The organism is Halomonas sp. 3H (assembly GCF_024206005.1).
Lineage (GTDB): Bacteria > Pseudomonadota > Gammaproteobacteria > Pseudomonadales > Halomonadaceae > Halomonas > Halomonas campaniensis.
Genome location: NZ_CP100360.1, coordinates 1,513,489 through 1,571,159 on the forward strand (window position 1 = coordinate 1,513,489; position 57,671 = coordinate 1,571,159).

General features: G+C 63.5%; 44 protein-coding genes (2 of these 44 only partly in view). 33 read left to right on the forward strand and 11 right to left on the reverse strand.

The window, feature by feature from the left end:
- From NFC98_RS07150 to NFC98_RS07170, 5 genes are all read left to right on the forward strand, one after another.
- Positions 1-1,078, forward strand: partial view of an enoyl-CoA hydratase/isomerase family protein gene (locus tag NFC98_RS07150; RefSeq protein WP_254277399.1) — the 3' portion only. The gene continues 77 nt to the left of window position 1, outside the view; only the last 1,078 of its 1,155 coding nucleotides appear in the window; the start codon falls outside the window, past its left edge; the stop codon is at positions 1,076-1,078.
- 199 nt (positions 1,079-1,277) lie between these two features.
- Positions 1,278-2,174 carry a 3-hydroxyisobutyrate dehydrogenase gene (gene mmsB, locus NFC98_RS07155; RefSeq protein WP_254277400.1) on the forward strand — a complete coding sequence of 299 codons (897 nt, stop codon included), beginning with the start codon at positions 1,278-1,280 and terminating at the stop codon, positions 2,172-2,174.
- 118 nt (positions 2,175-2,292) lie between these two features.
- Positions 2,293-3,663, forward strand: coding sequence for an MATE family efflux transporter (locus NFC98_RS07160; protein ID WP_254277401.1), 1,371 nt, complete (start codon positions 2,293-2,295; stop codon positions 3,661-3,663).
- A gap of 98 nt (positions 3,664-3,761) precedes the next feature.
- A complete protein-coding gene (locus tag NFC98_RS07165; protein WP_254277402.1) occupies positions 3,762-4,943 on the forward strand; it encodes an acyl-CoA dehydrogenase in 1,182 nt (393 codons plus the stop codon).
- A gap of 170 nt (positions 4,944-5,113) precedes the next feature.
- Complete coding sequence (locus NFC98_RS07170) at positions 5,114-6,319, forward strand: CaiB/BaiF CoA-transferase family protein (protein WP_254277403.1); 1,206 nt, start codon at positions 5,114-5,116, stop codon at positions 6,317-6,319.
- A 5-nt stretch (positions 6,320-6,324) separates the two neighbouring features.
- On the opposite strand, the gene NFC98_RS07175 is transcribed toward NFC98_RS07170, so the two are convergent.
- Positions 6,325-7,158 (reverse strand): pyruvate, water dikinase regulatory protein, encoded by an 834-nt coding sequence (locus tag NFC98_RS07175; RefSeq protein WP_254277404.1) that lies wholly within the window; start codon positions 7,156-7,158, stop codon positions 6,325-6,327.
- Between the two features lie 271 nt (positions 7,159-7,429).
- Here NFC98_RS07175 and ppsA point away from each other — a divergent pair, with 271 nt between their 5' ends.
- Both ppsA and NFC98_RS07185 read left to right on the forward strand, forming a co-directional pair.
- The gene (gene ppsA / locus NFC98_RS07180; protein WP_254277405.1) at positions 7,430-9,802 is read left to right on the forward strand and encodes a phosphoenolpyruvate synthase; all 2,373 of its coding nucleotides are present in this window, start codon (positions 7,430-7,432) and stop codon (positions 9,800-9,802) included.
- Between the two features lie 206 nt (positions 9,803-10,008).
- Positions 10,009-11,778: a gamma-glutamyltransferase family protein gene (locus NFC98_RS07185; protein WP_254277804.1), complete on the forward strand. Its 1,770-nt coding sequence runs from the start codon at positions 10,009-10,011 to the stop codon at positions 11,776-11,778.
- Positions 11,779-12,124: 346 nt separating this feature from the next.
- Here NFC98_RS07185 and NFC98_RS07190 read toward each other — a convergent pair whose 3' ends face one another.
- The 3 genes from NFC98_RS07190 to NFC98_RS07200 all read right to left on the reverse strand — a co-directional run bounded on the left by NFC98_RS07190 (position 12,125) and on the right by NFC98_RS07200 (position 16,420).
- The gene (locus tag NFC98_RS07190) at positions 12,125-14,008 is read right to left on the reverse strand and encodes a glycerophosphodiester phosphodiesterase family protein (RefSeq protein ID WP_254277406.1); all 1,884 of its coding nucleotides are present in this window, start codon (positions 14,006-14,008) and stop codon (positions 12,125-12,127) included.
- 96 nt (positions 14,009-14,104) lie between these two features.
- Positions 14,105-14,593 (reverse strand): ribonuclease E activity regulator RraA, encoded by a 489-nt coding sequence (rraA, locus tag NFC98_RS07195; RefSeq protein ID WP_254277407.1) that lies wholly within the window; start codon positions 14,591-14,593, stop codon positions 14,105-14,107.
- A gap of 138 nt (positions 14,594-14,731) precedes the next feature.
- A complete protein-coding gene (locus tag NFC98_RS07200; protein WP_254277408.1) occupies positions 14,732-16,420 on the reverse strand; it encodes a bifunctional diguanylate cyclase/phosphodiesterase in 1,689 nt (562 codons plus the stop codon).
- 238 nt (positions 16,421-16,658) lie between these two features.
- On the opposite strand from NFC98_RS07200, the gene NFC98_RS07205 reads away from it, so the two are divergent.
- Entirely contained in the window at positions 16,659-17,474 is an 816-nt protein-coding gene (locus NFC98_RS07205) for an alpha/beta fold hydrolase (RefSeq protein ID WP_254277409.1), read from the forward strand.
- A 47-nt stretch (positions 17,475-17,521) separates the two neighbouring features.
- The gene (locus tag NFC98_RS07210) at positions 17,522-18,514 is read left to right on the forward strand and encodes a sensor domain-containing diguanylate cyclase (protein WP_254277410.1); all 993 of its coding nucleotides are present in this window, start codon (positions 17,522-17,524) and stop codon (positions 18,512-18,514) included.
- Positions 18,515-19,371: 857 nt separating this feature from the next.
- On the opposite strand, the gene NFC98_RS07215 is transcribed toward NFC98_RS07210, so the two are convergent.
- Positions 19,372-19,800, reverse strand: a complete 429-nt coding sequence (locus NFC98_RS07215; protein WP_254277411.1) for a transposase — start codon at positions 19,798-19,800, stop codon at positions 19,372-19,374.
- A 476-nt stretch (positions 19,801-20,276) separates the two neighbouring features.
- A complete protein-coding gene (gene acnB / locus NFC98_RS07220; protein WP_254277412.1) occupies positions 20,277-22,880 on the reverse strand; it encodes a bifunctional aconitate hydratase 2/2-methylisocitrate dehydratase in 2,604 nt (867 codons plus the stop codon).
- Positions 22,881-23,204: 324 nt separating this feature from the next.
- Between acnB and NFC98_RS07225 the strand changes: the two genes are divergently transcribed.
- The 20 genes from NFC98_RS07225 (at position 23,205) to NFC98_RS07320 (ending at position 50,308) form a co-directional block, all read left to right on the forward strand.
- Positions 23,205-23,687, forward strand: a complete 483-nt coding sequence (locus NFC98_RS07225) for a DUF1289 domain-containing protein (protein WP_254277413.1) — start codon at positions 23,205-23,207, stop codon at positions 23,685-23,687.
- A gap of 18 nt (positions 23,688-23,705) precedes the next feature.
- A complete protein-coding gene (locus NFC98_RS07230; protein ID WP_254277414.1) occupies positions 23,706-24,344 on the forward strand; it encodes a tRNA-(ms[2]io[6]A)-hydroxylase in 639 nt (212 codons plus the stop codon).
- Positions 24,345-24,377: 33 nt separating this feature from the next.
- On the forward strand, positions 24,378-28,292 hold the full coding sequence (locus NFC98_RS07235) for an AAA family ATPase (RefSeq protein ID WP_254277415.1): 3,915 nt from the start codon (positions 24,378-24,380) through the stop codon (positions 28,290-28,292).
- A 742-nt stretch (positions 28,293-29,034) separates the two neighbouring features.
- Positions 29,035-30,033 (forward strand): UDP-N-acetylglucosamine 4,6-dehydratase (inverting), encoded by a 999-nt coding sequence (gene pseB / locus NFC98_RS07240; protein ID WP_254277416.1) that lies wholly within the window; start codon positions 29,035-29,037, stop codon positions 30,031-30,033.
- The gene (gene pseC / locus NFC98_RS07245) at positions 30,033-31,196 is read left to right on the forward strand and encodes a UDP-4-amino-4,6-dideoxy-N-acetyl-beta-L-altrosamine transaminase (protein ID WP_254277417.1); all 1,164 of its coding nucleotides are present in this window, start codon (positions 30,033-30,035) and stop codon (positions 31,194-31,196) included. Before pseB ends, pseC begins: the two co-directional genes overlap by 1 nt.
- The gene (gene pseF / locus NFC98_RS07250; protein ID WP_254277418.1) at positions 31,193-31,924 is read left to right on the forward strand and encodes a pseudaminic acid cytidylyltransferase; all 732 of its coding nucleotides are present in this window, start codon (positions 31,193-31,195) and stop codon (positions 31,922-31,924) included. The genes pseC and pseF overlap by 4 nt, the downstream gene beginning before the upstream one ends.
- Positions 31,921-33,099 carry a UDP-2,4-diacetamido-2,4,6-trideoxy-beta-L-altropyranose hydrolase gene (gene pseG / locus NFC98_RS07255; RefSeq protein WP_254277419.1) on the forward strand — a complete coding sequence of 393 codons (1,179 nt, stop codon included), beginning with the start codon at positions 31,921-31,923 and terminating at the stop codon, positions 33,097-33,099. Before pseF ends, pseG begins: the two co-directional genes overlap by 4 nt.
- A complete protein-coding gene (gene pseH, locus NFC98_RS07260) occupies positions 33,092-33,622 on the forward strand; it encodes a UDP-4-amino-4,6-dideoxy-N-acetyl-beta-L-altrosamine N-acetyltransferase (protein ID WP_254277420.1) in 531 nt (176 codons plus the stop codon). The genes pseG and pseH overlap by 8 nt, the downstream gene beginning before the upstream one ends.
- The gene (gene pseI / locus NFC98_RS07265; RefSeq protein WP_254277421.1) at positions 33,619-34,674 is read left to right on the forward strand and encodes a pseudaminic acid synthase; all 1,056 of its coding nucleotides are present in this window, start codon (positions 33,619-33,621) and stop codon (positions 34,672-34,674) included. The genes pseH and pseI overlap by 4 nt, the downstream gene beginning before the upstream one ends.
- Before the next feature lie 318 nt (positions 34,675-34,992).
- A complete protein-coding gene (locus NFC98_RS07270) occupies positions 34,993-37,707 on the forward strand; it encodes a hypothetical protein (RefSeq protein WP_254277422.1) in 2,715 nt (904 codons plus the stop codon).
- 88 nt (positions 37,708-37,795) lie between these two features.
- Positions 37,796-39,310, forward strand: coding sequence for a hypothetical protein (locus NFC98_RS07275; RefSeq protein ID WP_254277423.1), 1,515 nt, complete (start codon positions 37,796-37,798; stop codon positions 39,308-39,310).
- 523 nt (positions 39,311-39,833) lie between these two features.
- Positions 39,834-40,577 carry a hypothetical protein gene (locus tag NFC98_RS07280; protein ID WP_254277424.1) on the forward strand — a complete coding sequence of 248 codons (744 nt, stop codon included), beginning with the start codon at positions 39,834-39,836 and terminating at the stop codon, positions 40,575-40,577.
- Positions 40,578-40,657: 80 nt separating this feature from the next.
- Entirely contained in the window at positions 40,658-42,835 is a 2,178-nt protein-coding gene (locus NFC98_RS07285) for an alginate lyase family protein (protein ID WP_254277425.1), read from the forward strand.
- A 35-nt stretch (positions 42,836-42,870) separates the two neighbouring features.
- Positions 42,871-44,667 (forward strand): hypothetical protein, encoded by a 1,797-nt coding sequence (locus NFC98_RS07290; RefSeq protein WP_254277426.1) that lies wholly within the window; start codon positions 42,871-42,873, stop codon positions 44,665-44,667.
- Positions 44,664-45,554, forward strand: coding sequence for a glycosyltransferase family 2 protein (locus NFC98_RS07295; protein ID WP_254277427.1), 891 nt, complete (start codon positions 44,664-44,666; stop codon positions 45,552-45,554). Before NFC98_RS07290 ends, NFC98_RS07295 begins: the two co-directional genes overlap by 4 nt.
- Entirely contained in the window at positions 45,551-45,979 is a 429-nt protein-coding gene (locus NFC98_RS07300; RefSeq protein WP_254277428.1) for an oligosaccharide biosynthesis protein Alg14, read from the forward strand. Before NFC98_RS07295 ends, NFC98_RS07300 begins: the two co-directional genes overlap by 4 nt.
- A complete protein-coding gene (locus NFC98_RS07305; protein WP_254277429.1) occupies positions 45,976-46,482 on the forward strand; it encodes a glycosyltransferase in 507 nt (168 codons plus the stop codon). Before NFC98_RS07300 ends, NFC98_RS07305 begins: the two co-directional genes overlap by 4 nt.
- Positions 46,483-46,496: 14 nt before the next feature.
- Positions 46,497-47,879 carry an undecaprenyl-phosphate glucose phosphotransferase gene (locus NFC98_RS07310; RefSeq protein WP_254277430.1) on the forward strand — a complete coding sequence of 461 codons (1,383 nt, stop codon included), beginning with the start codon at positions 46,497-46,499 and terminating at the stop codon, positions 47,877-47,879.
- A 112-nt stretch (positions 47,880-47,991) separates the two neighbouring features.
- Positions 47,992-49,239 (forward strand): O-antigen ligase, encoded by a 1,248-nt coding sequence (locus NFC98_RS07315; protein ID WP_254277431.1) that lies wholly within the window; start codon positions 47,992-47,994, stop codon positions 49,237-49,239.
- Positions 49,226-50,308, forward strand: a complete 1,083-nt coding sequence (locus tag NFC98_RS07320; RefSeq protein ID WP_254277432.1) for a glycosyltransferase — start codon at positions 49,226-49,228, stop codon at positions 50,306-50,308. The genes NFC98_RS07315 and NFC98_RS07320 overlap by 14 nt, the downstream gene beginning before the upstream one ends.
- 29 nt (positions 50,309-50,337) lie before the next feature.
- On the opposite strand, the gene NFC98_RS07325 is transcribed toward NFC98_RS07320, so the two are convergent.
- Both NFC98_RS07325 and rimO read right to left on the reverse strand, forming a co-directional pair.
- Positions 50,338-51,162: a glycosyltransferase family 32 protein gene (locus NFC98_RS07325; protein WP_254277433.1), complete on the reverse strand. Its 825-nt coding sequence runs from the start codon at positions 51,160-51,162 to the stop codon at positions 50,338-50,340.
- Between the two features lie 328 nt (positions 51,163-51,490).
- On the reverse strand, positions 51,491-52,816 hold the full coding sequence (rimO, locus tag NFC98_RS07330; protein ID WP_254277434.1) for a 30S ribosomal protein S12 methylthiotransferase RimO: 1,326 nt from the start codon (positions 52,814-52,816) through the stop codon (positions 51,491-51,493).
- A 249-nt stretch (positions 52,817-53,065) separates the two neighbouring features.
- Between rimO and NFC98_RS07335 the strand changes: the two genes are divergently transcribed.
- The 3 genes from NFC98_RS07335 (at position 53,066) to NFC98_RS07345 (ending at position 54,535) form a co-directional block, all read left to right on the forward strand.
- Complete coding sequence (locus NFC98_RS07335; RefSeq protein ID WP_254277435.1) at positions 53,066-53,476, forward strand: SRPBCC family protein; 411 nt, start codon at positions 53,066-53,068, stop codon at positions 53,474-53,476.
- Between the two features lie 110 nt (positions 53,477-53,586).
- Positions 53,587-53,757, forward strand: coding sequence for a hypothetical protein (locus NFC98_RS07340; protein ID WP_254277436.1), 171 nt, complete (start codon positions 53,587-53,589; stop codon positions 53,755-53,757).
- A 100-nt stretch (positions 53,758-53,857) separates the two neighbouring features.
- A complete protein-coding gene (locus NFC98_RS07345; RefSeq protein ID WP_254277437.1) occupies positions 53,858-54,535 on the forward strand; it encodes a TVP38/TMEM64 family protein in 678 nt (225 codons plus the stop codon).
- A 146-nt stretch (positions 54,536-54,681) separates the two neighbouring features.
- Here NFC98_RS07345 and NFC98_RS07350 read toward each other — a convergent pair whose 3' ends face one another.
- From NFC98_RS07350 to NFC98_RS07360, 3 genes are all read right to left on the reverse strand, one after another.
- Positions 54,682-54,918: a DUF2789 domain-containing protein gene (locus NFC98_RS07350; RefSeq protein ID WP_183334041.1), complete on the reverse strand. Its 237-nt coding sequence runs from the start codon at positions 54,916-54,918 to the stop codon at positions 54,682-54,684.
- 104 nt (positions 54,919-55,022) lie between these two features.
- Positions 55,023-56,084 carry an asparaginase gene (locus tag NFC98_RS07355; protein WP_254277438.1) on the reverse strand — a complete coding sequence of 354 codons (1,062 nt, stop codon included), beginning with the start codon at positions 56,082-56,084 and terminating at the stop codon, positions 55,023-55,025.
- 55 nt (positions 56,085-56,139) lie between these two features.
- Complete coding sequence (locus tag NFC98_RS07360; RefSeq protein WP_254277439.1) at positions 56,140-56,877, reverse strand: SDR family NAD(P)-dependent oxidoreductase; 738 nt, start codon at positions 56,875-56,877, stop codon at positions 56,140-56,142.
- Between the two features lie 137 nt (positions 56,878-57,014).
- Between NFC98_RS07360 and NFC98_RS07365 the strand changes: the two genes are divergently transcribed.
- A protein-coding gene (locus tag NFC98_RS07365) for a TAXI family TRAP transporter solute-binding subunit (RefSeq protein WP_254277440.1) crosses the window boundary here: on the forward strand, positions 57,015-57,671 show its 5' portion. Its footprint extends 321 nt past the window's final position; only the first 657 of its 978 coding nucleotides appear in the window; it begins with the start codon at positions 57,015-57,017; its stop codon lies off the right edge, out of view.

The following is a 57,671-nucleotide window of genomic DNA, read 5'->3' on the forward strand; positions in this document are numbered from 1 at the left end:
GCCGCGCGCCCTCAACGCCCTCTCCCTGGAGATGATTCGCCAGCTCGAGGCCAAGCTCGAGGCCTGGGCGGTGGACCGCAGCATCGTCGCCGTCTGGCTCGACGGCAGCGGCGACAAGGCGTTCTGCGCCGGCGGCGACGTGGTGGCCCTCTACCGCTCGCTGACCGAGGAGGGCGAGAACCGCGGTGCCGGCCGCGACAGCCTGCTCGCCGAGACCTACTTCACCGCCGAGTACCACCTCGACTACCGCATCCACACCTATCCCAAGCCGCTGATGGTCTGGGGCGACGGCATCGTGATGGGCGGCGGCCTGGGGCTGATGGCCGGTGGCTTCCAGCGCCTGGTCACCGAGACCACCCGCATCGCCATGCCGGAGATCACCATCGGCCTCTACCCGGACATCGGCGCGAGCTGGTTCCTCAATCGCATGCCCACCGGCGTGGGCGCCTACCTGGGACTCACCGGGGCCCAGCTCAACGCCCGCGACGCCCTGGACCTGGGCCTGGCCGACCGCTTCATCCCGCGCGAGCGCCGCGAGGCGCTGCTCGGCGCCCTGGAGGAGGCGGAGTACGGCGACCGCAGCCCGCGGGCCCTGCGCGCCGCCGTGCAGCGGGTGCTTGACGCCCATGAGGACCGCGCCGCCGTGCCCGAGGGGCAGGTGATGCCGCGCCTGGACAGCATCCAGGCGCTGGTCGGCCATGTCGACCCGGCCACCGCCGTGCGGCGCATCCTCGCCGACGACAGCGACGATGCGTGGCTCGCCGCCAACCGCGCGCGGCTGGCGACCGGCTGCCCGATGACCGCCCACCTGGTGTGGCGCATGCTCGACCGTCACGCCCACACCAGCCTGGCCGACGCCTTCCGCGACGAGCTGGCCCTGTCGGTGCAGTGCTGCCGCCTGGGGGACTTTCCCGAAGGCGTGCGGGCGCTGCTGATCGACAAGGACAAGTCGCCCCGCTGGAGCCATGCGGACGTCGACAGCGTGCCCGAGGAGGCGATCCAGGCGCTGTTCGTCTCGCCCTGGAGCGACGAGACCCACCCGCTGCGCGACCTCGGCTGGGGCCATCGCGTAGGGTAAGGCATCCTGTCGGAGGGGCGGCGGGAGCGTCCGGTGCAGCCATCCTGCAACGATCGCTTTTCGTAGGAGCGCTGCTTGCAGCGCGATGGAGGCCAGGGAGACGCCGGCAACACCGCCATCGCCCTGCCAGCAGGGCTCCTACGGGCTGAGCCCTCCGGCGCTTGGAAGTTTCAGACAATCGATAACAAGGAGCTCAACCATGAACATCGCCTTTATCGGCCTGGGCAACATGGGCGCGCCCATGGCCAGCAACCTGGTCAAGGCCGGCCACAGCGTCACCGTCTTCGACCTGGTGGAGAGCGCCATCCAGGCCCTCGAGAGCGAGGGCGCCAGCCGTGCCGAGAGCGCCGAGGCCGCCGCCCGCGGCGCCGAGGTGGTCATCTCCATGCTGCCCGCCGGAGCCCACGTCAAGGGGCTCTACCTGGGCCGCGACGGCGCCCCGGGCCTGCTCGACGCCCTCGACGGCAAGCCGCTGCTCATCGACGCCTCCACCATCTCGCCGGACGACGCCCGCACCGTGGGCGCGGCGGCGGCCGAGCGAGGCCTGAGCTACCTGGACGCGCCGGTCTCCGGCGGCGTGGGCGGCGCCAGGGCCGGCACCCTGACCTTCATCGTCGGCGGCGATGCGGCCGGCTTCGAGCAGGCCAAGCCGGTGCTGGAGGCCATGGGCAAGAACATCTTCCACGCCGGCGAGACCGGGGCGGGGCAGGTGGCCAAGATCTGCAACAACATGCTGCTCGGCATCCTGATGAGCGGCACCGCCGAGGCGCTGGCGCTGGGCGTGAAGAACGGCATGGACCCGGCGGTGCTCTCCGAGATCATGAAGCAGAGCAGCGGCGGCAACTGGGCGCTCAACGTCTACAATCCCTGGCCCGGTGTGATGGAGGGCTCCGCGGCCTCCCGCGACTACCAGGGCGGCTTTCTTACCGACCTGATGGCCAAGGACCTGGGGCTGGCCTGGGAGCTGGCGCTGGGCTCGAAATCCTCGGTGCCCATGGGCTCCCAGGCGCGCAACCTCTTCGCCCTGCACAGCGCCCAGGGCAATGGCGGCCTGGACTTCTCCAGCATCCAGACCCTCTATCGCGCCGGGGAATAGGTCAGGCTCTGTCCAAAAACTGGCTGCGCTCGCCGCCTTTTCAGACGAGGCCTGGCGTCCTACACGCTGGCGACGAAAACGGGCACAATCCAGTGCCCGTTCTTCGTCGAGAGCCTCCATGCCGTCGCCGTCCTCCACCGCCTCTGCCCCGCGCCGCCCCATGCGGCGCGAGCTGCTGGAAGGGCCGATCGCCCTGACGCTGCTGCGCAAGACCCTGCCGGTCATCGGCGGGATGATCGCCATGATGAGCTTCAACCTGGTGGACACCTGGTTCATCTCGCGGCTCGGCACCGAGCCGCTGGCGGCGGTCTCCTTCACCTTTCCGGTGGTCTTCACCGTGATCAGCCTGGCCATCGGCATGGGCATCGGCACTTCGGCGGTGGTGGCCCGGCGGCTGGGGCAGGGCGACCTGGAGACGGTGCGGCGCCGGGCCACCGACGCCGGGCTGCTGGCGCTGGCGGTGGGGCTGGTCATGACGCTGCTTGGCCTGGCCACCCTGGAGCCGCTCTTCCGGCTGCTCGGCGCCGACGACACCCTGATGCCGCATATCCGCGACTACATGGGCATCTGGTACCTGGGGGCGGCGGCGGTCATCGTTCCGCGGGTGCTCAACAGCATCCTGCGCGCCCACGGCAACACCGTCACCCAGGGGCTGATGATGGCGCTGGCCGCCGGGGTCAATGTGCTGCTCGACTGGTGGCTGATCTTCGGCGTGGGGCCCTTCCCGGCCATGGGGGTCTCCGGGGCGGCACTGGCCACCGTGCTGAGCTGGGGCCTGATGGCGGTGGCCCTGGCCTTCCAGCGGGAGCTGCGCGAGCTCTTCGACCTGGCCGGCCTGACCTGGCGGGGGCTGCTCGCCTCCTGGCGGGAGCTCGGACGCATCGCCGGGCCCGCGGCCATCACCAGCGTCTTCACCCCCATCGCCATGGGGCTGCTGACCCGTATCGTCGCCGGCCATGGCCACGACGCCGTGGCCGGCTTCGGCGTCGGCACGCGCATCGAGGCCATCGCCCAGATCGCCGTGCTGGGGCTCTCCATGACCCTCTCACCGCTGGTCAGCCAGAACGCCGGCGCCGGCCAGCACGAGCGGGTGCGCCGCGCCATCTTCGGCTGCTTCGCCTTCGTGCTGGCCTGGCAGCTGCTGGTGTGGGGCCTGCTGCAGGCGCTGGCCCCCTGGCTGGTGGCAGGCTATGCCGAGCGCGAGACGGTGGGGGAGGTGCTGCGCACCTTCCTGTGGCTGGTGCCGCTGGGGCTCGGCGCCCAGGGGGTGGTGATCCTGGCGGTGTCGTCGTGCAATGCCCTGCATCGCCCGGCCCGGGCCATGCGCCTCTCGGTGGTGCGGCTGTTCGTGTTGAGCGTGCCGCTGGCCTGGCTGGGCGGGCGGCTCGTCGGCACCACCGGCATCTTCGCCGGCATGCTCGCCGCCAACCTGTTGATGGCGCTGGTGGCCGGGTGGCAGATCCGCCGGGTGCTGGCGCGCTATCGCTGAGGTTTTCGTCGTCGGGACTTGGCAGGCAGGGCTCCTTGGTCTACATTTGATAAAAATGTAGATATTATTTTCGGACACCTCACCCTGGAGCCCACGCCATGAGCCAGATCACCCCCGTCACCTGGGAAGACCCCTTCCGCCTGATCGACCAGCTCAGCGAAGACGAGCGCATGGTCCACCAGACCGCCCACGACTACTGCCAGGAGAAGCTCCTGCCGCGGGTACTGGAGGCCAACCGCCACGAGATCTTCCATCGCGAGATCATGAACGAGATGGGCGAGCTCGGCCTGCTGGGTTCCACCATCGACGGCTACGGCTGCGCCGGCCTCAACTACGTCAGCTACGGCCTGGTCGCCCGCGAGGTGGAGCGGGTCGACTCCGGCTACCGCAGCGCCATGAGCGTGCAGTCGAGCCTGGTGATGTACCCCATCCACGCCTTCGGCAGCGAAGCCCAGCGCGAGAAGTACCTGCCGAAGCTGGCCACCGGCGAGTGGGTCGGTTGCTTCGGTCTCACCGAGCCCGACCACGGCTCCGACCCGGGCGGCATGGCGACCCGCGCCACCCGCACCGAGAATGGCTGGCGCCTCAACGGCACCAAGACCTGGATCACCAACTCGCCCATCGCCGACGTCTTCGTGATCTGGGCCAAGGACGACGAGGGGGTGATCAACGGCTTCATCCTCGAGAAGGGCATGAAGGGGCTCTCCGCGCCCAAGATCGAGGGCAAGTTCAGCCTGCGCGCCTCCATCACCGGCCAGATCGCCATGCAGGACGTGGAGGTCTCCGACGACCAGCGGCTGCCCAACGTCACCGGCCTGAAGGGCCCGTTCTCCTGCCTCAACCGCGCCCGCTACGGCATCGCCTGGGGCGCCATGGGCGCCGCCGAGGCGTGCTGGCATGCCGCCCGCGACTACACCCTGGAGCGCAAGCAGTTCGGCCGCCCGCTGGCCGCCAACCAGCTGATCCAGAAGAAGCTGGCCGACATGCAGACCGAAATCGCCCTGGGCCTGCAGGCCGCGCTGCGCGTGGGCCGCATGATCGACGATGGCCAGCTGGTGCCCGAGGCGATCTCGCTGATCAAGCGCAACAACTGCGGCAAGGCCCTGGACATCGCCCGGGTGGCCCGGGACATGCATGGCGGCAACGGCATCAGCGACGAGTACCACGTGATCCGCCATGTCATGAACCTGGAGGCCGTCAACACCTACGAGGGCACCCATGATGTCCACGCGCTGATCCTCGGTCGCGCCCAGACCGGCCTGCAGGCCTTTACCGGCTGATCCACGGCAGCTGCAAAGTTGCCCATCACAAGGGGCGCCGGGGGCAAGCCGAAGAGGAGGTCCGATTCCAGGGAAGGAATTGGTAGCGTACAGGGAGGTATTCACAGCGCCTCCTCGCAGGCTTGTCGCCGGAACAGCCCCGTAGGCTACACGCTCTGCAAGGAGTCAAGATGAGCGGACCGCTGGACGGCATCACGGTGCTCGACATGTCGCGGGTGCTGGCCGGCCCCTGGGCTGGCCAGCTGCTCGCCGACCTGGGCGCCCGGGTGATCAAGATCGAACATCCCGAGCGCGGCGACGACACCCGCGGCTGGGGACCGCCATGGCTCGCCGAGGCGGATCGGGTGGAGAAGGTCGCCGCCTACTACCTCTGCGCCAACCGCGGCAAGCAGTCGCTGGCCGTGGATATCGCCGCCGAGGAGGGGCAGGCGCTGATCCGCCGGCTGGCCGAGGGCGCCGATATCCTGCTGGAGAACTTCAAGGTCGGCGGGCTCGAGAAGTACGGCCTCGACTACGCCAGCCTGAGGGCTCTCAACCCACGGCTGATCGGCTGCTCCATCACCGGCTTCGGTCAGGACGGCCCCTACGCCCACCGCGCCGGCTACGACTTCATGATCCAGGCCATGGGCGGGTTGATGAGCCTTGGCGGCGAGCCCGACGGCATGCCGATGAAGACCGGCGTGGCGATCACCGACGTGATGACCGGGCTCTACGCCACCGTGGGGGTGCTGGCGGCGCTGCAGGAGCGGTCGCGCACCGGCGAGGGCCGCCACGTGGACGTGGCGCTGCTCGACGTCCAGGTGGCCACCCTGGCCAACCAGGCCCTCAACGCCCTGGTGTCGGGCCGTGACCCCGAGCGTCACGGCAACGCCCACCCCAACATCGTGCCCTACCAGGCCTTTGCCTGCGCCGATGGCCACCTGGTCCTCACCGTGGGCAACGACGCCCAGTTCTCCCGCTTCGCCGCGCTGCTCGGCCATCCGGAGTGGGCCGAGGACCCGGCCTACGCCACCAACGCGGCGCGGGTCGGCAATCGCGAGGTGCTGGTGCCGATGATCCAGGCGATCCTGATGTCCCGCTCGCGGGACGAATGGCTCGCCGAACTGGAGGCACGCGGCATCCCCGCGGGGCCAATCAACACCCTCACCGAGGTGTTCGACGACCCCCAGGTGCAGCATCGCCGGCTGCACCGCCAGCTGACGCGGGGCGAGCTCGAGGTGCCCCAGGTGGCCAATCCGCTGCGCTTCGACGGTGACTCCGCCACCAGCGAGGTGGCCCCGCCACGCCTCGGCCAGAACAGCGACGCGATCCTCGCCGAGATGGGCCTGACGCCGGACGATATCGCCCGGCTCAGACGGGCAGGGGTGGTGAGGTAGGGGCCTTACCGCGGCGAAAAACGCCGCTTGAGCCCCACCTCGGCGATCATCCGGGTGGAGATCTCCTCCACCGAGAAGCGGGTGGTGTCGATGAAGGGGATATGCATCTGGCGGTAGAGGCCCTCGGCCTGGCCCACCTCCTGGACGCACTGGTCCATGGAGCTGTAGCGGCTGTTGGGGCGTCGCTCGTGGCGGATCGCCGCCAGCCGGCGCGGGTCGATGGTCAGGCCGAACAGCTTGTGGCGATGGGCGGCCAGGGCGCGGGGCAGCTTGAGGGAGCCGTCCTCGTCCAGGTCGTCTTCGGTGAGCGGGTAGTTGGCCGCCCGGATGCCGAACTGCAGGGCCAGGTAGAGCGAGGTCGGGGTCTTGCCGCAGCGCGAGACGCCGATCAGGATCACGTCGGCCTTGTCGTACTGGTGGGTGCGGGCGCCGTCGTCGTTGTCCAGGGCGAAGTGCACCGAGTGGATGCGGTCCATGTAGACCTCATCCTTGCCGATGGAGTGGGTGCGGCCCACGGTGTAGCTGGAGTGGGTCGCCAGCTCCTGCTCCAGGGGCTCGAGGAAGGTCGAGAAGATGTCGATCTTGAAGCCCTCGGCCTCGCGGATCACCTGGCGGATCGCGCCGTCGACGATGGTATCGATGATGATCGGCTGCTCGCCGTCGCTCACCGCGGCGCCGTTGATCACCTGCACCAGGGCGTGGGCCTTCTCCACCGTGTCGATGTAGGGCTTGGTCAGCATGCGGATCTCGACGTTCTCGAACTGGGCCAGCAGGCTGCGGCCCAGGCTCTCGGCGGTGATGCCGGTGCCGTCGGAGATGAAGAAGGCGGTACGGGTCATGGCGGTATCGCTGTCGGCTGGGAAAGGGATCCCCCATTGTCGATGCCTGCCCGCCCGGCGACAAGCCGCAGGATCCTCGACGCTGAGCGCTCGGAGACTACAGAAATGCGGCAATTCCGCGGATTGTTGTAAAAATCCTCCAGTGACTTCGATGTTAGACCAATGGCGAATATGGCCGGCCGCTGTTAGAGTCGCGACCATCCCTTCATGCCCGTGCGCAGGACACCGTCAACCGGCATGAAGCTCCATCGTCGATATACTCGGAGGTCACGTGGACGATTACATTCTGTGGTTCGATCAGCTGGGCATGGACGACGTCGACCGGGTCGGGGGCAAGAACGCCTCCCTCGGCGAGATGATCTCCAACCTCTCCGGTGCCGGGGTGACCGTTCCCGGTGGCTTCGCGACCACCGCCCACGCCTACCGCGAGTTTCTCTCCCACGAGGGGCTCAACGATCGGATCAATCAGGCGCTGGCTCGGCTCGACGTCGATGACGTGGGCGAGCTCGCCCGCGTCGGTGCCGAGATCCGCCAGTGGGTCATCGACACCCCGCTGCCGCCCACCTTCGAGCAGCACCTGCGCACCGCCTACGAGCAGCTTCTTGCCCAGCACCCCAACCTCAAGGTCGCCGTGCGCTCCTCGGCTACCGCCGAGGACCTGCCGGACGCCTCCTTCGCCGGCCAGCAGGAGACCTTCCTCAACATCGAGGGCTTCGACAACATCAAGCGCGCCGTGCATGAGGTGTTCGCCTCGCTGTTCAACGACCGTGCCATCTCCTACCGCGTGCACCGCGGCTACGCCCACGAGAACGTGGCCCTCTCGGCCGGCGTGCAGAAGATGGTGCGCTCCGAGACCGGCGCCTCCGGCGTGATGTTCACCCTGGACACCGAGTCCGGCTACCGCGATGCGGTCTTCGTCACCGCCTCCTGGGGGCTGGGCGAGACCGTGGTGCAGGGCGCGGTGAACCCCGACGAGTTCTACGTCCACAAGCCGACGCTCGCCGCCGGCCGCCCCGCCGTGCTGCGCCGCAACCTGGGCTCCAAGCTGATCAAGATGGTCTACGGCCAGGAGGCCAGCGCCGGCAAGTCCGTGGAGACCGTGGACGTCCCGCTCAAGGAGCGCGGCCGCTTCTGCATCAACGACGAGCAAGTGATGGCCCTGGCTCGCCAGGCGGTGACCATCGAGCAGCACTATCAGCGTCCCATGGACATCGAGTGGGCCCTGGATGGGGACGACGGCGAGCTCTATATCGTCCAGGCGCGTCCCGAGACCGTGGTCTCCCAGCAGGAGGGCGGCAAGCTCGAGCGCTTCCAGCTCAAGGAGAAGGGCCGCACCCTGGTGGCCGGCCGTGCCATCGGCCAGCGCATCGGCCGCGGGGCGGTCAAGGTGGTCTTCTCCCCGGACGACATGGACAAGGTCAAGCCCGGCGACGTGCTGGTCACCGACATGACCGACCCCGACTGGGAGCCGATCATGAAGCGCGCCTCGGCCATCGTCACCAACCGCGGCGGCCGGACCTGCCACGCGGCGATCATCGCCCGTGAGCTCGGCATCCCGGCGGTGGTGGGCTGCGGCGACGCCACTGAGGTGCTGGCCGACGGCCGCGACGTCACCGTCTCCTGCGCCGAGGGCGACACCGGCCACGTCTACGAGGGGCTGCTGGAGTTCGACCGCCGGGTGACCAGCGTCGACGCCATGCCCGAGATCCCCTTCAAGATCATGATGAACGTCGGCAACCCCGACCGCGCCTTCGGCTTCGCCAGCCTGCCCAACGCCGGCGTCGGCCTGGCGCGCCTGGAGTTCATCATCAACCGCATGATCGGCGTGCACCCCAAGGCACTGCTCGAGTACGACACCCTGCCCGCCGACCTGCAGCAGACCATCGACCTGCGCACCGCCGGCTACCCGAGCCCGGTTGACTTCTACGTCGACAAGCTGGTCGAGGGCATCTCCACCCTGGCCGCCGCCTTCCACCCCCAGCGGGTCATCGTGCGCCTGTCGGACTTCAAGTCCAACGAGTACGAGAACCTGATCGGCGGCAAGCTCTACGAGCCGGGCGAGGAGAACCCGATGCTGGGCTTCCGCGGCGCCTCGCGCTACATCTCCGACTCCTTCCGCCCCTGCTTCGAGCTGGAGTGCCGGGCGCTCAAGCGGGTCCGCGAGGAGATGGGCCTGGACAACGTCGAGATCATGGTCCCCTTCGTGCGCACCACCGACGAGGCCCGCGAGGTGGTCGAGCTGCTTGCCGCCAACGGCTTGAAGCGCGGCGACAACGGGCTCAAGGTGATCATGATGTGCGAGCTGCCGGCCAACGCCCTGCTGGCCGACGAGTTCCTCGAGTACTTCGACGGCTTCTCCATCGGCTCCAACGACCTGACCCAGCTCACCCTGGGCCTGGATCGCGACTCCGGCATCGTCGCTCACCTGTTCGACGAGCGGAACCCGGCCGTCAAGAAGCTGCTCGCCATGGCCATCCAGGCCTGTCGCGCCCAGGGCAAGTACATCGGCATCTGCGGCCAGGGCCCGTCGGATCACCCGGACCTCGCCAAATGGCTGATGGAGCAGGGCATCGACTCGGTGTCGCTCAACCCGGATGCGGTGCTCGAGACCTGGTTCATGCTCGCCGGCGAAACCCTGGAATAAACCGCCAGCGGCGCCTTGCGGCACCCAGCGCGCCCGGTCGACCCCCGTCGGCCGGGCGCCTTTCGTCTATGCTGACAGACTACCCCACGCGATTCACAGCGACGATTCACAGCGTCGATTCACAGTGACAAGGAGCCTGTCCCATGACCGTTTCGCCCGCCGTTCCCTTCCGCCGCCGCCTGCTGGTTCCGCTCACCGCCGCGCTGATGCTCGGCCTGCCCTTCGCGGCCCAGGCCGAGGTCGCCTTCCAGTACGACATCCCGGCCATCGCCCCGGAGGTCAGCTCCGGCAGCGAGGAGAAGCCCGGCTGGGCCACCGAGCGCTTCGCCGTGGCCGCCGCCAACCCCCTGGCCACCGACGCCGGCTACCAGGTGCTTCAGGCGGGAGGCAGCGCGATCGATGCCGCGATCGCCGTGCAGATGGTGCTGACCCTGGTGGAGCCCCAGTCCAGCGGCATCGGCGGCGGCGCCTTCCTGATGCACTACGACGGCGAGGAGGTCACCGCCTTCGATGGCCGCGAGACGGCCCCGTCCGCGGTGGACGGCGAGCTCTTCCTGGACGAGGAGGGCGAACCGCTGGCCTTCATGGACGCCGCGGCCAGCGGCCTCTCGGTGGGCGTCCCCGGCACGGTACGTATGCTGGAGATGGCCCACGGCAAGCATGGCCGGCTGCCCTGGGCCGAGCTGTTCGGCCCGGCGATCACCCTGGCCGAGCAGGGCTTCGCCGTCAGCCCGCGGCTGCATGCCAGCCTGGCCGGCGAGGAGCGGCTTCGCGACGACCCACTGGGCGGGAGCTTCTACTACGACCAGGAGGGCCAGCCCCTGGCGGCAGGCCACCAGCTCAAGAACCCGGCGCTCGGGGCGATCCTGCGCCAGATCGCCGAGCACGGCAGCTCGGCGCTGCACACCGGTGATATCGCCAAGGACCTGGCCTTCCGCGTACAGGAACATGACGAGCGGCCCGGGGCGCTCAGCGTGGAGGACCTGGCCGGCTATGCGGCCAGGCAGCGCGACCCGATCTGCACCGACTGGAAGTTCTGGCGGATCTGCGGTTTCCCGCCGCCCTCGTCGGGGCACCTCACCGTGATGCAGATCCTCGGCATCCTCCATGCGCTGCCGGATGTGGAGGAGCCGGTGGTCGACGGGCTCCCGAGCGAGGCCTGGCTGCATGGGTTCCTCGAGGCCGCGCGGCTGGCCTTCGCCGACCGCGGCCGCTACATCGCCGACCCCGACTTCGTCGAGGCTCCGGGCGGCGACTGGTCGGTGATGCTCGATCCCGACTACCTGGCCCTGCGCGCCGACCTGGTCGGCGAGGAGAGCCTCGGCAGCGGCGGCGCCCAGGCGGGCAACCCCGGCGCACTCGCCACCGCCTGGGGGCAGCACCCCGACCAGCCCGAGTACGGCACCAGCCACATCAGCATCATCGACGAGGAGGGCAACGCCATCGCCATGACCACCACCATCGAGTCGGCCTTCGGCTCGCGGATCCTCGCCGATGGCGGCACTGGCCTGCCGGGTGGCTACCTGCTCAACAACGAGCTCACCGACTTCTCCTTCACCCCGGAGGACGAGGCGGGGAACCCCATCGCCAACCGGGTGGAAGCCGGCAAGCGGCCGCGCTCCAGCATGAGCCCGACCCTGGTGTTCGACCGCGACAGCGGCGACCTGGTGGCGAGCCTCGGCTCGCCGGGCGGTGCGGCGATCATCCACTACACCGCCAAGGCGCTGGTGGCCATGCTCGACTGGGGCCTGGACGCCCAGGCGGCCCTGGACCTGCCCCACGCCATCACCCTGGGCGGGCCGGTGTTCCTGGAGGAGGGGCGCTTCCCCGCCGCGACCCTGGAGGCCCTGGCCGCCCGCGGCCACGAGGTCAGCGAGCGCGAGCTGGTGAGCGGCCTGCAGGCGCTGCAAGTCACCGAGGAGGGCTTCTTCGGCGGCGCCGACCCGCGCCGTGAAGGGGTGGTGATGGGGGAGTAGCGCTGCGGGCTGCCCGGGCAACTGTTGGTTCTGGTGGGAGCCCGGGTTCCCCGGGCGATGGATGGTGCCACCGGTGCCTGGCTTGGCCACTGTCACTGGCTCCACTGGTGGGAGCCCGGGTCCCCCGGGCGATTGGCGGCGCAGCCGCCTGGCGGGGTTGGCCATGCCGAGTGCTATTACAGACATTGGTAACTCCGCTAATCGCCCGATAAATCGGGCTCCCACCAGTCATCGCATATTTTGGTGGCATATGACATATCAGCAACATCACATCGCCGATATGTCGGACCACCGATAAATCGTGCTCCCACCAGTATCAGAAAGCCTTGGTGGTTAGCTCTCACCTTCAGCTCCTCAGCCAGTTCCTCAGCTTCACCAGCAGCAGGCCGCCGTCGCTCAGCTCGCGGCGGTCCTCGATCAGCTCGGCCAGCAGGTCGGGCCGGTCGGTGATGATGGCGTCCACCCCCAGGTCGATGAGCTGCGACATGCGTGCCCGGTCGTTGATGGTCCAGGCATGCACCTCGTAGCCGTAGTGGCGGGCCAGGCGGGTCTCGTTGTCGCTGATGCGGTTGTGACGCAGGCCCAGGGCATCGAAGCCGCGACGGTCCAGGGTGCCGGGCAGCACCAGCTGGGCCAGCAGGGTCACGCGCAGTGCCGGCTCGCGGGCCTTGGCCTCCCGGGCCAGGGTCGGCGACATGGTCGCCAGGCGGGTCTCGCCGATCACGTCCGGCTCGCCGCAGGCTTCGGCGGCGGCCACGTCGTCGGCCGCCTCCCGGCAGGCCCGGCGCAGGCGGGCCTCCTCCTCCAGAGTGGCGATCACCGCCTCCACCAGCGCCACCTCGCGGCCCGGGTCCGGCTTCATGTCGATCATCAGCGCGCTGCGGCCGCGCACCGCCACCAGCGCCTCGTCCAGCCCGGCGATCCGCTCGCCGACGAAGGCGTCGCCGAACCAGCTGCCCACGTCGAAGCCGGCCAGTTCGTCGCGGGTCAGCTCGCCCAGGCGGCGCGGGTCGCCGGTCAGCCGGGTCAGGCTGCGGTCGTGGAAGAGCACCACCTGGTCGTCGGCGGTCAGCCGCACGTCCAGCTCCACGTAGTGGGCGCCGTCCTCCATGGCGCGCTGGACCGCCGGCAGGGTGTTCTCCGGGGCGACCATGGAGCTGCCCCGGTGGGCGATGATCGTCACCTCGTCGCGCAGCTCGAAGCTGTTGACGATCAGCCACGCCTGGGCCAGTGCGAAGCCCACCACCCCCAGCTCCACCGCCCAGGCCAGCCGTCCCGGGTGGGCGTCCGCCGGCGGCGCGGCGGGTCGCGGCTCACGGTGGGCCAGGCGCAGGTAGAGGCAGGCCGAGAGCAGCGCATTGGCGGCGATGCCGGCGAAGGTGATGGCCAGCGTCAGCAGCACGTAGGCGGTGAGGTAGGCCAGGGTGGCGGGGACCAGCACCGCGTTGCGCTCCGGCAGCCACCACAGCATGGGGGTGAAGAGTCGGTCGAAGAGCAGGGTGGCGAGGAAGGGCAGGGCGACGATCACCAGCAGCAGGGCGATCACCGCCACGGCGATGGGGCCCTTGCGGCCGTGGGTCAGGCGGTGGCTGCGCGCGAGCGCCGCGCGGGGTGACAGGGCCTCCAGCGCCACCAGCGGCAGCGCCAGGATCCAGCGGAAGTAGAGGGTGGCGGCGATCGACGCCCAGACCACCACCAGCGGGCCGGCGATGGCCAGGAACTGCCAAAGGGCCGGCGGCCGGACCCGCTGCACGTAGTAGGGGTCCAGCCCGCCCAGGAAGGCCCCGTAGAGCCAGGCCAGGGCGTAGGCCACGGGGATCACCAGCAGCAGGTGGGCGCCGACCTGCACCACCACCAGCCCGGCCAGCGCCGGCAGGCGGCGCAGGGTGGACCAGAGCGCCTCGAAGGCCAGGTGGACATGGTTGTCGCGGGGCCGAACGGCCACCAGGATCATGCCGGCCTGCTGCAGGTAGAGCACCAGGAAGGTCAGGCCGATGGCCGCCAGCAGCCAGAGCGCGCCGCCGGTGCTCATCAGGATGTCGATCAGCTCGGCGTTGGTGATCACCGGGCGGCCGAACTGGCCGAGCAGCCGCGTCAGGCTCCAGGCCACGGCCGGCAGCAGCAGGCTCGAGGCCAGCAGGGTGAAGAAGAGGTGGTAGGCGATCAGCGGCCGCAGGTGCTCGCGCAGGCTGCGCAGCACGTCGCGACTCAGCTGCGAGAGGGCCAGCATGGCGGGATCGGCGTGGTGGACATGGCGTCAGGGTGACACCACCCGAGGCGCCACGGCAAGGGCCGCCGGCGGACCCTGCCGGCCGGCGGCACGGCGTCAGCCCTCCAGCGGCAGGCGCGCCTCGGCGACCAGGATGCCGTTGTTGTCGGCATAGAGCCACTCGCCCGGGGAGAGCGTCACCCCGGCGAAGGTCACCGGGATGTCGCGCTGTCCCTCGCCGCGCTTATCGCTCTTGCGCGGATGGGCGCCCAGCGCCTGTACGCCCAGCTCCGTCTCAGCCAGTACGTCCACGTCGCGCACGCAGCCGTACATCACCACGCCGCTCCAGCCGTTGTCGGCGGCCTGCTCGGCGAGCATGTCGCCCAGCATGGCGCAGCGCTGGGAGCCGCCGGCGTCCACCACCAGCACCGCTCCCTCGCCGGGTTCTGCCACGGCCTGCTTGACCAGGGAGTTGTCCTCGAAGCACTTCACGGTGCGGATCGGCCCGCAGAAGGCCTCGCGGCCGCCGAAGTTGACGAACAGCGGGTCCAGTACGCGCACCTCGGGATGGGCGTCGCAGATGTCGGGGGTGATGATAGGGCTCACGGCGGGGCTCCTTGCTCGGTGTCGATGCCCCGATGATGCCATAGCCCCGGCAGTGCCACAGGACGGCTTTGGTGGGAGGTCAGGCAAGAAAATTACTTAAGGCACGTCCGCCATCTATTCGGGCCGCGTCTGCCTGGCTCAGTCGGCCAGGCAGACGCCATTGCGTCCGCTCTGCTTGACGCGATACATGGCGTCGTCGGCATGCCGAACCAGCTCGGTAATTTCGCTGCCATGACACGACGAAAGCGCAATGCCGATACTGCACGAGGGAATCAGCGTCAGGTCCCCGAGGGTAATCGGCTCCACGAGCTGCTGCAGGACCTGAACCCCGATCCGGGTCGCCGTGCCGGCGTCACTCACGCCGCAGAGCAGGCTGATGAACTCATCGCCGCCCAGGCGCCCGCAGAGGTCGGCGCTGCGGAGTGCCGCCTGGAGTCGCGCGGCGAGGACCTGCAGCACCCGGTCACCCGCCGCATGGCCATGGGTATCATTGATCTGCTTGAAATGGTCCAGATCGATGAACATCAGCCCGAGGGAGGGCGTGTTCCCGGCCTCGGCCCCCTCCAGCAACCGCTCGAGGCGTTCGAAGAAGGCCGCACGGTTGAGCAGGCCGGTCAGCTCGTCATAGGTCGCCTGGTGCGTCATGCGGGTTTCATTGGCCTTGCGCTCGCTGACGTCATGGGCGTTGCCGATCATGCCGATCAGCAGGCCGTCGACGTCATAGAGGGGGGCGGCGTTGGTCACGTGCCAGCGCCATTCACCGTTGCGATGGCGGACGCGATACTCGAGATTGCTCAGCCGCGTGTTGGATGCATAGACCTGCCGCATGAACGCTTCGCAGTGCGCCATGTCGTCGGGGTGCACGATATTGGCGAAATGCAGGCCGGCCAGCTCCTCGGGGGCATAGCCCAGCAGGGTGAACAGGTTGGGTGAGAGATACTGAAACTCGCCGTCAAGGTTGAGGGTATAGATGACGGCGTAAGCATCCTCGACCAGGGTGCGGAACTTGTGCTCGCTCAGGCGCAGCTCGGCCTGAGTGCGCTTCTGCTGGGTAATGTCCTGAAAGGAGACGATCATGACGCCTTCGTCGATCGTGGCGCTGACGACCACATCACGAACGCTGCGATCCTTGCAGGCGATCTTGAACTCCACCGGCTCGACCTGGCCGGACCCTGCCATCGCTTGCTTCTGGGCGGCATACCACAGTGCCCGCACGGCGGCGCGGTGGTCCGGATCCGGGTAGGCCAGGGCGAACCAGGCTTCGACGGTGGGCACCTCCTCCTGCGCATAGCCGAAGGTGCGGTGGAACTTGGCGTTGCTGAACAGTACCCGCCCCTCGCTGCCAAGCTCGATCACGGAGGTGGCGATCGGCAGGTGTTCCAGCAGACGCTGCAGGTTAGCCTGGGAGGCCCGTAGCTCGGTCTCGAGCCGCTTGTAGGCGCTGATGTCGACCATGACGCCTTCCCAGAGCGTCCGGCCGTCCTCCAGGCGACGCGGGTTGGAAGAAATCGCCACCCAGGTATCGCATGCCTGCACCCGGAGTCGACCCTCCCAGTGAAAGGGCTGCTGCGTCTCCAATGCGGCGAGGTTGGCCTGGATCATGGCGTCACGGTCATCCGGATGGATCACGGCCATGATCCGCCCCGAGTCGGCCATCAGGTCGTCGCGCTTGAGGTCGCACATCTGCAGGAAGCGATCGCTGACGTAGCGGAAGCGAAGCCCTCCTTGCGGCTGTACCTCGACGGCATAGGTGCCGACAGGGAGGCGGTCGAAGAGCGCCTGGGTGGAGGGACCGTGGTGGGGTGTCTGGGCAATCTGGAGCGTCATGGTCGGGAGGTCACGGTAGACGGCAGGGGTCATGCCGCGACAGCAGGATCCGTTTCGGGGTGGATGCCGAATTGTTTCACACCCGCATCCTGGACCCCACTGGACCATTGTAAAAGATTGACAACTCCGGAGAGGATGGCGTGCTATCTCATGTAGCGCACGATCACCATCAAGGCAGGGGCTGCCCGGGATCGTCACGTTCCAGGAAACATTTCGAGCCAGCACAGGGGCCCGTTCGATGCACCGCGATATTGTCCAGTGCCTCAATGTCACCGAGCACGGTCGGGGCCGCACGCCGCTGCTGATGATCCACGGCTTCGGCTGCGACCAGACCGTTTGGAGTCGCCTGGTGCCGTTCCTGGAGCGGGACTACCGGCTGATCCTCTTCGACCTGGCGGGCTTCGGCGCCGCCGATCCCGCGGCCCATGATCCCGGCCGCCACGGCACGCCCGCCGGCCACGCCGAGGACGTGGTGGCACTCTGCGATGCCCTGGGGCTCGAGGGGGCGCTGATGGTCGGCCACTCCATCGGCGGCACCATCGGGCTGATGGCCTCCATCGCCCGCCCTCAGGCCTTCCGCAAGCTCTGCCTCATCTGCAGTTCGGCGCGCTACCTGGACGACCCGCCCGACTACCTGGGCGGCTACACCCCCGAGCAGCTCGACGGCCTGCTGGCACTGATGGAGCAGAACTACCTGGACTGGGCGGGGACCCTCTCCCGAGTGGCCCTGGGCGATGCCCTGACCCCATCGCGCCAGCACGACCTGCAGCAGCGCTTCCTGGCGGTGGCGCCCGAGGTGCTCCGCCCCCTGGCGCGCAGCATCTTCCTCGGCGATACCCGCCACCTGCTTGAGCGGGTCACGGTGCCCAGCACGGTGGTGCAGACCGCCTTCGATGTCATCGTGCCGCTCAGCGCTGCCCAGTACCTCCAGCAGCACCTGCCGGAGAGCGAGCTCGAGGTGCTGGAGTGCGCCGGGCACTACCCGCAGCTGACCGACCCCGAGCGCCTGGCCCGGGCGCTGCGCACGCACCTGACGATCCCCTCGGCCAGCTGACCGCCTGGCCATCCGGAGCCCTTTCCTCCCTGCAAGGAGCCGCGCCGATGCCGATCCGTCCCCAGGATCTCGCCCAGTGGTGGAACCGAGCCCCCGACGGCCAGGTGGTGGTCGACGAGCAGGGGGTCATCCTGGCGGTCAACCGCTGCGTGGGGGAGTGGTTCGGGGTGCCCGCCGGTGCGCTTATCGACACCCCGGCCAGCGACCTCTTCACTCCGGCGGCGCGCCTGCTCTACCTCGGCCTGGTCGGCTATCGCCTGGCGGAGCGGGGCCGGGTCGAGGAGGTGCATCTCGAGCTGTCGCTGCCCAGTGGGCAGATGCTGCCGGTGCTGTGCAGCGCGCGGCGGATCGACTACAAGGGCGCCCGGCTCTCGCTGCTCGGCCTGATGCCCATCGACCGCAAGCACCGCCTGGAGCGGGAGCTGCTGGAGGACCGCGAGGCCACCGACCGGCTGCTGGCCGAGAAGGGCGCCATCATCGCCGAGCTCGAGTCCCTGCAGGCGACCCTGGAGGCGCGCCGCCAGGAGCTCGAGGCGCTCAACCGCCGGCTCGACCACGAGGCGATGACCGACGCGCTCACCGGTCTGCCCAACCGGCGCCGCTTCGACCGGGTGCTCGGCGGGCTGCTGGCGCAGGTGGATACCGACGCCCTGGGGGGCGGCTTCACCCTGGCCCTGCTGGACGTGGACCACTTCAAAGCCATCAACGACCGCTTCGGCCACGCCGACGGCGACCGCGTGCTGGAGACCCTGGCTCGGCTGCTGCACGACACCCTGCGCGGCGATGACCTCGCGGCCCGCGTCGGCGGCGAGGAGTTCGTGCTGCTGATGCCCAGCACCTCCCCCGAGGACGCCCGCTGCCCCCTGGAGCGCCTGCGCACCGGTGTCCAGCAGCACCCCTGGCAGGGCATCCCCGTCACGCTGAGCATCGGCCTGGCCGGCCACCGCCCCGGCGACACCGCCGCCGGCCTACTCGAACGCGCCGACCGCGCGCTCTACGCCGCCAAGCAGGGCGGCCGCAACCGCATCGTGGTGGGGTGAAACGGTTAATGCCGGTGGCACTGCGCTCGCCCTCCGTAGGAGCGCTGCTTGCAGCGCGATAAGGTGGCACAGCCGGCGCTGGTGGGAGTAGCCCTCGCCTTGCAAGCAAGGCTCCTACACAGGGTGGGGGGTGCGGGACGCGCGGGTGAAGCCGCCATCGCTCTTCGTAGGAGCGCTGCTTGCAGCGCGATAAGGTGGCACAGCCGGCGCTGGTGGGAGTAGCCCTCGCCTTGCGAGCAAGGCTCCTACGCGGGGTTGGTGGTGCGGGACGCGCGGCTGAAACGGCAATCGCCCTTCATTAGGAGCGCTGCTTGCAGCGCGATAAGGTGGCACAGCCGGCGCTGGTGATAGTAGCCCTCGCCTTGCGAGCAAGGCTCCTACGCGGGGTTGGTGGTGCGGGACGCGCGGCTGAAACGGCGGCACAGCCGGCGCTGGCGGGGGTAGCCATCGCCTTGCAAGCAAGACTCCTACGCAGGGTGGGGGGTGCGGGACGCGCGGGTGAAACCGCCATCGCTCTTCGTAGGAGCGCTGCTTGCAGCGCGATAAGGTGGCACAGCCGGCGCTGGCGGGGGTAGCCATCGCCTTGCAAGCAAGGCTCCTACACAGGGTGGGGGGTGCGGGACGCGCGGGTGAAACCGCCATCGCTCTTCGTAGGAGCGCTGCTTGCAGCGCGATAAGGTGGCACAGCCGGCGCTGGTGATAGTAGCCCTCGCCTTGCGAGCAAGGCTCCTACGCGGGGGGCTTGTGGGGGACGCGCGGGCGAAACGGTGATTGCCCTTCGTAGAAGCGCTGCTTGCAGCGCGATGGAGATCCCGTGGCAGGCGGGTGGCGCCGCTATCGATGCGTGATGGGACTATTCAAAGCCAGACCGCATTCCAGTATGGGTACTGCAGAATGTCCTTCACCAGGCCAGCCCTCAATGGGTTGGCGACGATATACCGTGCAGCCTGCCGGAGGTCTTCCTCGGCACGAATGGCATGGTCGTGAAAACCTCGCTGCCAGATGCTTTCGCCAATCTCCTTGGTGACCTTGGCCTTGTAGAATCTGACCATGACGGAAAGGTCTCCTTTCAATTGCACGAGCCAGTGGATGTGATCAGGCATCACCACATAGCTCAGCGTGTTCCCGTGCAGCATGATGGCTGGTGCGTAGAAGGTCCGTGCGGCCGCTCTGGCATTGGCATGGTCTTGGAATAGTGTCCGTCGATCCGATGTCACGATCGTGACCAGGTAACAGTGGCCTGGCAGCGAGCAACGTCCCTTCCTGAGGTGGCGAGCATGAGGCATGCGGAACCTCATTGGATGGATATACGTACAGTATAGTAGCAGGTGTCTACCGGCTGAAGGTGCGCTGCTTGCAGCGCGATAAGGTGGCACAGCCGATGCTGGTGGGGTTTGCCATCGCCTTGCGAGCAAGGCTCCTACGCGGGGTGGGTGGTGCGGGACGCGCGGCTGAAACGGCCATCGCCCTCCGTAGGAGCGCTGCTTGCAGCGCGATAAGGTGGCACAACCGATGCTGGTGGGGTTTGCCATCGCCTTGCGAGCAAGGCTCCTACGCGGGGTGGGTGGTGCGGGACGCGCGGCTGAAACGGCAATCGCCCTTCATAGGAGCGCTGCTTGCAGCGCGATGGCGAGCTCCTTGGTCCCTAATGATTTCCAGCATGAAAAAAGCGCCCCCGGCTGGGGGCGCTTCTGTCATCGGCTCAGGCCGCCGCGAGGGCGGCCATTCGATGTTGCGAGCATCGGAGTCGAAGCTGAGGGTATCAGGCTTCCTGGGCGACGGGAATCACGTTGGAAGCGGCGTTCTGATACTCCTCGATCTCGTGGAAGTTCATGTAACGATAGATCTCGCCGGCCATGGCGTCGAACTCGCCCATGTAGCGGCGGTATTCGTCGACGGTGGGCAGGCGACCTTCCACGGCGGCCACGGCCGCGAGTTCCGCGGAGGCGAGGTACACGTTGGCACCGTCGCCGAGGCGGTTCGGGAAGTTACGGGTGGAGGTGGAGACCACGGTGGACTTGGCGGCCACGCGGGCCTGGTTGCCCATGCACAGCGAGCAGCCCGGCATCTCCATGCGCGCACCGGCGCGGCCGTAGATACCGTAGTAGCCTTCCTCGGTCAGCTGGTGCTGGTCCATCTTGGTCGGCGGGGCCAGCCACAGGCGGGTCTTCAGGCTGCCGGCCGGCTGCTTCTCGAGCAGCTTGCCCGCGGCGCGGAAGTGGCCGATGTTGGTCATGCATGAACCGATGAACACCTCGTCGATCTTCTCACCGGCCACGTCGGAGAGCAGGCGGGCGTCGTCCGGATCGTTCGGGGCGCAGAGTACCGGCTCCTTGAGCGCCTCGAGGTCGATCTCGATGACCTCGGCGTACTCGGCGTCCTTGTCGGCGCGCATCAGGCTCGGGTTGGCCAGCCACTCCTCCATGCCCTGGATGCGGCGCTCGATGGTACGGCGGTCGCCGTAGCCGTTGGCGATCATCCACTTGAGCAGGGTGATGTTGGACTTCAGGTACTCGCTCACGCTCTCCTCGGAGAGGGTGATGGTGCAACCCGCGGCACTGCGCTCGGCGGAGGCGTCGGAGAGCTCGAAGGCCTGCTCGACGGTGAGGTCCTCGAGGCCCTCGATCTCCAGCACGCGACCGGAGAAGGCGTTCTTCTTGCCGGACTTCTCGACGGTCAGCAGGCCTTCCTTGATGGCGTAGTAGGGGATGGCGTGGACCAGGTCACGCAGGGTGACACCGGGCTGACGCTTGCCCTTGAAGCGCACCAGCACGGACTCCGGCATGTCCAGCGGCATCACGCCGGTGGCGGCGGCGAAGGCCACGAGGCCGGAGCCGGCCGGGAAGGAGATGCCCAGCGGGAAGCGGGTGTGGGAGTCGCCGCCGGTGCCCACGGTGTCGGGCAGCAGCATGCGGTTCAGCCAGCTGTGGATGATGCCGTCGCCCGGACGCAGCGAGACGCCGCCGCGGTTCATGATGAAGTCGGGCAGGGTGTGGTGGGTGTCCACGTCGACCGGCTTCGGGTAGGCGGCGGTGTGGCAGAAGGACTGCATCACCAGGTCGGCCTGGAAGCCGAGGCAGGCGAGGTCCTTGAGCTCGTCGCGGGTCATCGGGCCGGTGGTGTCCTGGGAGCCCACGGTGGTCATCTTCGGCTCGCAGTACATGCCCGGGCGCACGCCCTCCATGCCGCAGGCCTTGCCGACCATCTTCTGGGCCAGGGTGTAGCCCTTGCCGGTATCGACGGGCTGCTCGGGCAGGCGGAAGACGTCGGACGGGGCCAGGCCCAGCGACTCGCGCGCCTTGGTGGTCAGGCCGCGGCCGATGATCAGCGGGATGCGGCCGCCGGCGCGGACTTCATCCAGGATCACCTGGGTCTTGAGCTCGAAGGTGGTCAGCACCTCGTCGGTGCCGTGCTTGCACACCTTGCCCTCGTAGGGGTAGACATCGATGACGTCGCCCATCTCCATCTTGGAGACATCCATCTCCACGGGCAGGGCGCCGGAATCTTCCATGGTGTTGAAGAAGATCGGGGCGATCTTGCCGCCGAAGCAGAAGCCGCCGGCGCGCTTGTTGGGCACGTAGGGGATGTCGTCGCCGAAGAACCACAGCACCGAGTTGGTGGCGGACTTGCGCGAGGAGCCGGTGCCGACCACGTCGCCCACATAGGCGACCGGGAAGCCCTTGGCCTTCACCTCCTCGATCTGCTTCAGCGGGCCGGTGGTGCCGGGCACTTCGGGGTTGATGCCGTCACGCTCGTTCTTGAGCATGGCGTTGGCGTGCACCGGGATGTCGGGGCGCGACCAGGCATCGGGGGCGGGGGAGAGGTCGTCGGTGTTGGTCTCGCCCGGCACCTTGAAGACGGTGAGGGTGATCTTCTCTTCCAGGGCGGGCTTGGAGAGGAACCACTCGGCGTCGGCCCAGGACTGGATGACCTCCTTGGCCACGGCGTTGCCCGCCTTGGCACGCTCTTCCACGTCGTGGAAGGCGTCGAACATCAGCAGGGTGTGCTTGAGCTGCTCGCCCACTTCCTTGGCCAGCTCGGCGTCGTCCAGCAGCTCGACCATGGAGACGATGTTGTAGCCGCCCTGCATGGTGCCCAGCAGCTTGACCGCGTGGATCTTGTCGATCAGCGGCGACTCGGCCTCGCCCTTGGCGATGGCGGTCAGGAAGCCGGCCTTGACGTAGGCGGCCTCGTCAACACCCGGGGGAACGCGGTTGGTGATCAGGTCGAGGACGAATTCTTCCTCGCCGGCCGGCGGAGCCTTCAGCAGCTCGACCAGTGCGGCGACCTGTTCGGCGTTCAGCGGCTTCGGCGGCACGCCTTCGGCGGCGCGCTCCTCGACATGTTGGCGATAGGCTTCAAGCACGGTGTGGCCCTCATTGGTGGTGGTCGCCAGGGCCCGGTGGCGTGGCGGGAGGCGTCTTACGGCGGACGCCCTGACACGGGGGCCATGGCACAAGAACAGGGGTGAAAGACGTCCTGTCTTCGGTGCCGGAAGTCTACGGTAAACTGTCGACAATGTTAAGCGAGCCCCGGTGGTTGACGCCTTGCACTTTGGTCGGCGCCCTGTCTGTTGAACTACAGGTGGGTCGAGTTACAGGAGAGGCTCCCCCCCGGGGCGGGTGACGCGGTACCATGGGAATAGTCTTAGAGCATGAGAAACCTTCAGCCATCCAACGAGAGGGATGCCATGGGTGCCATCGCCTCGCCCTGCGTGGGGCTCTGTTCCACCACCCTGGGCGACGCCACCTGCCGCGGCTGCCAGCGGGCCGACGCGGAGATCCGCGACTGGTTCGGCCTGGCGCCTGACGCGCGCGCCGCGCGCATGGCCGAGCTCGACGCCCTGCGCGAGGCCGTCGCCGGCCGCTACCTGCGCCTGGTGGATGACGCCGCGCTGGCCGAGCAGCTGGCCCGCCACCGCATCCGCTGCCGCCCCGAGCAGCCCGGGCTCTCCCGGGCGGTGGAGCTGCTGCGGGTGGGCCGCGAGCGCATCCGGGAGCTGGCCCGCTATGGCCTGGCGCCCCGCGAGGCCGCCTCCGGCCTGTCGGTGGTCGAGCTCCACGAGCGTATCGCCGCCGAGCTCACCGCCGCCGCCGAGCGCCGCCGCCATGCCCTCTGTGACAATGGCCTCGGCGACAACGCCCTCGGCGACAACGCCCTCTCCGAACCCTGAGCCCGAGACCCGCCTGCCATGTCCGACCCCGTGACCGATGTCCCGCCCGCCGATCAGCTGCTGTCGCCCGAACTGCTCGACTTCCTGGCGTGCCGCACCCCCGACGCCTGGATCGACTGGGCGCTCGAGAACCCCGAGCTGCTGCTGATCGACCACGCCCAGTGCGAGAAGAAGGCCGCCTCCACGGCGATGAGCCTGCTCTACCGCTACGTGGACCATCCGCTGCTGCTCACCAAGATGAGCCAGCTGGCCAGGGAAGAGCTGCTGCACTTCGAGCAGGTGGTCAAGCTGATGGAGGCGCGGGGCATCGCCTACCGGCACATCTCGGCCTCGCGCTATGCCGAGGGGCTGCGGCGTCACGTGCGCCCCGAGGAGCCCGCGCGGCTGGTGGACATCCTGATCATCGGTGCCTTCATCGAGGCGCGCAGCTGCGAGCGCTTCGCCCGGCTGATCCCTCACCTGGACCCCGAACTTGCCAAGTTCTATCGCACTCTGGTTAAGTCGGAGGGGCGCCATTATGAGGACTACCTGATGCTGGCCCGCCATCTGGCCCCGGCCCCCATCGAGTCCCGGATCGCCTTCTTCGCCGATCGCGAAGCGGAGCTGGTGCAATCGCCTGACCAGGCGTTTCGTTTTCACAGTGGCGTACCGGCGTAAGACCGGCCCCCACTTACCACGCAGGACTACAAGATGCGGGAAGCTTCCGACGTTGCCGTTACCCCGGAGCAGGATCAGCTGTCCCTCTTCGGCCATTTCTCGCTCACCCTCGGCGAGGACATGCTGACCCAGTTCAGCTACGACAAGGTGAAGGCGCTGCTGGTCTACCTGCTGCTGCACAACCAGCCGGTGAACCGCGCCAGCCTGGCCGAACTGCTGTGGCCCGACCAGGGCCTCTCCTCGGGGCGCACCAACCTGCGCCACGCGCTGCACTGCCTGCGCCAGTCACTGGGCGAGCATGCCGAGCGGGTGCTGGTGGTCTCTCGCCAGACCATCGCCTTCCGTCTGCCCGAGGGCTGGACCTTCGACATCCACGAGGTACAGCGCCTGCTCGACGGCGAGCGCGACCTGCCGACCCTGGCGCGCCTGCTCGAGGCCTATCGGGGCGACCTGGCCGAGGAGCTGCAGCTCGCCAACTGCGCCGAGTTCCAGCGCTGGCTGGTACAGACCCGCAACGACTGGCGCCAGCGGGTGATCCGCTTCGCCGAATCGGTCCTCGAGCAGCACGACAGCGTCCCCGACCGCCTGCTGCAGTCGCTGGTCAACCGCTTCTCCGGCTACGGCCCCTTCCACGAGCGGCTGGTCCGCCAGCTCGCCGAGCAGGGCCAGCTGGCCGCCGCTCACGAGCAGTACAACGCCTACCTGCAGCTGCTGGCGCTCTCCGGCCAGCAGCCCGAGCCGGCCTTCCTGCAGCTGGCCCGCTACTGGTCCGACTCCCAGGCCGATGCCGCCGGCGCCGGGGTGGTGGGCTTCTCCCGCACCCTGGCCCCGGACAGCTCGCCCCTGCGCGAGGAGGAGATCGAGCAGCGCCAGCTGTCGGTGATGGCCATCCGCCTGCGCCTCAAGGGCGACCTCTCGTCGCGCACCGGCAGCCGCGCCTGCCTGATGCTGCAGTTCGAGCTGCTGCGCTGGCTGGAGGAGCAGTGCCACCACCTGGGCGGCTTCTGGCTGCCCGGCGCCACCGGCGGCCTGGGCCTGGCCTGCTTCGGCACCCATGGCCCGGCTCACCAGCTGGCCGAGCTGGTGGCCCTCTTTGAGCACTGCCGGCGCATGCTCCCCGAGGAGAGCGCGCGCCACTGGACGGGGGAGGGCGAGCCGCCCCGGGTCGAGCTGGCCGCCGGGCTCAACAGCGGTCGGGTGGTCTACCTGCCCGAGCGCCACCTGGTGGACCCCCTCGGCCAGGTGACCCAGGGGTCGCTGGAGCTGATGGCCGCCGCCGAGGGCAGCGAGCTCGTCATCTCCCAGGAAGCCAGCCAGCACATGCCGCCGGCCCTGGACCTGCAGCCGCGGCTGAGCTCGCGGCTGGTGGCCAGCGACGGCCGGGTGCGCCTGCGTGCCCTGGTGCTGGGCGCCAACGAGGGCGGTCGCGAGGCGCTGCCGCCGAGCCTGGTGGGTCGCGAGAGCCAGCTGCGCACCCTGCGCGACGCCCTGGCCCGGGCCGGCATCGGCCTGCGCCAGAGCGTGCTGGTGCGCGGCCCCTCCGGCATGGGCAAGTCGGCGCTGATGGTCGGCTTCCGCCAGCTCGAGCAGAGCCGCGACGCGGCGATCTGCTGGCAGCCCACCACTCGGCTCTCGGTGCAGGAGCCCTATGGCGTGGCCCGCCAGCTGCTGCGCTGGCGCCTGGGCGGACGGATCGATCCCGAGGCCCTGGCGGAGCTGCTCGCGGCACTGGAGGCCCCGGCGCTGGACGAGGAGCGCACCCGGCTGCTCGAGGAGGCGCTGGGCGCCCGCGAGCCCCGCGAGGTGGCGGTGCTGACCCAGAGCAACGAGGCGGTGGAGCTGGTGGTGGGGCTGCTGCACCGCCTGGTCATCCATATCGCCGCCGACCGTCCCCTGGTGGTGATGATCGACGACCTGCAGTGGCTCGACGAGCCCAGCTTCAAGGTGCTGGCCGGCCTCCAGGCGCGGCTGCCGATCAACTGCGCCTTCATGCTGGTGGCCAGCCACCACGGCCGCGAGGCGCTGCCGGCGCGGCTGCACTGGGACCAGCAGATCACCCTGGGCCGGCTGGACGCCATGCAGTCGTCGCGGCTGCTTTCCCAGCTCGCCCGCCGCTACCGCATCCACCTGAGCCCGCGCCTGCGCGGCCAGATCATCGAGCGCTGCGACGGCGTGCCGCTCTACCTGCAGGAGATCTGCCGGCGGGTCGACATGGACCGCCGCGAGGGGCGCAGCGTGCAGCTCGACGAGCTGCCCCACGGCCTGCTGGGCCTGCTGGCCAGCCGCATCGACCAGCTCGACAGCGACCGCGAAGTGGCCCACGTGGCGGCGGTGCTGGGCCGGCGCTTCCGCTTCGACTTCCTGCACGAGTGCAGCGGCTGGGAGAAGCCGCGCCTCAGCCAGGCGCTGGAGCAGATGCGCCGCCTGGAGATCATCGAGCCGGTGGAGGGCGACGAGGACGGCCGCGAGTACCAGTTCACCCACCAGCTGCTGCAGGAGGCCGCCTACCTCTCCTGCCCGCGGGACGTGCGCACGGCGATCCACCGCCAGGTAGTGGCGCTGATCGAGGAGCGCTTCCCGATCTGGATCAGCCGCCACCCCGGTGACTTCGCCACCCACCTGCGGCGCAGCGGCCACTATGCCCGCGGCGCCCGCTACTTCGAGCTGGCCGCCCGGGAGGCGCTCAAGGTCAGCGCCAACCGCACCGCGCTGAAGATGGCCGACCTGGGTCTGGCCAGCCTGCGCCACGTGGAAGGGCAGGGCGAGCGGGAGATCAGCCTGCTGACGGTGCGCGGTCAGGCCGCCTTCGCCCTGGAGGGCCACGGCTCGCCCACCGCCCACGAGAGCTTCGTGCGCGCCCGCGAGCTGCTGGCGCGCCTGGGCAGCGAGGAGGAGACCGACACCGCCGATCTGGAGCAGGCCTTCCTGGTCAAGTGGGGGCTCTGGGTGGGCTGCAGCCAGCGCCACGCCCATGCCGACGCCTTCCACCTCGCCTCGCGCCTGGCGGGGCTCGCCGAGAAGCTCGACGACCCGCGCTACGCCCGCCTGGCCCAGTACGCCCGGGCCAGCTGCGAGTACTGGGCCGGCCGCATCCAGCGCGCCTACGACCACCTGGACGAGATCAACCCCCTCGAATCGCCGATGATGATCGAGTGGCTGCCGTTCTCCGACCACCCCCAGGTCTCGGCGGCCTGCTTCCAGGGCTGGGCGCTCTGCCTGCGCGGCGACTACCGCCGCGCCGAGACCCAGGTGGAGTCCGCCATCCGCCTGGCCGAGCGCATCAACCACCCCGGCAGCCTGGCCATGGCGCTGATGTACGCCTCGGCGCTCTACCGCCAGCTGGGCCACGTGCACCTGGCCGCCGCCCGCGCCGAGCGCGCCTTCGAGCTCACTGGCACCCCGGACCTGCACCTCTGGCAGATGGCCGCCCGCGGCGTGCTCGGCTGGCAGCGCGCCCTGGCCGGCGACCGCGACGGCCTGACCCAGGTCGAGACCGCCCAGGAGGAGCTCGCCGAGCTCACCGGCCGCGACCGCTACAGCCGTCCCTCGCTGTGGTATGTGGACGCCTGTATCGCCCTCGGCGAGTTCCGCCGTGCCGAAGACTACCTGGACCAGACCCTGATGCTCGCCCGGGAGAAGACCACCCTGTTCCTGCCGGAGCTGGCGCTCCACCTGGCCGTGGTCCGCCACCGGCTCGGCCACCCCCGCGAGGCGGTCGCCGCGCTCTGCCAGCAGGCCATCGACCAAGCCCGCGAGGACGGCAACCTCCACCAGCACCTTGCCTCTCTTGAGGTCTGGCTTACCGTCATCGACCCTGCCGACGAGAGCGCCCGCCGCGACTTCCGCCGCCTGCTCGCCGAGGTCAACCACTCCGACGCCCCCGTCCTCACCCGCTGGCGCACCCTGCTCGACCGCAGCCTGCCATACCCCGCCGACGCCACCTCCTGAGGAGGTGGCCGTTTCGCAGCGAGCGAGCATGCTTCTTCGACGGCCTGGTTCTACTGGTGGGAGCCCGATTTATCGGTGGTCCGACATCTCGGCGATGATGGAGCAGGTGACTGAGCCTGGTCGCCAACGCATCCCACCATAGGAGGGCAACTTGTTGCGCGACTGGCGCCGCCAGGCGCCCAATCATGGGCCACCACTCCGTAGGAGCGCTGCTTGCAGCGCGATGGTGGTGGCGAAAATCGCGGCTCTGCACGAATGCACTACCACCAAGGTGCGCCCCGGCTGGTAGGAGCCCGGCTCCGCCGGGCGAACGGCGGCGAAGCCGCCCAGCGGTGTTGCCTGTCTCCCTGCACATTCACAGCCCCTGCCGCAGCCGCACTCGCAAGTGACTGACACCAGAAAAGATCCTCCCCCCGCAAGCGACGGCCACCCCCCACCCGCTATCATCCCCATAGCCAAATTTTCCTTGTCTGTAGAGCCCTGCCACCTGCTCGCGTAGAATAGACCGATCAACGATACCAACATCGACACAGCAGGGATGCTGGCACACGCTCAGCAGGAAGGAGTGCGGGCAAGGGATCAACACCACCTAACCCGATAGGCATCCGTCAAGGTGCTACTCCTGTCATGCTTCCAGCCTCCCGCAAGTATTCACAAGGGCATGGGAACGCGCCCGGGACAATCCCCGGGCGGTAGCGTGTCAGAATGCACCCATTTCTCACTTTTACGGAGATCACATTACGTGTTTGAAAATGCATCCATCCTGGTTACCGGTGGCACCGGCTCCTTCGGGCACACCTTCATCCCCATGTTGCTGGAGCGCTATAACCCCAAGCGTGTGATCATTTTCTCTCGCGACGAGATGAAACAGTGGGAGATGGCCAAGAAGTTTGAGGGCGACCCCCGCGTGCGCTTCTTCATCGGTGACGTGCGCGACCGCGAGCGGGTCTATCGGGCCCTGGATGGCGTCGACTACGTGGTGCATGCGGCGGCCACCAAGATCGTGCCCACCGCCGAGTACAACCCCTTCGAGTGCGTCAAGACCAACGTGATGGGCGCCATGAACCTGATCGATGCCTGCATCGACAAAGGCGTGAAGAAGGTGGTGGCGCTCTCCACCGACAAGGCCAGCAGCCCCATCAACCTGTATGGCGCCACCAAGCTTACCTCCGACAAGCTGTTCGTGGCCGGCAACTCCTACGCCGGCGGGCACGACACCCGCTTCGCCGTGGTGCGCTACGGCAATGTCATGGGCTCCCGCGGTTCGGTGATTCCCTTCTTCACGTCGATCCGCGACAAGGGCGTGCTGCCCATCACCGACGAACGCATGACCCGCTTCATGATCAGCCTGGAGGAGGGCGTGGAGCTGGTCTGGCACGCCTTCGAGGACATGGAAGGCGGCGAGATCTACGTCAAGAAGATCCCCTCCATGAAGGTCACCGACCTGGCCCGGGTCATCGCCCCGGAGGCCCGGCAGGAAGTGGTGGGCATTCGCCCCGGCGAGAAGCTGCACGAGCAGATGATCGGCGCCGAAGACGCCTACTACACCTACGAGTACCCCGAGCACTACAAGATCCTGCCGGCCATCAACAGCTGGGACAAGGACGCCAACCGCATCAAGGATGGCAAGAAGGTGCCGGAAGGCTTCGTCTACGCCAGCGACAACAACGGTGAGTGGATGTCTGATTCTGAGCTCAAGGCCTGGATCGACACCAACTGGGAAAAGATCGGAGCCATCTGATGATTCCCTACGGACGCCAGGATATTCAGCAGGCCGATATCGATGCCGTGCTTGAGGTGCTGCAGTCGGACTTCCTGACCCAGGGCCCGATGGTTCCACGCTTCGAGGAGGCGGTGGCGGCCAAGGTAGGCGCGCGCCATGCGCTGGCGGTCAACAGCGCCACCTCGGCGCTGCATATCGCCTGCCTGGCGTTAGGCCTGGGGGAGGGCGACTGGCTGTGGACCACGCCGATCACCTTCGTCGCCTCCGCCAACTGCGGCCGCTACTGCGGCGCCCAGGTCGACTTCGTGGATATCGACCCGCGCACCTATAACCTCTGCCCGCAAGCACTGGCGGCCAAGCTCGAGCGCGCCGAGGCGGAAGGGCGCCTGCCCAAGGTGGTGGTGGCGGTGCACCTCTGCGGCCAGCCCTGCGACATGCAGGCGATCCACGCCCTTGGCCAGCGTTACGGCTTCCGGATCATCGAGGACGCGTCTCACGCCATCGGCGGCAAGTATCAGGGCGACTACATCGGCAGCGGCCGCTACAGCGATATCACCGTGTTCAGCTTCCACCCGGTGAAGATCATCACCACCGCCGAAGGCGGCATGGCCCTGACCAACGACGAGGATCTTGCCCAGCGAATGGACCTGCTGCGCAGCCACGGGGTGACCCGGGATCCGGCGCTGATGACTCATGAGGCCGATGGCCCCTGGTACTACCAGCAGATCGACCTCGGCTACAACTACCGCATGACCGAGCTGCAGGCGGCTTTGGGGCTCTCCCAGCTGGAGCGCCTGGACGACTACGTGGCACGGCGCAACGCCCTGGCCGAGCGCTACGATGCCGCCCTGGCCGAGCTGCCCGTGACCACGCCCTGGCAGCATCCGGACAGCGTTTCCGGCCGTCACCTCTACGTCATCCGCCTCCAGTGTGACCGGATCACCCCGACCCACCGCCAGGTGTTCGAGCGCCTGCGCGAGCAGGGCATCGGCGTGAACCTGCACTACATCCCGGTGCACACCCAGCCCTACTACCGGGAGCTGGGTTTCACGTCCGGCGACTTCCCCGCCGCGGACGCCTACTACGCCGAGGCGATCAGCCTGCCGATGTATCCCACCATGACGCACGCCCAGCAGGATGAGGTGGTAAGGATGCTGGCACGGGCCATGGAGGTCGCATGACACAGGCGGCAGAAGGGCAGGCCATCGCGGTCATTCCCGCCCGGGGCGGCAGCAAGCGGATTCCGCGCAAGAACATTCGCGAGTTTGCCGGCAAGCCGATGATCGCTTGGTCCATCGAGGCGGCGCTGGCAAGCGGCTGCTTCGCCCGGGTGATCGTCTCCACCGACGATGACGAGATCGCCGCCGTGGCCGAGGCGCATGACGCCGAGGTGCCGTTCCGCCGCCCGGCCGCGCTCTCCGATGATCATACCGGCACCATCCCGGTCATCGCCCATGCCATCGACTGGCTGGGCGAGCAGGGCGAGGCGCCTGATGCGGTCTGCTGCCTCTACGCCACGGCGCCGTTCGTGCAGGCCGAGGACCTGCAGGACGGGCTTCGTGCCCTGCAGGGAAGCGATGACGTCGACTACACCTTCTCGGTGACCAGCTACGCCTTTCCCATTCAGCGCGCGCTGCGCCTGACCCCGGAAGGGCGTGTGGCCATGTTCCAGCCCGAGTACTTCCATACCCGCTCTCAGGATCTCGAAGAGGCCTGGCACGATGCCGGGCAGTTCTACTGGGGTCGCGCTACCGCCTGGCGGAAGGGCTCTCCGATCTTCAGCGATCGCGCCGTGCCGGTGCCGCTGCCGCGCCACCGCGTCCAGGATATCGATACGCCGGAAGATTGGCAGCGGGCCGAATGGCTGTTCAAGGCCTGGCAGGCCCAGCAGCAGGGCGACTGGGCATGAACGGAGCGCCGATAGCCCCCCGCCTGCAGGGGCAGGTGGTCGCCTTTCGCGCCGACGCCTCGCTGGAGATCGGCAGCGGCCACGTCATGCGCTGCCTGACCCTCGCCGATGCCCTGCAGGCCCAGGGCGCCGAGTGCCACTTCCTCTGCAGGGAGCACCTTGGGCACCTGTACGAGGTGATCGAGGCGCGTGGCTTTGCTATCCATCGCCTGCCGCTGGAGTGCAACGGAGCCGACTCCGGCGCCAAGAAGAACCTCGAGCCGGAGCCTGCCCATGCCCACTGGCTGGGCGCGAGTTGGGTCCAGGATGCCGCGGCCTGTCTGCCACACCTGGCCGAGTTGAGTCCCGTCTGGCTGGTAGTGGACCATTATGCCCTGGATCATCGCTGGGAAATGGCGGTGCTCGATGGGCTCTCCGACTCAAGGCCGCGCCTGCTGGTGATCGACGACCTGGCGGATCGCCATCATATTGCCGATCTGCTGCTGGACCAGAACCTCGGCCGGCAGGCGGAGGACTATCGTAGACTGGTGCCCGAGACCTGCCGGGTACTGGCCGGCCCGCGCTATGCGCTGCTGCGCTCCGAGTTCCGCGAGTGGCGCGAGGCCAGCCTCCGCCGGCGTGCCCGCGAGCCTCGGCTTCAGCGCCTGCTGATCAACCTCGGCGGCGTGGACAGGGAAAACATCACCGGCCGGGTGCTGGACGCCCTGACTACCTGCGACCTGCCGGATGACCTGCAGATCAGCGTAGTAATGGGGGCCTCCGCCCCTTGGAGAGAAGCGGTGACGGCTCAAGCCAGGGCGATGCCCCGGCACACCGAGGTGGTGGTCAATGTCAGTGACATGGCCCGGCGCATGAGCGAAGCGGACCTCGCCATCGGTGCCGCCGGCAGCACCTCCTGGGAGCGCTGCTGCCTCGGTGTGCCGACCTTGATGCTGGAGCTGGCAGAAAACCAGAAGGGCATCGCCCAGGCTCTCCATCACGCTAGTGCGGCTTATAACGTAGGCGAGCCTGCGGCAGTGAATCGCTTGCCCGCCATCTGGGAAGAGCACATTCGCCCGACAACTTTGGCCCAGATGAGCCTTGTTGCCTCTCGTCTTGTGGACGGCAACGGCGTTGCACTGCTGGTCGAATGGATGACGGCTGAGAGTCGTGCAGAGGAAATAGGCAATGGCTGAGGAAGAGGATCGGCTCCGCCCTCTCCAGAAAGCGGAGCTGGAAGTCGTACGTGAATGGCGTAACCACCCAGACGTGCGTCGCTTCATGTACACACAGCATGAAATCGAAGCGAAGGAGCATCGCAGCTGGTTCGAAAGAGCTCGACAGGACCCGAACCGGCATCTGTTGCTCTACCTTCAGCAAGGTGTGCCGATGGGGTTTGCCAACATTACGCTAGTCAATACATCGGCGAGGCGAGCCGAGTGGGGCTTTTACCTGGCGCCCGATGCTCCACGAGGGAGTGGCCAACGCCTTGGGCGTGCCACATTAACCTATGCATTCGACACGTTAGGCTTGCACAAATTATGCGGTGAAGCCTTGGCCTTCAATATGCGCTCCATACGCTTTCACGAGCGCCTAGGTTTCACACGAGAAGCTACGCTACGCGACCATCATTTCGATGGGCAAATATTTCACGACGTCATCGGATTCGGGATGCTCGCCAGCGACAGAACTGCAGGACAAGGAGCAACATCATCATGACTCTGCCATATATTGAAATCGACGGTCGCCGGATTGCTGAAGACCAGCCGCCGTACATCATCGCTGAGCTTTCTGCCAACCATAATGGCAAGCTCGAAACCGCCTTGCGCATCATCGAAGAAGCGAAGAAGGCAGGTGCAGATGCCGTCAAGCTGCAGACCTATCGCCCCGATACGATAACCCTCGATTGTGACAGCGACGATTTCAAAATCAAAGGTGGGCTATGGGATGGTCGTACGTTGTACGAGCTCTATGAGGAAGCGCATATGCCGTGGGAATGGCATGAGCCTCTCTTTGCTCGTGCCCGCGAACTTGGCATCACCATTTTCAGCTCGCCCTTCGATACCACGGCCGTTGACTTGCTCGAGAGCCTGGGTGCCCCTGCCTACAAGATCGCTTCGTTCGAAGCCGTGGACCTACCCTTGATCGAGTACGTTGCCAAGACCGGCAAGCCGATGATCATCTCCACCGGCATGGCCGACGCCGAGGAGATTCAGGAAGCCATCGACGCCGCCCGCGGCGCCGGCTGTGAGCAGCTCGCCATCCTCCACTGCGTCAGCGGCTATCCGGCCCCGCCGGAGGACTACAATCTTCGCACCATTCCCGACATGGTCGAGCGCTTCGGCCTGGTCACCGGACTTTCCGACCACACCATCGATAACACCACTGCCATCACCAGCGTCGCGCTGGGGGCCAGCCTGATCGAGAAACACTTCACCCTCGACCGCAACGGCGGCGGCCCCGATGACAGCTTCTCGCTGGAGCCGGCCGAGCTCGCTGCCCTGTGCCGCGATGCCAAAACTGCTTGGCAGGCGCTGGGCCAAGTCGACTACGGCCGCAAGTCCAGCGAGCAGGGCAATGTGCAGTTCCGGCGGTCGCTCTACTTTGTCAAGGACCTGAAGGCGGGAGATGTTATTACCGAGGATGCGGTGAGGAGCGTGAGGCCGGGGTATGGAGTGGCGCCGAAACATCTTTCGAAAGTCATCGGTTCTGTGACAAAACAAGATATAGAAGCTAACACTGCTGTAAGTGAAAGCTTTCTAGAGCGATAACAATATAAAAAGCTATCCAAGGTGAGAGAGATGAATTGAGTGGATAAAGTTCCGGCCAGCAGTGTAAAACTTACTGCTTTTTTTCACCCAGTCGCTCCTATATCTGCGCGTCAATGAGAAGATAGAGAGTGACAAATAGTACTTGCTATTGTTTGAGTTTCAGCATTACGCATGCTTGATACAAGTGTTATTGAAAATAATGGCAGAGTTGAAGTAATTGTTTAAGTGGCAGCCTCATGGTAATAAGAAGCATTGTGATTGGCTTGTATTCGCTTTGAGGGTGGGCCTTAGACACCTTGACATGTTAGAGAAAAATTTATGAGTTTGATTAGAGACAAAGTTATCGGGATGATTCATGATATTCATCCCTTCTATCAACGTCACAAGACCTGGCTGTCTCCCATTAAAGAATTAGTGTTATGTGTGGCGCCTATCAAGCGGTTGCGAGATGCTGCAATTGATGGATACGGTTACGGTGCAGACAGGAAAAAAGTGGATGTGTCAATGACGCTCCATGATAAAAATGCGGAAGTAGCTGTTCCCTTGCTAATAGAAAAGACGTCTGTAGCATTAATGCCAGTTACTTTCGAAGATGCTATTTTGTTCTATCGAGAACAAGTCAGGTACGATGATCTCAAGGTCGCGGTAGAATGTTTTAGTCAATGGCTCGAACAAAATCATGAACGTCTTTCAGGGCGGCTATTGGTTGAGTATCTAGAGTCATTGTCATTTTCACTCCGTAGCCTCAATGGCCGTACCATAAGCAAGGTGCCGAATGTTAATTTGTCACACTTGCGTTCCGCAAAAAATTCCCGACGTGCCTATCTCACATACTTTGCTGCGCTGGTGGATAATCTTGAGTTGGACCGTGCCGAGAAACTGTTAAATTCAGCAGTAAATCCTAACCCCTCTCTACTATTTCAGGCAGCCGTTGTATTGCAGCGTAAGCCTACTCGGGTAGAGTTGGATGCTACGCGGCGCCTAGTATTGCGGGAAGGAGTTCTTTCGATGCTGGATGCTAACCTGCGTGAGTTAGGCGTGCCAGAGAATATCATTGCACTTATTGGGGCAAGTGCTCGGGAGGATGTCAAGCGATTTGTATTTGTGTCACAAAATATATTAGAAGCAGTTTCTCATGACGCTCTGCCTGGAGAGAGAGAAGCTTCACTGGCACCAATTTTCAAATTCATTGCTAGAAGGCTGATTTCCCTCGATCGAACTGATCTAGCCAACATGCTTCTAGAATGGCTTAGACCCTTACTCCCTGAAGGTGTTATCGACGATCTGGAAACTAGAATTGCAATACAGAAATTAAGTAGTGACGCAGCCTATAACTATCTGAAAAAAGCCGCAGATCATTCACCTACCGCAAGGAATTTGCTAGGAGCATACGCCTGGGATCGCAACGACTTCAGTATGGCCAGAAAATTAGCCGAACAGCCACTTTCTGATAGCCATAGCGTTCCACTGAGACGGCAAGTCGCCCAAAAAAGCACGGTAGACCGGCTGCGCTTTCTTGAGCAAACGTCGGAAATTATTCGACGTGAAGAGCAGCCTGCGCAGCCTGTTGGCTATGTGTTGCTGGCATCGTTGAACTGCTTTAATACCCTTGCGATGGTGACGCCTGCTTTAATCGAACTAAAGCGGCGAGGGTACGCTGTTGGGTCGCTTATGAAAGGAGTGTTAGACCAGCGGCCGCCTAGCGAAACAGACCCATCTATCGCCAACCTGTTCAATAGTCTCGATCGTGCTCGCGAAGATGGTGAGCTTGTTTTTGACTGGCAGGTCGATTGGCAGAACCGTAAAGTAATAGCTGAAGGTGTAAACTTCTACCAGGGAATCTACGAGAATCTTAGCAACGTCTATAGGCGTGCTTCGATTACTATCGATGAAGAGCCGGTAGCCTCTACATTTGAAATCATTCTCCGTCGTTGCGACTATGTCTTGAGAGCCTGCCAACTTCTGGAGCATGCGGCCCTGAAAACAGGTCAGCCCATTGTTTTGCTAGGCAGTAACTCGCATGTTGCACCATACTCAATATTTCGTGATTTTGCGTTAGATCGAAGGTTACCTAATCTTCGTTATGTAGTCGCCAGTGTTGCCTACGAAAACTATTATACGAACCTTGGAAGTAAGACATCTGGCTCTATGGCGGTGGTGGATATGACACTGCATAGAAACTGCCGTGCTCCATTCCTGGCAATTCCTGACCGCTTTGAACACTGGTATAATGACCACAGAGACAGCCCGGATGTCCAGAACCGATTCGATGAGCTCATGGCAAAGAACCGAACGGGCAGTGGTAATAGCGTGCACTCATCCCCAATGGCTAACATTCTCAGTGAAGCTCGAAATGAAGGCCGGCGAATCGTATGCTGCTTCGGGAAAATACTATGCGACTTAGCTGTGCCATACGATGGGGGGCCTGCGCACAGTGATATGCTAGACTGGGTTCGTCATTCAATCAAAGTTGCTCGAGATAACCCAGACCTTTTGCTGTTGATAAAACCGCACCCACATGAACTTCGCCCAGAAATTGCTCTTGAATTGACAGAAAAATTAGAAGACATAATACCGAAAGATCTTACGGATAATGTAATTGTTCTTAATCATGCTGAGTTTAATGCTGGTGATCTAGCACAATACCTTGATCTTGCGGTCCTGTGGAATGGTACCGCTTGCCTTGAGCTCACCGGACTCGGAGTGCCAGTTGTAATGTGCAGTCACTTTGGTCGTCATGATTATCCAATTCCTCTTGTTTATCCCGAGAGCAAGTCAGATTACGAATATCTATTGACTAGCGCTATGCTTGTTTCACCAGACCAAGAGCTGCGTAAGAAAGCGATGGGGCTCCTCCACTACATGGGTACCAAAGAGGTTGCAATCCCAAATTTATACAGCCGCCGCCCGATAACAAATGATAGCATCGGGGTGCCCAGCTGGTACATGGATAAAGTTAACGACTTTGTTGCATCTGGTGATCCGTATATGGACCTGGCAGCTGATAGAATTACCGAGGGAGTTCAAGCGTGAATTCACGCATATATAAAGCCCATTGTAATATGATAAGTTTGTCTCGCCCGCCCACTCATACTCTGCCTTTTTAATTTAAGAATCCTGCATGTTGAGATTGCTAAGGTATATCGTCCGAAGAGTTAAAAAAATAAAGTCGTATTTAAGGCTTAAGCAAGCTTATTTCCTGGCATTAAAGATGGAGCGAAGCGATGATCCTCGACGTTTGTTTTCTAAGGTTTCGAATAGTAATTTAGCTTCTAAAGCAGTGTTGTGGGAGGCTCTCTATTATCTTCGTGAAAAGCGAAGTCCCATATATGATGTAATAACAGAAAGTTTAGATGATTTTGAGCTGAATAGCTTGGTCTCACTTGATAGAGCTTTGGCATCACCATCGCAACTTACTTTACGTGAATTAGAAGTTTTTATTGAGTTTTACAAATATAAAAAAAAGAGCATTAATAATGAGAGTGCTTTCAGGAGGCTCTTGATAGCCTTGATTGTAAAAAAATTGCCATCTTGTCAGGCATATGAAGCATTTGATAGAGCTGGTCTTTTAAGTGGCATCACGATACATCAGGTTCTTAAGGTTTTAAATAAAGCCTCCATTGAAGGCGAGAAGGAAATATTTTATAATTTAATCAGCAAGTATTCCCGACAGATGAATTCTTCTGCGAAAATTAAAACAGCATACTGGCAGCAAAGGATGTATAAATCTTCCGATGAAAAATATAAATCTATCGAAGCTGATTTTTGTCGGTTGGAAAAGTCTATATCTAAAGAGTATGCAGGGTATTTGTTTCCGCTGTATCAATCTATACCAAAAGATAGAAATCTTATAGACTGCCTAATTAATGATGAAAGCATAGGAAAGATTAAGTCTAGTGTTGAGTTGGCTATAAGGGCGCGAACGCCTTATTCATTTGTGCGTCTTAATGATGGAGAGGGTTATGGATTTTCACGTACCCTACCGTGTGCTTTCGATATGGAGAGACAGGAACTTCACTGGTGGGGAGAAAAGCTGCCTCTTACATTGAGAAATAAAATCCAAGAAGATTTCAGACGGAGCTTGCCTGAGCATGACATGGTTGGAATTCCTAGTGTATTCAGATTTATCGATGAGCTGAGCATCAATCGCGATTATAGCATTTTTAACAATGCGCTGCTTTGTAGGTTGTTCACGCTTTGTCATGGTTATCTGAAGTTGTATGATGGCCGTGCCTGTATCACAGAAGGGCAGATAAACCTATACCTGTTTGACAGGGAGTACATTGCTAAACTCGCTAGGCTCGCTCAGCGTGTCATATTTATTTCGGGTGCAAAGAGAGAGTATCTGCAATCGGTTTTTGATGACGTGCCTCATGCTACATATATAGAATTGCCAACACATCGCCTGCTAAAGACCGAGAAATTTAGTTATACGGAAGCTACGCAGCCTCTGCCTTATGTTTATGAAAACTATCTTGAACAAATCAGAGAGCTGGCGGGCCCTGGTGTCGTGTTTTTTATATCCGCGGGGTTTGTTGGAAAAATCTTCGCTGCAGAAGTCGCAAAAAATGGGGGTGTTGCCTTGGATGTAGGGCAAATATTAATGAATATTGTGGCGAATCACGTTGATGCATAAATTGTACTGTGCCGTACGTTTATTCTTTTCCGGACTTGATAGAAATTTCAAGATCATACGGTTCGGAGATGTGCCGGTGTATCATGTTAGAATCGAGGCGGAAGAAAAATATAAGCGGCTCAATACCTCTCGTCTACCTCGGTTGGTGGCGGCGACTTACTTATTCAGAGAGTTTTTTCTATCACGTCATAAGCGTTATGTTGGGCCTGTTCCAGATGCTTTGTATTGTGGTAGCACGAGCAACAACGAGAGAGAATTTTTGTTCTTGCAAAAATTGATGATAGGCACTGAAGTTTCTAATTTAATTGAATACGATAAAGAAAGAAATGTTTCGTTCTATCCAACTAGGAAGGGAAGGAATGATCTTTATCATGTTTTTGTCAGGTTCGTTCTGCTTTGTTGCTGCCTCGTCTACCTCGGGCGCATAAAAACTAACCCTACCTCGCTTAGGTTTCTTATTCGATTCGCGAATGCGTATTACCGACTTCTGGTATACTTCAGTCGAGCTAATGCGAAGCCGGAGGTGTCTATTTTTGCCAACGATCATACCGATATATCCGTAGCGCTCTCGATGGTAATGAAACTTCAAAACGTTCCCAGGATATATGTACAGCATGCCGAAGTGACCAAGGACTTTCCTGCTTTGGATTTTGAAATTTCCATATTGCGCAATAAAAAGTCATTAGACACTTATGCGGAAATAGGCAAGATCGAAGGGGCGGTATACATCATACCAAGGGAGGGGAAAGCGGCTTCTTTTGAAGAAATAACGTATGCGTTGCCGGATAAGGTGAAAGTGGTGATTTATCTGAGTTCTACTTTTCTTAAGGATAAGTTAGAGGAGGTTGTCCACTTATGCCAGTCCAATACTGATGTGGAAAGTGTCGCGATCAAGAAACATCCCCGCTCAAAAGAGAGTGACTTTGCCTTTCTAAATGGTAGTGCGTATGTGCATGATGTAGTGCCTGAGTATGGCCACATCGCTTTGGTACCAAATTCTTCCGTAGTAATTGATCTTCTTCATGTTGGAGTGAAGGTCTATCAGCTCTTCGAGCTCGACAACATTCGGGAAGATTACTATGGTTTTGTAAAAGAATCACTGACACCAAGAGTCGCTATCTCTCAATTGAAAGCTGGCTTCTGGAAGAGCGACTTTTACAATGATGATTGGCTTGATAGGTTTGAAGCTTATGATCCGAGCATTTCCGATCATTGGAAAGAGGATCTTGTAAGGTTGCGAAGTGAATTACCGATGATGCTGATGTAATCATAACTCGTTGAATTGAGATCAGGGCTTCTGTTGTGTTGAATTACTTAAAAAAATTGAAGCGGGATATACAGTTTAGATTGTTCCATAATATTAAGGTCACTACTCCGGCAGAGAGGCAAGTTCACAAGACAAAAGCTGTATCTCGTGATGAGCTTCAAGAAAGACAATTTTGCCTAAATAAGTTTGGAAGTGAGTTTTTACTTTGCCGTATCATTGGTAACGATCTCGTTCCTCGGCATAAAAAAGGGCAGTCGCGGAAAAATTTGCACTTCATCCTCAAGAATGAGCCGGATCTGAAGGGATGCAAGAAGTGCTTTGTTGTCAATCGTATCGTTGATTCCGAAGAAGAAAAGCAGATAATTGGCATGCTAAAAGCTGCCAATGTGGAATATATTCATATACCGTTCCAGCTCGAAAAATACCAGGCCCTGCCATTGGATATAGAGGGCGTGCCAAGAGATTTTTTACCAACCGGCACGCTGTTCTCTCAGTTGACCGCTGCCCAGCAGAGTCGAATATGGATGCGACTATATCGCCATAAGAACAACTATGTAATGAATAATAATGGAGCGCGGAACGCGGCGCTCAGAGCAGGGAAGGCTCAAGCCAAATGGGTGTTGCCTTGGGATGGTAATTGTTTTCTCACCGATGAAGCTTGGAGGGAGATTGTAGCAGGAATAGGAGATCAGACAGAGTGCCGCTATATTGTTGTACCCATGGCACGGATCCCCAGTAATGAGAGCTTGCTGGAGAAAGATTATCGTCCGCAAGCTGATGAAGAACCGCAAATGATCTTCAGGTGCGATAGCGCGGAGGAGTTCGATGAAGCATGCTACTATGGCCGCCGTCCCAAGGTAGAGCTGTTCTGGCGGCTCGGGATTCCCGGCAAATGGGACCACTGGCATATCGAGCCATGGGACATCCCATGTCCAGGCTATTCTGATGATGCCGGTGCCTTCGCAACGACAGGATGGGTGGCGCGGCTTTTCTCGGGCCAAGGCCATCTAGAAAAAGGAAAAAGTGGGCTTGTCGACCGTGGCTTGGCGCGTAACGAAGCCATCGCGAATCTGCTCGATAGGCTCGATGGGGAAGGATACCATTCTCGGTACGACGCGAAGCATCTGTGCTATGTGGCCGAGGTGGCATCGAATGGTGTTGCAAGCGAAACGCTAAGACAAACCCTGTTAAGTGCGGCGGATGGAGCGCTGTCTCGCGGGCCGTATTCAGTCGTAGATAAAAAAACGCTTCCTCCGAGCAATAACCCTCACGATTACTGGCACCCCGCACCCTACTTCTGGCCCATTCCGCTTCCCATCCCGGGGTTGCCTTATATACGCAGGGATGGCAAACGCGTCCTTGGTACGCGACTGTACGAGCCAATGAGCGATAACTATGATCGCACTCGTCTACAACGGTTGTTCGATGACACCTTCGTCCTGACTCTGGCAGGTATCGTGAGCCAGGACGAGCGGTACAACGCTCATGCAGCATGTCTCGTTCGTACCTGGTTCCTCAACCCTGAAACAGCGATGGCACCTCATCTCGATTACGCTCAGGTGCGTAAAGGCTGGAACAAGAATCTAGGAAGCAGCTCCGGCATCATCGAGGCGAAGGATTTTTACTACTTCCTTGATGCCGTTAGGTTGCTGGAACAAAGCGGTAAGCTGACGCAGAGCGAATCGTGTGCGTTTCGGGAATGGCTGTCGATGTACCTGCATTGGCTGCGCACCAGCCCGCAGGGATTGAAGGAGCGCGCATCGCAGAACAACCATGGTACCTACTACGATCTGCAGGTTGGAGCTATTGCCGCGTTTCTCGGAGAGGATACGCTGCTGCGCCATACGCTGAGGGAAAGCCGTTTCCGCATCGTGCACCAGTTTGCTGCCGACGGTAGCCAACCCGAGGAGCTGAAGCGTACGACTACCGCTCACTACTGTTGCTTCAACCTTCAGGGGTGGATCCACCTGGCGCAGTTGGCCGACTCCTGTGGTGAGGATCTCTGGAACTTCGAAGGACCGCAAGGGCAGGGCTTACGCAAGGCAATGGAGTGGCTGCTCCCGTATATGAATAAGGAATGGCCCTTTCAACAGATCGATGCATTCGATACTGAGCGCTTCTATCCCATCTATTACTCGTATCTTTCCCAATATGGGAAGATGAGTGGGCTTGAGCAGTTGGATATTCCCCGCCAGGAGGAGGTGAAGCCGTTGTTCTTTCCTCACGATGGTATTCGGCCCTTTTGGCAGCTGAGTTGAAGGGTAAGGCATATGTTTTTTAGGTGTGATACCTGATGTGGTTCTATCGCGTTGCGTTACGCCACCTGTACTGGTCGGCTGCGGTGCTCAAGAAATTTTTCAAGCTTGTGCCTCTGCCCACGCTGACACTCGTTGCGCTGACCTTGGTGAGTCAGTTTTCTCGTATGCTGGCTTTTTTCTTGCCGTTGAAAGTCATTATCTTGATTGGCTCGACGGGAACGCCGCGCTATTTTCCGGATTCCTGGGCTGCTTTAGACCAAGACGTTCTGGTCATCGCACTTAGCCTTGCAACCGTCTTCTTCTACGCAGTTTCACTCTCAACGGAAAAATTGTTGAGCGTTATGGCCGAGAAAGGTGCGGCCGGTGTGGTTGCAGGCACGCACAAGCTGGTCTTGTTCACGAATCAGAACGAAGTCGCCAGCCAAGCTTATCAGAAGCTGGCTGCAGGTTTGGCTACCGGAGCACTGACGGTAGTGCTTGCTTTGCTCTTTGCCTTTATTTACCCGACCTTTCTTTTGGCTGCGCTTACCTATGTATTGGCCGCTTCAGCCTTTGTGGCGCTGATGGGCCGTAATGCCAGTGCTCGCAGCGAGCTGCAACAAAAGGCGGCGACCCTGACTGGGCTGCTTTCGGGCATCGGCTTCATGATTCTGTTCGCCTTCATGGTGGTGGATTTTATGCTATGGGAAGGCGTCAGCTTCATGGTCGCGATCATCAGTCTTCTGCTTGCCAGGCAACTCTTTAACCGCCTCGACGGGGTGTTCAAGGATGCTATGTGGCTCAGTGACAAGCGCTTGCAGATCAATGCGATATTTTTCACGGGCCACCGTCTGGAGCAACTCCCGGAACATTATCGGGATAGGAAGTTATGGAATTTTCTCTCCTTGAATAAGAGCAGTGAGCCGCTATTACCCGTGCTTGAGCAGGTCTGGGGGCACGAGCTGGCGGACGATATCGAGATAAACTGCCATTGGAAACAGAGCGGTGTGGTGGATCTTCTGGTTTTTGAAGTTGAGGTAAAAGGGCCTGAAGATCAGTTCGATCGGTACATCCTCAAGATTTTTGGCAAACGGCATCGTAAAGCGGCGACGAGCGAAGCCGATATCTTGTCGTCCGCTTCCGGCCATCTACTGCCTGTACCGGAGCTTGTTTACATAGGGGATATTGAGGGTTTTGATGCGCACCTTTTCCGCTTGCCCAAGTGGTGCATTCCAGGCGTCTATGCTGCGCCGAAAGTGCAGGTAGAGTGGCTGGCGAAATATTGGCAAGTGGAGCCCGATAGAACACTGGTCAACCGCTATCAGCGCTCTCATCCATTGCTACAGCACCGCTTGGGCATCAGTATGCTCGAGCGGTTGGCGCTCGTAGTTGGTGACTGTGACGATATGTCTGCTCTAGAGCAAACCACGTATCGTTTCGAGGATATTCTGGAAGAATTGAACCAGTTACCCTTGTCAGTTTTGAATCTCGGTGTGCCTCGGGACCTGTGTTTTGTATCGGAAACGGGGGAACTGCTTCAGGCCCACGTAGGAAATTGGGCACTTGAGCCTATCGGTGTGGGATTACCATGGGGTAAGTCATGGCTACCCAAACTTGATAAACTACTGTCCGATGCGTTGGAAAAGCGTAAATCTCTACTGAATGTTCCTTCGGCGCGCATTCGCCTTTGTGCTTGCTGCAGTGCTTTTGAACAATATTTCAAAAAGCAGCGATACGCCGATGCCATAGCGCTTCTGCCTGACATCCTTGACTGCATTGCTGAAATCGATATGGCTCGTGAAGGGGAGAGCAGGAGTCGGGCTTGCCCAACGGGTGATGGGGGCAACTCATGAGTGGCGAAGTTGCACCGGTCATTGTCTCCATCATCATCCCTACCTACCGTGACTGGGAGAGCCTTCAATGCTGCCTGATCGCGCTGGCGGCTCAAGACTTACCGCGCGAACGCTTCGTATTGTTGGTGGTTAACAACGCTCCTGACGAGCCGCCGCCTCCGTATCTGAAGTTGCCCATCCATGCGCGCCTGCTTAACGAACACAACCCCGGCTCTTATGCGGCTCGCAACCGGGGGGGCATGGAGGCGAGGGGGAGGCTCGTGGCCTTTCTCGATGCCGACTGCGCGCCAGATTCCGGCTGGCTGGAATCGGCCCTTGCCTGCATGGAAACCCAAGGCGCGGATCTGGTAGCAGGTCATATTCAGCTGACCTACCAGAGTTCGAAACTGGCTCCTGCAGAGTGCTACGAGAAGGCCTTTGCCTTTCGCCAAGCCCAGAACGTGGAGCGAGGAGTGGCTGTCACCGCCAACCTGATTGCCAGACGCGAGGTCTTCGATGCCATCGGTGGGTTCAATGAGCAGATGATGTCCGGCGGGGACTTCGAATGGACCCGACGTGCGACGGCGGCGGGCTTCAAGCTGGTCTATTGTCCGAATGCGGTGGTGCGCCATCCGGCACGCAATACCCTTGCCTCTCTGGCGCAGAAGGCGCGTCGCGTCTCGGCTGGCAGCATGGCACTGCATGGCGAGAAGGGAGCGTTCCAGGGCAGTGGCCGCGTTATGGGCAATTTCGGGCATGATCTGCAAGAGTTACTGAAGCGCCACGACATGAGCTGGCGGGAGCGGGCCTGGGCTTTCGGGGTGCTGGTCTACCTGAAGGGCGTCAAGCTGCGTCAGCGTCTGGCAATGCGGTTCGGTCCCCGCCAGGCGAGGGAGCTTCCCCGATGAGGGTGCTGCTGGTGGCGTCATTCGGTGGACACTGGGTTCAACTACAGCGGCTGGCTGAACTGCTCGAAGTCGACGAGCAGGTCTTCGTTTCCACCGCCGATGAGCAGAACGGTGGGGCGGCCTATTACCTCGATGACTTCAGCGTGCGTGAACTGTGGCGGGGCGTTCGTCAACTGCCCAGGGCCATCGGCATCGTCCGCCGCAGCAAGCCCGACCTGATCATCAGCACCGGCGCAGCACCTGGGCTGCTGGTGCTGTTCGCTGGTTTCCTTCTGGGCAAGAAGACTCTCTGGGTTGACAGCATCGCCAACTGTCGTCGGCTCTCTCTGTCTGGTAGGGCCGCCAAACTATTTGCCACTCGGGTTCTCACCCAGTGGCCGGATCTGGCGACGGGCCGAGTGCGCTACCTGGGGAGGCTGCTGTGAGAATCCTCTTTGCCGCCGGTACCCAGTTTCCCTTTCCCCGCATGGACCAGGCAGTGCTCGAGCTATCACGTCAGCGTCCGGACTGGCCATTGGTCTATCAGGCCGGTCCCGAGGCGGCGCTCCAGCAATTTTCATCGTTGCCCAACCTGCAGGTACAGCCGCTGTTCCCGGCAGAGCAGTACCGGCAGCTGTTTGCCGAGGCCGACCTGGTGGTGACCCATGCTGGCATGGGCAACCTTCTGGCCTGCCTGGAGCAGGGCAAGCCGTTCCTGATGCTGCCCCGCCTCGTTCGGCTTGGCGAGCATCGCAATGACCACCAAGTGGATACCGCCGAGGCGATCACCGAGCGCTATGGCATCCCCTTCCACGAGGACGTTGACTCCCTGGTCAGGTCGATTCTGTCGTATGATGCGGCATCAGCGCCCGCGGTCGACGGCGAAGCCATCCTCCGTCAGCGCAAGGCGTTCGGGAAGAACCTCAACGCGCTGATTGGTTCCCTATAGCTCAAAGCGACCTCATGGATAGAAGATCTGCTGGTATTTCTGAGCGGTACCCGGCGCAACTGATCGTGCCGGTGGTGGACATGCTTGCCATGGTGGCGGGAGCGCTGCTGGCCTACTGGCTTCGCTTCGACACCTTCGACATGCATGAGCGCTTCTGGCTGGCCACGGCCATCATGGCGCTACTCGTTGTGCTCCTCAACGTGATGCAGCGGGGCTACGCCAGGTGGCGCATCACGCGAATACCCACCTTGCTGGCCAGGCTATGCCTTGTTTGGGCTGTCGTGGCCATCATGGCAGCCTCCCTGATCTATTTTGCCCATGCGGCCGAGCGTTTCTCTCGCCTGTGGGTGGGCGGAACCCTGCTGATTTCCTTCGGGGTCTCGGCCAGTGCCCGGGTTGCTGCGCAGATCCTGCTGCGGCGTGCCCGGCGCTTCGGTCGTGCCCGCCGGACGGTGTTTCTGGTGGGGCCCTCCGAGCTATTACTCCAGGTGGGGCGGGGAATGCGAAATGCCCCGGCGGAGGGCTACTCCATCGCTGGCGTACAGCGTGTTGCAGATGAAATGGATCCTGCTCAGCTGGATCAGCTGGCGAGACGGGTGGTGGAATCAGGGGCACGCGAGGTGTGGATCTGTGTTCCCCTTGAGATGGGTGGCATCGTTCGATCCATTTTCTACGTCCTGCGTCACCACACCGTGGAGGTGCGCTTCATTCCGGATTTCCGGGGCATGCAACTGCTCAATCACCGCATGAGTGAGGTGGCGGGGCACCTGGCCGTCGACCTCAGCGTCACTCCGCTGGATGGCCTGGCTCGGATCATCAAGCGCCTGGAGGACCTGATCCTGGGGGCCCTGATTACCCTCCTGATCATTCCCGTGTGCCTGGCCATCGCCATTGCCATCAAGGTCACATCGCCAGGGCCGGTGCTGTTCAAGCAGTACCGCACCGGGGCCAACGGCCGGCGCTTCAAGGTCTACAAGTTCCGCTCCATGGTCGTACATGAAGAGCGCAATGGTCATGTCACCCAGGCCAGGCGCGGCGATCCCCGTGTCACGCGGGTCGGTGCTTTCCTCCGCCGCACCTCCCTCGACGAGCTGCCGCAGTTCTACAATGTGCTGCAGGGGCGGATGTCGATCGTGGGTCCCAGGCCCCATGCCCTGGCGCATAACGAGTACTACAAGGACATCGTGGAGTCCTACATGAAGCGCCACAAGGTCAAGCCCGGCATCACCGGCTGGGCCCAAGTCAACGGCTACCGTGGCGAGACGGATACCGTCGAGAAGATGGAGAAGCGAGTCGCCTGCGACCTCTGGTACATCGACAACTGGTCGCTGTGGCTTGATCTACGTATCATTGTGCTCACGGTCATCAAGGGGCTCATGAACCCCAACGCCTACTGATCGACCGCAGGATTTTCAGCTCACCCGAGGCCGGCGATTGCCGGCCTTGTTGATTCGGGAAGCCCACGACGTGTCACCCCAACCAGCCCAGCTGCACGCCCCTCGGATTCTGATGTACTACACCAGCCTGGCGGTATTTCTCCTCGGCGCCATTGCCCTGATAGTGCCCAGCGGCTACTCGCTGGGGGCGGTGATGCTGGTGCTTGGGGCGGTCGTCATACCGTGGCTTAAACCACGCCTCGACCTGGGCCGTGCCGATACGGCTATTATCAGTGTGCTGTGTGGCTACTCCCTGGTAGGAATCGTCTGGGGATGGTGGGGAGGCGAAGGCTTGCGGGATGTCGATAAGCCCCTGCGCTTCTTGCTGGCCGTGCCTGCCCTGATGCTAGTCATGGCGTACCCGCCGCGCCGTGCTTATCTCTGGTGTGGCCTCGCCCTGGGGGCGATCGGTGCGGGCAGTTGGGCGGCCTGGCTGAAGCTGGTGGAGGGGGTACCTCGGGCCGCAGGCCATACCCATCCGATCCAGTTCGGAAATCTGAGCATGCTGTTGGGTGTGCTTTGCCTGGCCGGCCTGGGGTGGTCCGTTATGCAGCGTCGACGCGTCCCTTGGGTGCTGTTGTTGAGCGCTGGAGCGTTGTGCGGTGTTGTTGGTTCGCTATTATCTGGAAGTCGCGGTGGATGGGTGGGGGTACCTTTTATCCTGCTGGTGCTCTATCGCGGGTATGGGCGTCAACTTACTTCCCGTTTCAAGCTCTCGGCGCTTGCGATGATACTGGTAGGCGCATTTCTTGTGTACAGCGTCCCCCAGACCGGCGTTCAGGGTCGCATACACCAGGCCTTCGATGATGTCGTTCGCTATGCCTCCGGAGAAAGTCGCACCAGTTCCGTGGGAGCTCGCTTTGAGATGTGGCGGGGAGCGACTCGCCTGTTCCTGGAAAAGCCCTTGGTTGGTTGGGGAGACGCCGGGTACACGGATGGCATGGTGCGATTGGCTGAGGAGGGGGTGATTGATCCCTTTGTTACCCGTTGGGGGCACGCCCACAACGAGTTTCTCGATGCGTTGGCCAAGCGCGGTGTGATCGGTCTGATGATGTTGCTGGCGCTCTATCTAGTGCCGATGCGCCTGTTCGCCAAGAATATGGCGCATGCCAATCTGGAAGACCGATCGCTGGCGGTGGCGGGTGTGTTGCTGTCCGTCGCCTACATCGATTTTGGCCTGTCTCAGGTGTTCATGGCCCATAACAACGGTGTCATGATGTTTGCCTTCCTGCTGGTTATCCTATGGGGAATGTCCAGGAAGGGTGAGCCGCTTGGTACCCTTGCACATGAAGACCGGATGCGAGGGCATGACGATGCCTGATCATCCTGGAAAGGTGGGCAAGACGGCCGTGCTCTGCTTCTCACCCAATGACGGTGGGATGGAGCATGATGCGGCTTTCATGGCTCAGTCGATCGCTGAGCATCTGACAGAGTGCCTGTTGGTGGTTCGCGAGGGAACCTGGCTTCAGCAGTACGCCAGGCAACATGATATTCCCTGTGAGGCCATCGCCTTTCGTGGCAGCTTCAGTCTGACGGCGATTGGTGCGATGCGGCGGCTCTGGCAACAGCATGATATTCGCAACGTGATCTTTCTTGGCGCCTCCGAGATCCATTCGATCCACTTCAGCATCGCGCCTCCGGTCAAGACCTTCATCGTCCGGCACGGGACCACCAAGAGCTCTTCGAAGAAGGATCTCGTCCACCGCCTGACCTGGTCGCGTGTTACAGCTCACTGGTGTATCAGTGAGCACCTGAAGCGCAATGTCACGGAGCTGTTTCCCATCGGTAAGGCACGGGTGTTCGTGAATTATCCAGGGCTGGGTGTGAAACTGGCTTATTTGCCACGGGCACGACCGCTGACGAAGGAGGACGCCACGCTGCGTCTAGCCCATGTGGGTAGGCTGGTAGCGGGCAAGGGGCAGCGAGATGCATTGGAGGTGGTTAAGCAGGCGCGGTCTCGGGGAGTCCCAGCCACTTTGACGTGCTTTGGAAGTGGCAGTGATCGGAACGAACTGGAGGCGCGGATAGCCCGTCTAGGCCTGAAGGATGCCGTGACCCTGGCCGGTCATGTGGCGCATCCCTATCAGCACTTCGGTGATTTCCATGGGTTTCTCTATCCGAGTCGTGGCGAGGGTTTCGGCAACGCCTTTGCCGAGGCCTTGGCCACTGGCATGCACTGCTTCAGCTACGACAACACGGTGTTTCCCGAATTTCGCCAGTTGGGGTTTCACTTCCATATGGTAGAAGACCGTAACCATGAGGCGCTGTCAGATGCGGTGGTGAGTGTGTGGGAGAACCGAGAGCCCCTGCCAATGGACAATATCGCACTCTGCCATGAGCTGTTTTCCACCGCTACCGAGATGCGTTTCCTGGCGGAATATCTGGCTTGAGCGTATTCCAGGTCACCCGTGCATGACGCTCACCGGGTTTTGTTGAAGGCAGAATGCTGGGGGGTGTCGGGGACTGCGTCTTCCTTCAGCACGCTGATATTGCGTTGCTCGTGATTCCATTTCCCCTGGGGTTTGTCGATATACTGGAAGTGCTCGTTGGTAAAATTTCCTTGGTGCACTGCGTGTCGATATGACACGGTGGGCAGTAGACTCCTGTCGAGCAGTGAATTGAAAACGCCTGGCCCGGTGAGGTGGAAGACGTTGTTGGAAGCATCGCTTCCTATATTGAGCACGACCTGATCGATCAGCCTGGCCAGGTTGGGGTTGCCCGGGGCGCTGGCAATGAAGTAGTTGCTCAGCTCCCCCCGGCGGGTGGTCACGAAGAGTTCCTTCCGCTCGGCACCGAGCACGCAGGAGAGCGGCCAGATCTGGTGGGCGTCTATATCCAGGTAGGCCCCGCCAAACTTGTGCAGCACCAACAGGCGCCAGAGGTCGGCCTGGGCGGCGCCGATCTGCAGGCGCTCGTAGTGGGGCAGGATCTCCGGGTAGTGCTCGGCGATAAACGCGCGGCGCGCCTCGGTAATCATGAAGCGGTATTCGAAGCGCGGCGCCATCAGCCGGTTGAACAGGTAGTTGAGGTAGACCGGCAGCGTCACTCGGTCGGTGAAGTTGGTCTGCCAGATGATGCGCGGGATGGGGCCTGGCTTGCCGTCCTTGAGCAGCGGGGCAGCTTGTTCCGGTAGCGTGAAACGCTTGTTCGGCAGCACCCAGTGGAAGGGGTAGCTCAGCACCTTGGTGATGTTGGCCAGCAGCTTGATGATGCGGCTGGTGGCGACGATCAGTGGTTTCTGCATATGGCCTCTGTGCCTGCGCTGAAAGGGCTTTGCTGGTTATCGGTGACGGTTGTTGAACGGGTAGGAGCTTTGCTGGCAAAGCGATATATTCTTTCGCGCTGCGAGCAGCGCTCCTACTGGGTGGGACCTATGTCGAGGGCAAGCTTCCAGCCTCGGTGTCGCCACCCATCGCCCGGCAGAGCCGTGCTCCCACCAGTGGGGCAAGTGTTGGTGGTGCCAGCCTGTCATGTGCCAGCGCTGGTAGGTGACCTTGTAGGAGCGTTGCTGGCAAAGCGAGATTTCCTTTCGCGCTGCGAGCAGTGCTCCTACAGTGCTGTTTCCAACTGGATCAAAGGGAAACCACCTCCGCCCACAGATCATACTCATCCGCGTTGGTCACCCGTGCCCGCACGACCTGGCCGGGGCTGAGTGCCTGCTCGCTCTCAATGAACACCATGCCGTCGATCTCCGGGGCATCGGCGTGGCTGCGGCCGATGGGGCCTTCGTCGGTGATCTCGTCGATGAGCACCTCGATCTCGCGGCCGACCTTGGCCTGCAGGCGGGCGGCGGAGATCTGCTGCTGGTGGGCCATGAAGCGCTCCCAGCGTTCCTGCTTGATGTCGTCCGGCACCGCCTCCAGGTCCATGTCGTTGGCAGGCGCCCCGTCCACCGGGGAGTACTGGAAGCAGCCGACGCGGTCGAGCTGGGCCTCGGTGAGCCAGTCGAGCAGGTACTGGAAGTCCTCCTCGGTCTCGCCGGGGAAGCCGACGATAAAGGTGGAGCGGATGGTGAGCTCCGGGCAGAGCTCTCGCCAGCGCTCGATGCGCTCGAGTGTCTTGTCCTCGAAGGCGGGGCGCTTCATCGCCTTGAGCACCTTCGGGCTCGCGTGCTGGAAGGGGATATCCAGGTAGGGCAAGAGCTTGCCCTCGGCCATCAGCGGGATCAGCTCGTCCACGTGGGGGTAGGGGTAGACGTAGTGCAGCCGCACCCAGATGCCAAGTTCGGAGAGCGCCTCGCACAGCTCGGTCATGCGGGTCTTCACCGGGCGGCCGTTCCAGAAGCCGGTGCGGTACTTGAGGTCGACCCCGTAGGCGCTGGTGTCCTGGGAGATCACCAGCAGCTCCTTGACCCCGGCGCGCTTGAGGCCCTCGGCCTCGCTCAGTACCTCGCCCACCGGGCGGCTCACCAGCTTGCCGCGCATGGAGGGGATGATGCAGAAGCTGCAGCTATGGTTGCAGCCCTCGGAGATCTTGAGGTAGGCGAAGTGGCGTGGGGTGAGCTTGACGCCCTGAGCCGGCACCAGATCGATGCGCGGGTCGTGGTCCTGGCGGGGCGGCACCACCTCGTGCACGGCGCCCACCACCTGCTCGTACTGCTGGGGGCCGGTCACCGCCAGCACGCTGGGGTGAACGTCACGGATCGCGCCTTCCTCCACGCCCATGCAGCCGGTGACGATCACCCGCCCGTTCTCGGCGATCGCCTCGCCGATGGCGTCCAGGGACTCCGCCTTGGCGCTTTCGATGAAGCCGCAGGTGTTGACCACCACCACGTCGGCGTCGTCGTAGCTCGGGGTGATCTCGTAGCCCTCGGTGCGCAGCTGGGTGAGGATCCGCTCGGAATCCACCAGCGCCTTGGGGCAGCCCAGCGAGACGAAACCGACCTTGGGTGTGGACATGCAGAAGACCTTCGCTTGGAGAAACGTAAGGCGAGGATTTTACCGCGTCGGGGGGCGGCAAACTACCGGCGGGCCAGCACAAGCCAGAAGAACCGGAGCTACAAGGAGCAAGCCACAAGGAAATCCTGGGCCTCCGGCTAATTACAGGCTCAAGTAGCGAGGTTCAAGAAAGTCCCTTGCCCCTTGTCCCTCCACGCTGGATGATACCAGCACGATGCCGCAAGCCACGCGACTGCTCAGGGATTTGTCATGGCCACCATCGAACACAGCGCGATCCTCAAGGCGCCGCCCGAGCGGGTCTTCGCCCTGCTGGAACGGGTCGAGGACTTCGCCGAGTACTCCGACCTGATCCACGCCATCGAACCGCTGGGCGGGGGGCGCTACCGCTGGCACGTCCAGGCGGTGGGGCGGGACTGGCACTTCGACGTGGCGATCACCGAGTCGCGCGCGCCCGAGGTGCTGGCCTGGGAGTCGCTGGACGGGGTGGAGAACCAGGGCTGCTATCGGCTGACCCCGGTGAAGGAGGGCACCGAGGTGGCGCTGACGCTGACCTACGCGCTGCGCAGCCGGCTGGTGGAGAAGGCCGTCAACAAGGCGGCGAAGCCCCTGGTGGGGCGCGTCAGCCGACAGATCCTCGAGCGGGTCGAGGCCAGGCTATGAGCTTGGCGCCATCCATCGAAATATTCTATTAGCGAGCTATCTTTCCGGCCGCCCATCGCAGGACTATGATGAAGGTATCGAGGCCGCCGGCCTCCCTCGAGGAACTCCCCATGATCAAGGGCCTTCTCTGGTGTTTCGCCGTCCTGGCGTTGCAGCTGGGCCTGCTGCGCTACGTGGATATCCGGGTGGCCGCCATGCCGCGCCTGGGCGATGGCCCGGCCATCGAGCCGCCGGTCGAGCCTGCTGATGTCGAAGCCGAGGCCAGCCGGCTGGATGCTTGAGTATTTGCCTGAGGGGTAGCCGCTGGGCCAACCGCCCTGGCCGTGACCGGGCGGCGGTGGCATGGCACCATGGCGGTCAACGGATGACCGAGACCCCTCGATGCGCAACGAACCACCGCTGAAACGCCCCTGGCGCTGGGTCGCCATTGGCGCCGCCATCCTGATGGCCGGCTACCTGTGGATCTGGCACTCGCCGGAACTCGCCGACGTGCAGCGCTGGGCCGACGAGGCCTCCCACCACCCCCTGGTGATCCTCTCGGTGATCCTGATCATGGCCGTGACCCTGGCCGTCGGGCTGCCCGGCAGCATCGGGCTCTGGCTGATCGCTCCCTTCTATTCCCCGCTGGCCGCCACGCCGATGCTGATCATCGGCAGCGTGGCGGGGGCCCTGGGCGCCTACTACCTCTCCGCCCGGTTCAGCAACCGCTGGACGCCCGGAAGCCTCACCCGGAAGATCATGGGCAAGCTCGAGCGGCGCAGCGACTTTCTGACCCAGTGCGCGCTGCGGGTGTTGCCGGGCTTTCCCCACTCCGTGGTCAACTTCGCCGCCGGCCTGCTGCGGCTCCCGCTGGGCACCTTCGTGATGGCGGCCATCATCGGCCTCGGGGTGAAGTGGGCGGTCTATGCCAGCGCTATCTACGGTGCCCTGGAGGCGGTGGAGAGCGAGGAGGCGCTGAGCCTCAGCGTGATCCTGCCGCTGGTGGCGCTGACCCTGCTGCTGCTCGCCGGCGCCTGGCTCAGGCGCCGGGTGGAGGCCAACGGCAAGCTGGTGGAGTAGGGAGCCATCGCCTTGTCCTTGTTTAGCAGCGCGATGGGCTACAAGCCCAATCGCTTTTCAAGCAAAGCTCCTACGGGACAACCTGCAACCAGCCAAATCGCTTTGCAAGCAAAGCTCCTACCGGCAGGGGTTCCTGAGGGTCGAGGTTACGACTTGCGCAGCGAGGCGTTGAGGTGGTCGACGACCTCGGCCCAGTCGGCATCCGCCTCGATCGCCTCGCGCAGAAACTCGGCCTGCCCCTCGTTCCAGCAGGGGGCATCGGGCAGGGGGATCTCGTCGGGGATGGGCCCGTTGCGCTCGATGAAGCGCTTGATGGCCTCCGGGTCCGAGGCAAGGCCCAGCTGCTCGAAGAGTTCGGTGAAGGGGTGGTCGGGGTGTTCCATGGCGGCGCTCCTGTCCGTGGGAATCGAGGGTGTAAGAATACCCCCACCATAGCGGCTCGCGAGATGCCGTGCATGACCGGCGTCAACGCTTCGGCCCGCCGCCGTCAGCGCTCGCCCACCAGCGGCGTCAGGAAGCGCCGGCGCCGCTCGGCATCGTCCAGCGGCTGGGCCAAGAGGTGTACCAGCTTGGCCATGGCGGCCTCCGGTGTCATCGCCTCTCCCGACATCACCCCGGCGGCCTTGAGCCCCTGGCCGGCGGCATACTCGCCGATGGCGATGCTGCCGTGGGGGCACTGGCTGATCGCCGCGAGCAGCTTGCCCTCGCCGCTGGCCGCGGCCAGCGCCTCCAGCAGTGCCGGGTCCTCCGGCGCGTTGCCCCCTCCCCAGACCTCCAGCAGGGCGCCTTGCAGCCGCGGGTCCTCCAGCCAGGCCGCCACCTGGCGGGCGCCGATGCCCGGCCACAGCACCAGGCGCGCGACCCCGCCGTCGGCCAGCGCCGTGTAGTCGGGCAGCTCGAAGCGGGGGGCGCCGCGCTGCTGGTGTGCCAGGCCCCGTCCGGGGTAGAGGACGGCGTCCTGGTCGACCCGCTCGCCGAGCAGCGGGTAGTTGGGGCTTTCGAAGGCGTCGTCGTCCCGGGTATGCCATTTGCGGGCGCGCACGCCGCGCAGCAGCTTGTCGCCGAAGGCGATCGCCACCTCCTGCAGGGCCGGGTTGGCGGCGAAGCGCAGGGCGAGCTCGAGATTGGCCAGGGCATCGCTGCCCGGGGCCTCCAGCGGGTGCATGGCGCCGGTGACGACCACCGGACGGTCGAGCCCCTGCAGCTGGAAGGCGAGGCTCGAGGCCGTCCAGGCCAGGGTGTCGGTGCCGTGCAGCACCACGATGCCGGCATGGTCGCGGTAGCGCCCGGCGATCTCCCGACCCAGTCGCTGCCACTCCCGGGGAGTGGCGGCGCTGGAGTCGATCGGCTCCGGGAAGGCCACCACCTCATAGGCCGGCAGGCTGGCCTGCCGGGCGGGCGGCAGGGTGGCCAGCGCCCGCGCCAGCCGCGCCTCGATGTCGCCCCCCGGCGCCAGGCCGTCGGGCGTCTCCACCATGCCCAGGGTGCCGCCGGTGTAGAGCACCAGCAGGGGGCGTTCGGTCAGGGGCGTGAGGTAGGGGCTGGTCATGGGCGGCTCCGGCGGGTTGGCGAGTCGCCAATGATCGCGGGCCCGCGGGCTGCCTTCAAGGGGCGCCCAGGGCGGCGGTGGCCCCGCCATCGATCACCAGGGTATCGCCGGTGATGAAGGCGTTATCAGGCGAGGCGAGCCAGGCCACGGCCCTTGCGACCTCCGCGGCGGTAGCCACCCGCCCGATCGGCGTAGCGTCCTGCCAGCGCCGCCGCGATGCCGACTGGGCATCCTGCATGCCGGCGGCCACGGGGCCGGGGGCGACGGCGTTGACCAGGATGCCGTGGGGCGCCAGTTCCACGGCCAGGGCGCGGGTCAGCGACAGGATGGCCCCCTTGCACATGGCGTAGGCCGACCGCTCGGCCGTGGTGCGAAGGCCATGGGCGGAGGCCAGGTTGACGATATGGCCGCCGCCAGTTGCCATCATCTGCCGAGACGCCGCCTGCAGGGCCTGGAAGACGCCGGCGACATTCACCGCCAGCACCCGATCGAGTGCCTCCCGGGGGACGTCGATGAAGGGCCCGCGATGAATCACGCCGGCCGCGTTGATGCAGGCACCCAGCCCGAGCTCGCTTTCCCCGACACTGGCGAAGGCCTGCTCGATGCTGGCCGGGTCGGCGAGGTCGCAGGCGATGAAGGGCGTGCGCTCCGGCCAGGTCGACTGCAGGGCGGCCAGACTGGGCCGAGCCGACGCCTGGTCGAGCAGGAACACGGCGTCACCGCCTTCCAGCAGCGCCTCGGCGATAGCCTGGCCGATGCCGCCGGCGGCTCCGATGACGGCCACTCCTCGCATGGTCAATTCCTTGATGTCTAATGTGCCGAAAATCGGCATGATAGGGCCTTGGCGATCGGCTGACAGGCCGATGGCCGCGATAACCTACAACAAGGCGCCGCCTGCGCCAAACTGGATACATGCCAAGGGAGACATCGATGTCACCGATCAACCGACCGTTTGCCCGCACCCTGCTGGCCTCCGCCACCGCCGTGCTGATGGGCGTCTCTGCGCTCTCCGCTCAGGCCGAGACCCGCGTCACCTACAAGTCCGCATCGGCCGGCACGGCCTACTATCAGATGGGCGTGGAGCTGTCCGAGGCGATCCGCCAGGGCACCGATGGCGAGGTGGTACTGACCCTCGAGGAGAGCCAGGGCTCGGTACAGAACGTGATGGAGGTGGTGGCCAGGCAGGGCAACTATGTCTTCACCACGCCGCCGGCGCTGGTCACCCAGGCCGCGGCCGGCGAAGGCCCGTTCGCCGAGCGCCCCAATCCGCGCTTCGAGGAGATCCGGGGCCTCTTCCCGATCCCGGCCATCACCATGCACTTCGTGCTGGCCGGGGACGAGGGCGTCGTCGGCCTGGACGCCCTGGAGGACAAGCATATCCTGATCGGTCGCGGCACCTTCGGGGCCCGCGAGGCCGAGCGCTACCTCGAGCTCTTCGAGATGATGGACAAGGTGCGCATCGCCAACGCCGAGATCGGCAGCGGCCCGGATGCCCTCAAGAACGGCCAGATCGATGCCTTCGTCACGGCGAGCTCCTTCCCCACGCCCAACGTCATCGAGACCGCCGCGAGCATGCCGATCAGCCTG

Excerpts from the sequence above, each read along its gene's own strand:
- mmsB (WP_254277400.1), top strand. The coding sequence starts at position 1,278 with ATGAACATCGCCTTTATCGGCCTGGGCAACATGGGCGCGCCCATGGCC.
- NFC98_RS07160 (WP_254277401.1), top strand. The coding sequence starts at position 2,293 with ATGCCGTCGCCGTCCTCCACCGCCTCTGCCCCGCGCCGCCCCATGCGG.
- NFC98_RS07165 (WP_254277402.1), top strand. The coding sequence starts at position 3,762 with ATGAGCCAGATCACCCCCGTCACCTGGGAAGACCCCTTCCGCCTGATC.
- NFC98_RS07170 (WP_254277403.1), top strand. The coding sequence starts at position 5,114 with ATGAGCGGACCGCTGGACGGCATCACGGTGCTCGACATGTCGCGGGTG.
- NFC98_RS07175 (WP_254277404.1), bottom strand. The coding sequence starts at position 7,158 with ATGACCCGTACCGCCTTCTTCATCTCCGACGGCACCGGCATCACCGCC.
- NFC98_RS07185 (WP_254277804.1), top strand. The coding sequence starts at position 10,009 with ATGCTCGGCCTGCCCTTCGCGGCCCAGGCCGAGGTCGCCTTCCAGTAC.
- NFC98_RS07190 (WP_254277406.1), bottom strand. The coding sequence starts at position 14,008 with ATGCTGGCCCTCTCGCAGCTGAGTCGCGACGTGCTGCGCAGCCTGCGC.
- NFC98_RS07200 (WP_254277408.1), bottom strand. The coding sequence starts at position 16,420 with ATGACGCTCCAGATTGCCCAGACACCCCACCACGGTCCCTCCACCCAG.
- NFC98_RS07205 (WP_254277409.1), top strand. The coding sequence starts at position 16,659 with ATGCACCGCGATATTGTCCAGTGCCTCAATGTCACCGAGCACGGTCGG.
- NFC98_RS07210 (WP_254277410.1), top strand. The coding sequence starts at position 17,522 with ATGCCGATCCGTCCCCAGGATCTCGCCCAGTGGTGGAACCGAGCCCCC.
- NFC98_RS07215 (WP_254277411.1), bottom strand. The coding sequence starts at position 19,800 with ATGCCTCATGCTCGCCACCTCAGGAAGGGACGTTGCTCGCTGCCAGGC.
- NFC98_RS07225 (WP_254277413.1), top strand. The coding sequence starts at position 23,205 with ATGGGTGCCATCGCCTCGCCCTGCGTGGGGCTCTGTTCCACCACCCTG.
- NFC98_RS07230 (WP_254277414.1), top strand. The coding sequence starts at position 23,706 with ATGTCCGACCCCGTGACCGATGTCCCGCCCGCCGATCAGCTGCTGTCG.
- NFC98_RS07235 (WP_254277415.1), top strand. The coding sequence starts at position 24,378 with ATGCGGGAAGCTTCCGACGTTGCCGTTACCCCGGAGCAGGATCAGCTG.
- pseC (WP_254277417.1), top strand. The coding sequence starts at position 30,033 with ATGATTCCCTACGGACGCCAGGATATTCAGCAGGCCGATATCGATGCC.
- pseF (WP_254277418.1), top strand. The coding sequence starts at position 31,193 with ATGACACAGGCGGCAGAAGGGCAGGCCATCGCGGTCATTCCCGCCCGG.
- pseG (WP_254277419.1), top strand. The coding sequence starts at position 31,921 with ATGAACGGAGCGCCGATAGCCCCCCGCCTGCAGGGGCAGGTGGTCGCC.
- pseH (WP_254277420.1), top strand. The coding sequence starts at position 33,092 with ATGGCTGAGGAAGAGGATCGGCTCCGCCCTCTCCAGAAAGCGGAGCTG.
- pseI (WP_254277421.1), top strand. The coding sequence starts at position 33,619 with ATGACTCTGCCATATATTGAAATCGACGGTCGCCGGATTGCTGAAGAC.
- NFC98_RS07270 (WP_254277422.1), top strand. The coding sequence starts at position 34,993 with ATGAGTTTGATTAGAGACAAAGTTATCGGGATGATTCATGATATTCAT.
- NFC98_RS07275 (WP_254277423.1), top strand. The coding sequence starts at position 37,796 with ATGTTGAGATTGCTAAGGTATATCGTCCGAAGAGTTAAAAAAATAAAG.
- NFC98_RS07290 (WP_254277426.1), top strand. The coding sequence starts at position 42,871 with ATGTGGTTCTATCGCGTTGCGTTACGCCACCTGTACTGGTCGGCTGCG.
- NFC98_RS07295 (WP_254277427.1), top strand. The coding sequence starts at position 44,664 with ATGAGTGGCGAAGTTGCACCGGTCATTGTCTCCATCATCATCCCTACC.
- NFC98_RS07300 (WP_254277428.1), top strand. The coding sequence starts at position 45,551 with ATGAGGGTGCTGCTGGTGGCGTCATTCGGTGGACACTGGGTTCAACTA.
- NFC98_RS07310 (WP_254277430.1), top strand. The coding sequence starts at position 46,497 with ATGGATAGAAGATCTGCTGGTATTTCTGAGCGGTACCCGGCGCAACTG.
- NFC98_RS07315 (WP_254277431.1), top strand. The coding sequence starts at position 47,992 with ATGTACTACACCAGCCTGGCGGTATTTCTCCTCGGCGCCATTGCCCTG.
- NFC98_RS07320 (WP_254277432.1), top strand. The coding sequence starts at position 49,226 with ATGACGATGCCTGATCATCCTGGAAAGGTGGGCAAGACGGCCGTGCTC.
- NFC98_RS07325 (WP_254277433.1), bottom strand. The coding sequence starts at position 51,162 with ATGCAGAAACCACTGATCGTCGCCACCAGCCGCATCATCAAGCTGCTG.
- rimO (WP_254277434.1), bottom strand. The coding sequence starts at position 52,816 with ATGTCCACACCCAAGGTCGGTTTCGTCTCGCTGGGCTGCCCCAAGGCG.
- NFC98_RS07335 (WP_254277435.1), top strand. The coding sequence starts at position 53,066 with ATGGCCACCATCGAACACAGCGCGATCCTCAAGGCGCCGCCCGAGCGG.
- NFC98_RS07340 (WP_254277436.1), top strand. The coding sequence starts at position 53,587 with ATGATCAAGGGCCTTCTCTGGTGTTTCGCCGTCCTGGCGTTGCAGCTG.
- NFC98_RS07345 (WP_254277437.1), top strand. The coding sequence starts at position 53,858 with ATGCGCAACGAACCACCGCTGAAACGCCCCTGGCGCTGGGTCGCCATT.
- NFC98_RS07350 (WP_183334041.1), bottom strand. The coding sequence starts at position 54,918 with ATGGAACACCCCGACCACCCCTTCACCGAACTCTTCGAGCAGCTGGGC.
- NFC98_RS07355 (WP_254277438.1), bottom strand. The coding sequence starts at position 56,084 with ATGACCAGCCCCTACCTCACGCCCCTGACCGAACGCCCCCTGCTGGTG.
- NFC98_RS07360 (WP_254277439.1), bottom strand. The coding sequence starts at position 56,877 with ATGCGAGGAGTGGCCGTCATCGGAGCCGCCGGCGGCATCGGCCAGGCT.